The organism is Flavobacterium sp. MDT1-60, from assembly GCF_014844035.1.
In the GTDB taxonomy this organism is placed as follows: domain Bacteria; phylum Bacteroidota; class Bacteroidia; order Flavobacteriales; family Flavobacteriaceae; genus Flavobacterium.
In genome coordinates this window covers 5478429-5536099 of record NZ_CP062159.1, presented here as the reverse complement: position 1 = coordinate 5536099, position 57671 = coordinate 5478429, and the positions used below count along the sequence as shown (strand labels likewise).

The following is a 57671-nucleotide window of genomic DNA, read 5'->3' as shown; positions in this document are numbered from 1 at the left end:
CTTGTTTAAGGTTTGATTTTCGTTTTTGATATAACCATCGTTTATAGCAATTCCCATTAATGTTGATGCAAAAGATTTCCCTGCTGATCGGGTGTCATGCAAGCTATTTCTGTCGGTATCATTAAAATACTCTTCCAACAATAATTTTTTATCATAAATGACAACGACACTTGTTATCTCTTTCAAACTATAATTTGCAATATCAGTATTAAGCTTCTCAATCTTTTTTTTGTCAAAAGGAAAATTGGAGATTTCCCAATCGCTGTTTGGCAGTATAGGTTGAACTGCGATTTGTTCGGCTGTTAGTTTAGGCGTTTTTAGAATCAGCTGAATTTCTCCTTTTGCTATTAGATCTCCAGTTTTAATAGCATCATTTTTGTCATTTTTAAGATAAGGCCGAATTTCGATTTTGAGTTTATGTATGCCCTCAGTCAAAGCTTTTTCTCCGCCATTAAGTTTAAATCTGTCCCACATATACATCGCCCACCAGTCTTCTCCTTTTGAACTGGTAAGAGGAACTCTAAATGTTGTTGAAGTATTTTTGTTGTCTCCTGATCCAAAATTGCAGCCGTAATTAATGTTTTCTTTATAGATAAACTTATCATCAATATAAAACGAAAATTGAAGGTTTCCTGTTTGCAGAAGCTTTTCTGCGGATAAATGAGGATTTAATTGATGCAGATAATTTATAACAGAATTATTCATAAAAACCCTGATGTTTAAATCTGATTTACGAGTTAGTTCGAAAGATTTCAGAAAATCAGATTCCTTATATTGATTTAAAGGAATATTTCCATTCATAAAAGTAATCTTGCCGATATTGTTTTTGTGCAACTCAGTTGTGATTCCATCAGTTTTAATCAGATCATTATTTTGTGCCGAAATAATACTGGTTAAAAATAGTATTGATGCTAAAAGGATTCGTTTTACCATGTGATTTTTATAAGAGTTAAAATGCAAAACTACGTCAGGGTAAATTCAGAAAATTGTACAGAATTAACATCTGTCTTATTTTTTGAAAAGTAATTTTTTATGTTCGGAAGGATTTAAACCGTTTATTTCCCTGAAAGATCTGGTCAGGTGACTTTGGTCGGAAAATCCACATTCATAGGCAATTTCCGTTAGAGATTTGTTTTGCAATGCAATTAAGGACAATGCTTTTTCTACTTTTAGTTTGCGAATATATTCGCCTAAATTGCAATGAAAATATTTAGAAAAATCTCTTGAAAGATGAATGGGATGTATGTTTAGCAGTTTAGACAAATAATCGAGTGTGATCGTTTCAGTGAATTGATCATGAAGAATTTCATCAATCATTAAAACCCATTTTGGATTTTTATGTAAAATTGACTGAGAATCACCATTTAATTTTGATAGTATTTCAATCAATAAAGTTTGAGTAGAAAGATCAGACTGGGAATCATCAATTTTAGTTGCTCTGAAAATTTGATACATCAAAAGTTTAATGTCCGGATTGTGAATAGTAGCACTTCCTTGCAGATTGTCACTATTCAGAGTCAAATCATCAAACCATTGTTTTTCAATTTCAAGATGAAAACCTCTCGTAAAACCATCTGGTTTAATATTGTAATGAGCTTCCTGCCAATTGTGAAAAAGCAAACTCCCCGGGCTGCAATTGTAAACTTCTTTTTTATTACCTTCTATAACATTTCCCTGAAGGATAAATGTGAAATAAGCATGTTCATGATAATGCCAGTCTACTTTAGGATGTGTATAAACGGTATCTGTCAACGTTATTCCGTCAAGCGAAATCGTTTTGTTAGTCTGACCGTAAAATTCTCCCTTTTTGGAATGTTTCATGATTATAGTTTGCCTGTCGATTTTTGATTTGAAAATCAAAGCTATAAATATAATTTATAATAAAATAAAAAACCTGCTCATAATAAACAGGTTTCTAGTGTTTTAATTTGTATAATTTTCTTATTCCAAAAAGTCAGAGATTGGAATTTGGAATTTTATTATTGGAATTTCTATTACTCCGTATCTTTCGTTTCTTCCAAATCCTGAGATTTTCGTCCCACTTTTATTTTTGGATTATCCTGCGTTCCGGTAACAGTAAGCGGAATTCCGAAGATTCCTAGCGGAGGAAGTCCTAATCGCATTTTTAAGTTCAATTTTCCGTCTAAACTTGTTGTGCCTTCAATTCTTGGTCTGAAGCCTGCAAACTTAAATTTAAAACGCTCTACTGTCATGATGTTATTTTTGATAGTAGTTTTAATGTCTACTTTCGAAAGATCAGGGTTTTTCATGGCGTCAGAACTTGTTTCTTTACTAACGGCATTGAACATTTTTAATCCTCTAACTTTTACATCTTTTACAGAAAGTGTTCCGCCGCCAATTAAAGATGGGTAAACGGGTTTCATATTTCCGTTTAAACGACCTTTTAATTGATAATCTAAAGAAACAATTCCTTGTGCTTTTTCGGCAGCACTGGCCATTTTTCTAAAAACTTCAATTTCGTTATACGCTCTTTTAATGTCAAAATCAGAAGCTTTAATGTTGTAGTCGAAATTTGCTTTTTGAGGAGTGACGGCTTGATAATTGGCATTCATAACTACATTGCAACCAATTAAATTGAAACCAGTATTCTTCATTGTCAATTTCCCTTTATTCATGCTTAAATTTCCAACTGCGTTTTGAAGATTAAGTTTGTCAAAATTTACTTTTTGAGCGTTCGCTGTAAATTGCAAATTCAGATTTGTTGGAATAATGATAACGCCAGTTCCTTTTGCTTCGGTTGGTTTTGTCTCTGTCTTTGATGCAGGAGTTTTTGTCACAGAAGCGTCAGCAGTTGTATTCGACATAAACTCATCAACGTTAATATATCGAGAAGTTGTATTGAAAGAACCTTTTAAAACGCTCGTATTAGTTGTTGCGTAGTTAAAAACATTTTGCAGATATCCATTCATTTTAAAATCAGATTGGCCATATGAAGCTAAAAAGTTATTGAACGACATTTTATCCTGATTGATTTTGAAAACACCTTCTTTAATAATGAATTTCTTCGGAAGATATTCAGATGTAATTCCAATATTTCTTAGTTCAAGTGTTCCTTTGTTGTATAGTTTGCTGTAATTTCCTTTTTCGGCATCGCTTTGTTTGCCTTTCAAAACTAAATCAGCTTTTACAAAACCGTCTAAATCAAGTCCTTTTTGAGAGAAAACTTTATAGATTTTGTTGACATCCAATTCTCCTTTTGCTTTGATATCATAAGTCAAATCATCAAAATTGCTTAAATCGGCTTCAACAAAGACAGGTTTTCCTTCAAAAGTAAATTGAGCAGGTTTTAGGCTAATTTTTAAACCATCAAAAGTTCCTTTTTGATTTTCTATTTTTGATTTTACAATAATATTGCTGATTGGATTTGGATAATATTTGGTTTTTATATAGCCATTTTCCAAATCAATAATTCCGCGTGTAATGGGAAATAGTTTGTTTTTTTGATCAAATTTTCCATTTGTTTTTACATCGCCAACTAAACTTCCTTTTAGCTCTAAATCAGGAATTCCAAGAGCTTTGGTTAGTTTTTCCAGATCAATTCGGGCTTTAAAATCTCCATTAATATCCGGAGTATTCGCACCTTTTACATAAAATTTAGATTTTAGGTAATCCTTATTTATGTTTAAAGATAAATTTTTAGCATCAACAATTAAAAGATCCGGATTTAAGGATGGAACTTTAGTTTTTATATCCAGGTTCAGGTTAGAAACCGGAAAAGCACTTTTATTATAATTCACAAAGCCACTGTCTATTTTAATGTCTAAATTAAGATCTGGAGCTATGTTTTGAGAAGCAATATAATCTCCTTTTAGAGTAAAAAGCAAGTTTGTGTTTCCTTTTATTTCGGTTTTAGAAAGCCAGGTTACATATTTTGGAGGAAAAGCTGTAAAAACATCTTTCAGATTGCTGTTGTCCGATTTTATAACAAAATCCATGTTATAACCGTCTTTCAAAAAGTCAAACTTTCCTTTAAAATCAACCAAAAGTTGATTGATTTTTAAGTTATTCTGTTGAAAGAAAAAGGATAAGGAATTGACATTTACTTTGGTAATTAAATCAGCGTCAATCTTTTTATTCATTAAATAAGGTTCGCCTTCGTAAACTATATTTAGTTTTTCAATTTTAGCAACAGAATATAAATCAAAAACGGCCTTGTCTAAATTTCCTTTTCCTTTGTAATTAAATCCAAAGGCGTCAAAATGAACTTTTGTAGATTGGTCATCATAAATGATTTTACTATTCAGAATTTCAATTTGCTCCAGTTTTAAAGCTGTCTCGGTGCTGTCTTTTGGATTGGTAGTTTGAGACGAAGATTTGTAAACATTGTAGTTTGCTTCTCCTTTCGCATTTACTTTTACATTAATAAAGGAATCTGATAAGTATATCTGGTCAATTTTTACCGTTTTACTAAAAACTAAACTGGCAACATTTATTCCGAAAGAAACCTCTTTTGCGGTGATAAATTTTTCGTTTTTATATGGAGCTGATCCGTTAAGATTTAGGTCGCTTAAAGTTAAAGTCAACGACGGAAAATGATGAAAAAATGAAACAGAAACATCCGAATAGTTCAGTTCTGCACTCAGTTTTTCGTTGGCAGTTTTTTTAATTTGCTCTTTAATTGTGTCGGCAAAAATAATTGGTGTCAAGAAAAGCAATCCTAAAATAACGGCGAAGGTTATTCCTAAATACTTAGCGATTTTTAATAAAATGGACTTTGTCTTGCTTGTAGTCATAACAAATTGTAGTATTTAGATATAGATAAGATTCGGATAAGAAAATAATTTATCCGTGAACAGTTTCGTTTTTTCCGTAATTCGTAATAATCGAACCTTCATATTCAATCCATTCTTTCCAACGCTTGTCAACATCAACATTATCAGCATACTTTCTTGCAAATCCTAAAAAAGTGGTATAATGTCCGGCTTCAGAAATCATCAAATCACGGTAGAATTTTGCTAATTCTTCATCTTTTATATTTTCAGAAAGTACTTTAAAACGCTCACAGCTTCGAGCCTCAATCATTGCCGAAAATAATAAACGATCGCAAAGTGCGTCTTTTCGGCTTCCATCTTTCTTCATGAATTTAAAAAGTTCATTTACATAATGATCTTTTCTTTCACGTCCCAGAGTGAGTCCTCTTTTCTTAATAAGGTCATGAACCATTTGCAAATGTTCAAGTTCTTCTCTGGCAATAACAAGCATTTCGGTTACTAATTCCTCTAGTTCAGAGTTATAAGTAACTAAACTGATGGCGTTTGAAGCCGCTTTTTGCTCACACCAGGCATGATCCGTCAGAATTTCTTCGATGTTTGATTCGACTATATTTACCCAACGAGGGTCTGTGGCTAATTTTAATCCTAACATAATTTTATAGAAAAAAGTATTTTGCAAAATTAGTGTTTTTTTATGACCAAAAGTCAGTAAATATGGTGCAAATCCGCGCAAAATAGTATTATTTTGTAACTTGAAACAATTAAAATGAATCAGATAAAAAAACTTTTAATTATTGGTTTTGTTTGGCCCGAACCAAATTCGTCTGCGGCTGGTGGAAGAATGATGCAATTGATTTCTATTTTCAAAGAAAATGGATTTGAAATTACATTTGCAAGTCCGGCTTTAGACAGCGATTTTATGGTCGATTTATCTGAATTTGGAGTGGAGAAAAAATCAATCGAATTAAATAATTCCAGTTTTGATGATTTTATAAGGGATCTCAATCCGGATGTTGTTTTGTTTGATCGGTTTATGATTGAAGAGCAGTTTGGCTGGCGTGTGGCTGAAAATTGTCCAAAAGCAATTCGATTATTAGATACTGAAGATTTACATTGTTTGCGCGTTGCAAGGCAAAAAGCATTTAGAGAAAACCGAACTTTTGAGTTAAATGATTTATTATCAGAAGAAGTAGCAAAACGTGAAATTGCCAGTATTTTAAGATGCGATTTGTCTTTTATTATTTCTGAATTTGAAATGAATGTTTTGAAAGAGGTGTTTAAAATTGATTCGGATGTACTATATTATTTGCCATTTTTGGTTTACGAGATGTCTGATCTGGATCTTTTGAAATTGCCTTTATTTGAGGAACGCAAAAATTTTGTTTTTATCGGAAATTTTCTTCATGAACCCAACTGGAATACCGTTCAATATTTAAAAGAATCCATTTGGCCTTTGATTAAAAATCAATTTCCAGAAGCCGTTTTAGAAGTGTATGGCGCTTATCCATCGCAAAAAGTATTGCAATTACATCAATCAAAAAATAGTTTTTTTATTAAGGGAAGGGCAGTAGATGCAAATGAAGTGGTAAAAAATGCCAGAGTTGTTTTGGCACCAATTCGTTTTGGAGCAGGTTTAAAAGGAAAATTATTGGAAGCCATGCAATGCGGTACGCCAAGTATGACCACAACAATTGGTTCTGAGGCGATGTATGCGAATTTACCCTGGAATGGTTTTATTACAGATGATATTGAAACATTTGCTAAAAAAGCAGTTGCATTATATCATGATGAAAATTTGTGGAAACAATCTCAAAAAAATGGAGTTGCAATCGTCAATGAATGTTATCAGTTAAGTAAATACTCGACTGCTTTAATAACAAAAATCAATTCGTTGTTGAATGATTCTGAAAGCCATCGTCTTCAAAATTTTATGGGAAGTTTGTTGCAGCACCATACTTTAAAAAGCACCAAATACATGGCCAAATGGATCGAAGCTAAAAACAAAAATTAGCCTGCCATTTTTCCGAAACCAACCGTTTCGCGATACAATTGAGGCGAAACATCGGCGTTGGTTTTAAAAAACCGGCTGAAATAATGTTCGTCATCATAACCTAATTCGTAAGCGATTTCTTTTACCGTTTTATTGGTCATGTATAATTCTCTTTTGGCTTCAATGATGATTCTTTCCGCAATTAAATCGGTCAGGGTTTTATTGAAATAATTTTTGGATAATTTGGCTAAGGCTTTCGCCGAAATATTTAACATGTCAGCATAATTACCGGCAGAATGTTTGGTTTTGAAATTGTCTTCAATAGCGTCTTTTAGATTCTGAAGAATAAAAGGTTCTTTAGAATTCGGAATTGATTTCATTTCTTCCAGTTGCTGATTTTTTAATCTTGAAGCTGTTATTAAAAAGATTTTCAAATAAGAAACCAAAGATTCATATTGCGCCAGGTCAGTGTTTTGAATTTCATTTTTCATCTGATCCAAAACCATTTTAAAAGTAACAGAAGCTTCCTCAGTAATTTTGACAAATGGAGGCTGATAAACATTATTAAATAAAACGCCGCTACAGGAAACCTCTTTTTGATGCGTATGAATGCAGTAAAAATCTGGATGAAAATGAATCGCAATTCCTTCAATTGGTTCGCTTACGCAAAGCATAAAAGGTTGGTAAGGCGAGAAGGCGAGGAGTGAGTTTTCTTGAAAATAATGTTCTGCAAAATCTGCTTTTACCTTTCCTTTTCCTTTCGTTACCCATATTAAAGAGAAAAAATTATTACGCTGCAAATGATCAAAATGACTGTTGTCATCAAATGGAAGTATTTTGAAAGCCAGATTACCAGTTTGTGGATTTATTAGTGTAAAAACATTTTGATTGCTCATAATCTTTGACATTTAAAAATATAAAGATAGTCATGAATGAATTCACAACTATCTTTATAAATTGCTTTTTGCTGAATTAGTTTTGTAGTTCTAAACTTGGAACTGCAGGGAAATCAATTTCAGTGTTGGCTGTGTTGTTGAAATAGTTGGTTAAAACATTCAAAGCAACGTGAGCAACAGTTTCTGCAATTTCAGCATCTGAAACTCCTGCATTTTTTACTGCATCTACATCTTCGTTGCTTACTAAACCATTTTTACTTACTAATGTTTTAGCGAATTTTAAAATTGCATCAGTTTTTGCATCGGCTGAATCTCCTGTTCTTGCATCTTGTAAAACTTGTGGATCAGTTTTTAATAATTTTCCTCCAATGAAAGTGTGAGCTGCTACGCAATAATCACAAGAATTTTTTTCTGAAATTGTTAAGGCTAATAATTCGCCGGTTCTTGCGCTTAATTTTCCGTGACTCAAAGCACCGCTTAAGTTTAAATAGCCTTCCAGTACTGCCGGAGAATTTCCCATTGTTCTCATCATGTTTGGAACAACTCCTAGTTTAGCTTGTACAGCGTTGAATAAATCTTTTGTTTTTCCTGTTACTTCTTCTGGGTTTAATGCTGTTAATCGTGTCATTTTATTTAATTTTTTTATGTTATTATTTATTTGTTGTCTTTTGACACTACAAAGGTGCGACGATTACAGATTTTAGAACATGGAGAATTAACGCTATGTGATGGATAATTTTCCCTCAGTCATTTAAAACAAAAAAATCCCCGATTACATATCGTAATCGAGGATTTTTTTTTAGTCTCAGTCTCAGTTTTCAGTCTCAGTGGGAATAAACGTTAAGCTGTAATCTTAAAAACTGAGACTGCGACTGAAGACTATTTTAAAACGCCTTCAACTGCTTGTACAGTTGTGGCATGATATCCGGATTTTGCCTTGTCAAACATCTGTTTTGCCCAAACTTTTCCTTCAGGAGTTTTTACCAATTCTTTATAAAGTGACATCAATGAACCCGTTCTGCTTGTTGCAATCATAAACTGCTCGATTGCAGGATAAGCCGTTTTATACTGATGACGTATTGCCTGAATGAACCATTGACGTTTAATAACGAAGTTTCCATTTTTAGTAAAACTGAATTCATTATCAATTGAAGTCATTTCTTCAGCAGTAATATCCGCTGGTAAGTAATCTATAAAATGCTGTTTTTCTGTAGTTGATTTTATTTTTTGACTCAATCCTTTAATGCCGGTTGTTCTCCAGTTTTTCTGGATATTATCTATTGCTGTAAAATCTTCAGAAGAAACAGCAGTAATATTTGACGGAACTCCCGGTTTATAAATCCAATCATCTAATTTGATTTTATCAGCCAGAGCTTTGTCATCTTTAATAAGATTTTCTTTTAGATATTTTACAAAGTCTTCTGTTGTAATAGATTGAAAAGCATGTGCATCAAAATAATTTTTAATAAATGGATCGAATTTTTCACGTCCAACAGCTTGTTCAAGTACTTTTAAGAAGTTGTATCCTTTTACATAAGGAATTTGACTAATGCCATCATCCGGGTTTCTGTTTGTAAGACTTACTTTTAATCTTGTATCTGGATTTGTTGTCCCATATTCAGCGATATTATCGTCCAAATCTTTACGAGTTAAAACATCCTGCATTTCAGCTTCTTTTTTGCCGAAAATTTCTTCTCCAATTCTGTGTTCAACATAAGTTGTGAATCCTTCATTTAACCAAATATCATCCCAGGTTGCATTGGTAACTAAGTTTCCACTCCAACTATGGCCTAGTTCATGAGCCAATAAACTTGTCAATGAACGATCGCCTGCGATAACGCCAGGAGTTAAGAAAGTCAGGTTTGGATTTTCCATTCCGCCATAAGGAAAACTTGGAGGTAAAACCAAGACATCATAGCGTCCCCAACGGTATGGACCGTAAAGTTTTTCAGCAGCATGAACCATTTTTCCTAGTTCAGCAAATTCCCAGGCTGCTTTATTTATTAAAGAAGGTTCCGCGTAAACACCAGTTCTATTGTCAATTGATTTGAATTCAATATCTCCAACAGCAATTGCCATTAAATAAGACGGAATTGCTTTGTCTTGTTTAAAAGTATAAACGCCGATATCATTCTTTTTCTGCGGATTTACTGAAGCGCTCATTACAGCCATTAAATCTTTAGGAACCGTAACTTTTGCATTATAAGTAAAACGGATTCCCGGAGAATCCTGACATGGAATCCATGTGCGTGACCAAATGCTTTCTCCCTGAGAGAATAAAAAAGGTTTCTTTTTATCCGCAGTTTGTTGTGGATTCAACCACTGGAGTGCAATAGCATCTTTGGTTGTGCTATAATAGATATTTACTTTAGTTGTGTTTGGCTCAATTGTAATGTGAAGTGGTTTTCCGTGGAATTCAACTTCCTTTCCAAGTTCAAATTTGGTTTCTTTTTCTTCGTCTCCTAAAGTTACTTTGGTAATGTTAAGAGTATTCTCGTCGAAGATAATTTCATTTCCTTTGCTTACATTATCAATTTTCCAGGAAGCTTTTCCTGAAATAGTCTGTGTGCCAAAATCAACTTTGATGTCGAGATCTAAATGTTTTACTACAGCAAGTTCTGGTTTAGAGAAAGTATGTTCGTCTGTAACAACTGCTGGTTTTTCGGTTTGATCTTTTTTCTGGCAGGCAATTGCTGTCAGAAATAAAGTTACAAGCATTAGTTTTTTCATTTTATGAAGTATTGAATTTTGAGGATGAAATTAAATAAAAAATCCCGTTTTGCGTAAACAAAACGGGATTTAAATATAAATTACCTTCTCCCGAAGCCTCGGGACGCTCAGGTTGACAAAGAGTTATGCCAACATTGTAACTGGGCTTTCGATGTATTGTTTTAATGTTTGTAAGAACTGAGCGCCAGTTGCACCGTCAATTGTTCTGTGGTCACAAGCTAATGATAACATCATTGTGTTTCCAACTACAATCTGACCGTTTTTAACTACTGGTTTCTCAACAATAGCACCTACAGAAAGGATAGCAGAGTTTGGTTGGTTGATAATTGAATTGAATTCAGTGATACCAAACATTCCAAGGTTAGATACTGTAAAAGTACTTCCTTCCATTTCTTGTGGTCCTAATTTTTTGTTTTTAGCTCTTCCTGCAAGATCTCTTACTGAAGCACCAATTTGAGATAAACTCATAGCATCTGTAAATTTCAATACAGGAACTACTAATCCGTCTTCAACAGCTACGGCGACTCCAATATTAACGTGGTGGTTGATGATGATAGCATCTTCTTTCCATTGAGAGTTAATTTTTGGATGTTTTTTCAAGGCTAAAGCACAAGCTTTAATTACCATATCGTTGAAAGATACTTTTGTATCAGGAACAGTATTGATTGTCGCTCTTGCGCCCATTGCTTCGTCCATACTTACTTCGATCACTAAGTTGTAGTGAGGTGCAGTAAATAATGATTCAGCAAGACGTTTTGCGATAATTTTACGCATTTGAGAGTTTTTGATCTCTTCTGTGAAAACTTCTCCGGCAGGAACAAATACTTTTGGAGCAGCAGGAGCAGTGGCTTCTTGCGGTTTAGCAGCAGAAGTTGCAGCAGGCTGAGTTTGTGCAGATGGAGTAAAGTTTTCAATATCGCTTTTAACGATACGTCCGTTTTCTCCAGATCCTTTAACCTGAGTTAATTGGATTCCTTTGTCAGAAGCAATTTTCTTAGCTAATGGTGAAGCTAAGATTCTTCCTCCGTTTGATGAAGTATCAGCAGTTGCTTCAGTTGCTTTTTCAGCAGCAGGGGCAGCTTTTTCTTCAGTTGCAGGAGCACTTGCAGTTGCAGCACCTCCGGCAGTATAGTTTTCAGCAATTCCGGAAATATCAGTTCCGGCAGGTCCAATGATTGCTAATAAGCTATCAACAGGAGCTGTATTTCCTTCCTGAATTCCAATGTATAATAATGTTCCTTCATTGAAAGACTCAAACTCCATTGTAGCTTTGTCTGTTTCAATTTCAGCTAAAATATCGCCTTCAGCAACAGCATCACCTACTTTTTTCAACCAGGTTGCAACTGTTCCTTCTGTCATTGTATCACTCAAACGAGGCATAGTTACAACTACAACACCTTTAGGTAATACAGCAGCAGCTTTTGCAGGAGCAGCAGTTTCTGTTTTTACTTCAGCAGCAGGAGCAGCTTCTGCTTTTGGAGCTTCGGCAGCAGGTGCATCACCACCAGCCAATAAAGCTGAAATGTCTTCTCCTTCGTTTCCAATAATTGCTAATAATGAATCAACAGGAGCAGTTTCTCCAGCCTGAATTCCAATATGTAAAAGAGTTCCTTCGTTAAAAGATTCGAACTCCATTGTTGCTTTGTCTGTTTCAATTTCAGCAAGGATATCTCCTTCACTGATTTTGTCGCCTACTTTTTTTAACCAAGTCGCTACCGTTCCTTCCGTCATAGTATCGCTCAAACGAGGCATTGTTACTTTTATCGCCATAATATATTATAGTTTATGAGGTGTAAATGGATAGTCTTCTTGTGCGTATACTACATCGTATAATTGTTGTAATTCAGGATATGGAGATTCTTCAGCGAATTTCACACATTCTTCAACCAAGTCTTTCACTCTTTGATCAATTGCTTCAATTTCTTCTTCTGTAGCATATTTTTGATCCATAATTACATCTAAAACTTGTGTAATAGGGTCAATTTTTTTGTACTCTTCAACCTCTTCTTTAGAACGGTATAATTGTGCATCAGACATAGAGTGTCCTCTGTAACGGTACGTTTTCATTTCAAGGAAAGTTGGTCCGTCTCCGCGACGAGCTCTTTCAATTGCTTCAGTCATTGCTTCAGCAACTTTTACAGGATTCATTCCATCAACTGGTCCGCAAGGCATTTCATATCCTAAACCAAGTTTCCAGATGTCAGTGTGATTTGCAGTTCTTTCAACAGAAGTTCCCATTGCATAACCGTTGTTTTCAACGATAAATACAACTGGTAGTTTCCATAGCATAGCCATGTTAAAAGCTTCGTGTAATGAACCTTGTCTTGCAGCTCCATCACCAAAGTAAGTCATGGTAACACCGCCAGTTTCAAAATATTTATCAGCAAAAGCTAAACCAGCTCCTACCGGAATTTGTCCACCTACGATTCCGTGTCCTCCGTAAAAACGGTGTTCTTTAGAGAAAATGTGCATAGAACCTCCCATACCTTTAGAGGTTCCTGTTGCTTTTCCTAAAAGCTCAGCCATTACACGTCGAGGATCAACGCCCATACCAATTGGCTGTACGTGGTTTCTGTAAGCAGTAATCATTTTATCTTTGGTCAAATCCATAGCGTGCAAAGCACCTGCTAATACAGCTTCCTGACCATTATATAAGTGTAGAAAACCTCTAACTTTTTGTTGAATGTATAATGCTGCAAGTTTGTCTTCAAACTTTCTCCAAAGCAGCATGTCTTCGTACCACTTTAAATATACTTCTTTTGTAACTTCTTTCATCTGAATTCTTTCTTTTGCTAAAGTTGTTTGTGTTATCAATTGTTGCCTATAACGCAAAATAGTTTCCTCCCACAAATTTGCGCCCGAAAGGTCGGGATGCAAAAATAAGACATTACATTTAAGAACTAAAATTTAAACGCTACTTTTTGGCTTTTTTTTACAAGAACTTTTTATCAAACATAAAAGGAAGCAAATTTTTTAGGGATGCTGATTGGTAAACTTCGCCTATTTCACCCATGAAATAGATTTCTATAGGGGTCTCCTGCTTGATTTCGTATTCTGCGATTGATTGTCGGCAAGAGCCACATGGTGGAATTGGAGCTGTAGTTTTATTCGTATCTGAAGCTGCTGTAATGGCCATTTTTAAGATTTTAGCTTCCGGATAAACGCTGCCGGCATAAAAAATGGCTACACGTTCAGCACATAAACCTGAAGGGTAAGCTGCATTTTCCTGATTTGAGCCTAAAACTATTTTTCCATTGTCTAAAAGTAATGCTGCACCAACTCTAAACTGAGAATAAGGGGCGTATGCTTTTTTGCGAATTTCAACAGCCTGATTCATTAAATCCTGAATTTCAGCTGAAAGTTCTTTTAAATTATCATATACTATAAATGATGATGTAACGCTTATTTCTTTCATTATTTTTATGGGAAAAAAAATCCAAATTCCTAAAAAATAGAAATTTGGATTGTTATTGTTTTTTTATTTTGTCTTTTTAATATTCTTCGTATTTGTCGCCAAAGTTAAACGTTAAAGAAAAACGAAGTGTATTTTCTAACGGATTTTTAACTTTTGAAGTTGAGAATAAATAAGAGACATCGATTTTTACGATATTATATTTGAAACCAGCGCCTAAAGAGAAAAATTGTCTTGCCCCTTTTTGTGGGCTTTCATGGAAATAACCTGCTCTTACAGCAAATGAGTCCTGATACATATATTCTCCGGCTACGCTATAAGTGATTTCTTTTAATTCTTCGCTAAAGCCATCCGGAGCATCTCCAAATGATTTAAAAATTCCTTCAACCCAACCTATATCATTGTAGTTGTTGTAATTGATAGTGTTGGCTTGTTCCTGTGAGATGTCTCCCGGATCTGTAAAATCTCCATCTCCGTTTGCATCGACTGGTGTTCCAGGTCCCGGAGGAGTAGGTACTAATAATTTGGCAAATTCAACACTAACACCAACTTTATTATAATCATCTAATATAAAATCGAAACCACCACCTAAACGTAAATTAGCTGGTAAAAAGTTAGCACTCAAATCATCATTGTCATAACTGATTTTTGGTCCTAAATTTTGAATGTTAAAACCACCTCTCCATCTACCGTTGAAATCTGAGTATGCAATTTCTTCTGATTGATAAAATCCGGCAACATCTACAGCAAAAGAGCTAGCCGCAGAAGCATCAATATCTTCTGAAGCTATTTTTAGATTGGAACGAATATATCTTCCCGCAACGGCCATAGAAAATTTTTCGCTAAGTTTTAGAGAGTAAGAGCCATCTAAAGCAAATTCGTTTGGTGATACTATCCTTGCAGCTTCATTAGGATCTCCTGTTGTTCTTAGTTCGATATCTCCAAAGCCAAAATAACGAAAGCTTCCTGCAAAGGCACTTTTTTCGTTAATCCTATTATAATAGGTTAGTTGACCAAGTGAAATATCATTGGCTAAATCTGTTAAATAAGGTGTGTAACTAATTGAGAGACCTTGCTTGTCTAGCGCAAAAGCATATTTCGCAGGATTCCATTGTTGAGAATAAGCGTCAGCGGAAGTTGCTACACCCTGATCTGCCAAACCTGCTGCTCTAGCATCAGCGGCTACTAATAAAAATGGAACTCCTGTTGTAATAGGTCGATCTTGGGCTTTAACGTTTGCAACAATTAAAAAACAAAGTAATAAAAGTGATATTTTTTTCATTTATAGGGGTAATGGTATTTATGATACAAATATATATATTATTATAATATGACAAGCTTTTCGTACTTTTCTGCTTTTTTATTTGTTAAATTTGATTTGACAGTAAGTTTGTAAATATAAACTCCTTTTCCGATTCGGTCTCCAAAATCATCTTTTCCATCCCAGGTTATATCTCTTGATAAAAAACCTTCAGTAGTAATGATTTGATTTTTTGTCCATACCACTTTTCCGGTAATAGTCATTACCTGAACCTGTACATCCAGAGGTTCGTAGGGTCTGTTATGTGAAAACCAGAATTGAGTATAAGTTGAAAATGGATTCGGATAATTAAGAACGTGGGTTAATGTCAATGATTCATCTCCAACTACAACAAATTGTATTTCACTTGTAACGGGATTGTTGTAAACATCCCAGGCTGTGAAACTTATTGTGTGCATACCTGCTGACAGATTTCGTAACGGAAAACGTAAGTTTCCATTCGTATAATCGTCTAATTTTGTTTGATAATAATCATTCAAAATGTACGGATTGCTTACATCTCCATCTAAAATGGCAACAATATCGTGACCAATTCCACTCGCGGTATTTATACCATTTTCATCTTCTAATAGCGCCAAAAGAAAAGGTGAGCTATTCGTAATGCCACCTGAAACAAAGGTTTCGTCGTTCATATATAACTTCACTTTTGGACTTATATTGTCCTGAGGTGCATTTTCATTTATTCCCCCAATTTTAATAATGTTACTGTAGCCTGATTGATTTTCTAAAAGCTGATTCTTTTTCGAATAAAAACTAATTTTTCCATAATCGACAGGAATCCGGATGTCTCTCGGGACAACAAAACTAAATTCAAACTGACCATTGGTTACAGTAGCATTTCCTCTAAAAATAGTCTCTCCAAGGGTTTTGAATGACATTGCAGGGCTATATCCATCATTATTTAAGGTTGAAGTTGTAATTAATTTATCAAAAATTGCTGTAGCTAATTCACCATTATAATTACTTAATAAAGTGTTGTTTTCATCTGTAATTTCACCTGTAATTTTAATTTTTGAAAGCGATTTAAGGTCTGGAATTGGTTGTGAAATCACAACATCGTTTACTTTTGTTAAATTTATTCTTGGTTTCGGAATCGCCAACATCAAAGCGGGATCTCCAATGTAAAAAATAACATTACTGGAATAACTTGGATTTTCATTTTTTGAAATTCGAAGTGCTTCTGCAATAGTGGTATATTGATTTGAGCCATAAGAAAGCAGGTTTTTGCTTAAATTATCATTGAAGTTTTCGGCATTAAACTGACCAATTGCCCGGATCGTAGTCAGCATCGAAATGGCACCTCCTTTTGGATTCCAAAAAGTATATTCACCAGCGGTTGGTCTTGTTGGATCATCAAATCTTGAAAATTCGCATGTAATAGTGATGAATAAAGGATATTTATATTGATTATTTAAGTTTTGACCATCTGATTTTTCCCAAATTCGCTCACTTGCCAAACCATCTTCACCACCATGTCCTAAATAATTAAAAACTAAAGCCCCTTTTTCAAAAGCATTAAAAAGATCAGTTCTTGCTTTTGGATATCTTGATCCTCCTGCTGAAGCTTCCTGAGTATAAGAATCTAAAATAATTTTGTCAATATTGAAAAACGGTTTTTCAGTTGCAATAACATCTGCTAAACTATTTTGACGTGACTGTAAAGAAGCGTCAGAACTTTGGTCTGAATCATCACTGACTAAAACAACGTTATTTCTCCAGTTCCCATAAGATTTTGTATCGTGATATTCCAATACTTTATTAACCATTTCTCCGGCCTGAGCATTGTCTGAAACCAACATCCTTCCGACGGCTATATCAATTCCGCCAAAAAAAGAAATGATATTTCCTTCATCCGGATCCATGAGTCCGTAAAAATCATCAGAAGCAAATGAAGATTCTCCAATTGTGTTACTATTTAAGGAGTGATATATAGGTACAATATTCGTGTTATTCCAAATCCGATCCTTATAATCAAATGAAGCATCCCCGAATAGATTTACATACTTTATTCTTTTTTCTGGCGAAGAAGCATTTTCATAAATGTATTTAATGCAATTTCGGATAGCTGCAATGTCTTGTTTTCCTGAAGAGAATTCCTGATAGATATTTTCTAATGCAATTACCTTTGTGTTTAAATTAGAATAAGTGCGATGAAAATTAGCTAATTTTTCAGCCTGGGAAATTAAAAACTTTGGAGCAATAATTACATAATCGATATCCTGAAAACTATTTTGGGTATTTTTAAAAATGGTTCCTTTTAGATTCTGATTAGTAATTTTTGATTGATTCTCTTTTAAAGGAGTGAAATAATCTGCCGGATCAATGGCAATATATTTTCGAATTTCACCCAATGAAGCCTTGAAGCTAAATGTTGCCTGATTTGAATTTTCTATTTTTGATACATTATATAGGTCTGTGATGTCCCAAATTTGAGAAATGCCTGAGGCGTTTCCAATCGTATAATTTACAATTCCGGTAGTCGAACCGGCTAAATCATATTGAAATTTAAATTGTTTTCCGGTGCCTAATAATTTTCGTTTGGCAATTAAATTGATGTAATCCAGATATCCTTTCGATCCCGGAACTCCGTTATTATTATAGGTGAGTTTTATTTTTACGCTTTCAGACCCTGTAAAAACAGTATTAACAGGTAGTTTTCCGGTGTAAAACTTTATGTCTGAACTTGAAACTAATGCATTGAAATTAATAGTGCCAATACTTTGACCATTAGCGGCAATTGCAAATGAAGTAGGAGTAAAGGCAGCTGATGCGGCGCTAACTTCAATTTTTACTGGTATAGAAACGTCAAGATTTGGGAAAGTAAACGAGAATTCCTGCTCTTGATTAATATCAAATGATTCCCCGAACCATTGACGCCCCAAATGAGCAATATTGGTCTGGTCGATCTCGTGAGATTGATAGTCATCAAACGTATTTAACTCAAGAGTGGTATTTGCAGAAGGCTGATTCAGGTTTAGAATTCGCTTTCCATCTCCGCCAATTACTGTTATATAATAATATGATTTGGTGTCGAATAAATTGAGGTTTGTTTGACTCTCTGTATTCCAGTTATCTGTTCCCTCGGCATAAAAAAGAATATAATCTTCATTATTAAAAACACCATCTGACTCGCCAATAATCTGAATAGCATTTTCAATTAAGTCATCCGGGTAATAAGTGCTGTTTATTAAAGGAAGCATTCTTCCTCCATTGCCATAAATTTTGATTCTTTTAGGGTCAGCTTTGGAAGGATCAAATCCTAAACTTTGCAAAAATGCTCTTGAAATTTTATAAACACCTGATCTTTCGATGTAAAAGCGATACCAATCTCCATTAGCTAATACTGAATTTTGAATGAGATTTGGTTTTTGTGTGAGATAAGTACTGTTATTTTTGGATGCATTATTGTTTAGATTATAAGAAAATGATCGAATTCTTTTAAAACTGTTTCCTTCTTTAATAATAGGTGAAAGTGAGATGAAAATTTCCTTTTTTTCTCTTGAAGAAGCGATTTTTAACGTTTCATTTGGTTTTTCAGGGATGTTCGCAAGTGATAAATCACCTAAGTCAGAGATTGAAACGGATTCATAAATAATGTTGGAAATTTGAACAGAAGAACTGTTAGAATAATTAGATTGATTCAAATTAAGCAATAATGTTATGCTTTTCTTTGAAATATCATACCTGAAACTATTGCCTGAAAAGTAAGGTACGATCGTTTTAAAATCGCCAAAACTCATTTCTTTTTTAGTTTGCCAATCTACTGTAAAGTCCCCATTTATTTGGGAAAATGCTAAAATTGGAATCAGAAAAAGATATAAGATTAGGCTCTGTTTCATAAGTTGAAAAGTAGAAATTATTTTTAAATTATTTTACTAAGTAAAAATATAGTATTTCATGTTATAGTAAATAATAAAAAGTATATTTTTGCGTTCGTAACTATAGGTTATTTTCTGGTAAAAAAACAGTGAAATAAAATTATTAGAACAGATGTTGCTAATTAAATGTTAATTATTATATTGCAGCACCTAAATTTATCACCTAAGAATGAGTATGAAAGTAAACAAAATTGTAGCCTTGCAATTAATGATGTCAATGGTATTGATGTTAGGCGCGGCTAGTTGTAGCAAAAAATCGAGTTCCAGTCACGCTTCTCGAGCAACAGGTTGGGACGTAGATAGTCAGAATGGAACTTCTGCCAGAAATGCAGGGAAAAAACAACAGGCTGGTCCTGGTTTAGTTTTTGTTGAAGGAGGTACATTTACTATGGGTAAAGTACAGGATGATGTTATGCACGATTGGAATAACACGCCAACTCAACAACACGTTCAATCATTCTATATGGATGAAACTGAAGTTACGAACGGTATGTACTTAGAATACCTGGAGTGGTTGAAGAAAGTTTTTCCTCCAACAGAAGAAAATTACAAAAATATTTACGAAGGAGCATCGCCAGATACTTTAGTATGGAGAAATCGTTTAGGATACAACGAAACGATGACTAACAACTACTTAAGACATCCTTCTTATGCAAACTATCCTGTAGTTGGTGTAAACTGGATTCAGGCAGTTGAATTTAGTAAATGGAGAACTGACCGTGTAAATGAAGCTGTTCTTGAAAAAGACGGATATCTTAAAAAAGGTGCTAAAACTACAGATGTAAGTGCTGAAAGTTTATTTAATACTGAAGCTTACCTTGCTTCACCTTCTACTACTTATGGTGGTAACGAAGAATTGGTATTAAAGAAAAATCCAAACGGAAGAAGACCAAAAGCTAATAAAGATGGTGTAGTAGAAGAGAAAAATGTGTACGCACAACGTTCTTCAGGAGTTATTTTACCAGAGTACAGACTTCCTACTGAAGCAGAATGGGAGTATGCAGCTGCAGCTGATGTTGGACAAAGAGAATATAATATCTATAAAGGACAAAAGAAATATCCTTGGTCCGGAGATTATACACGTTCATCAAAACGTAAAAACAAAGGAGATCAATTGGCTAACTTTAAACAAGGAAACGGTGATTACGGTGGAATTGCAGGTTGGTCTGATGATGGAGCTGATATTACAAACTCTGTAAAAAGTTATGCACCAAATGATTTCGGATTATACGATATGGCTGGTAACGTAGCGGAATGGGTTGCCGATGTTTACAGACCTATTATTGATAATGAAGCAAATGATTTTAACTACTACAGAGGAAATCAATACGCTAAAAACAAAATTGGTAAGGACGGTAAAATTGAAATCGTTTCAACAGCAAATATAAAATATGACACATTAAGCAACGGTAAAGTTGTAGCAAGAAATCTTCCGGGAGAAATTGCTCAGGTTCCAGTTGACGAACAAGAAACATATTTGAGAACAAATTTCAGTACAAGCGATAATATCAATTATAGAGATGGTGATAAACAATCTTCAAGATATTTTGACTTTGGAGATTCTGAATCAGGACCAAAAACAGATCAGGCAATGTATAATTCTCCTAAACATAATATCACTACTGATAGTTTAGGTAAGATGACTAGAAAATATGACAACTCTAGCAAACGTACTACTTTAATAGATGATAAAGTAAGAGTTTACAAAGGAGGTTCATGGAGAGACAGAGCATATTGGTTAGATCCGGCTCAAAGAAGATATTTCCCTCAGGATATGGCAACAGATTACATCGGATTTAGATGTGCTATGTCTAGAGTAGGTTCAAAAGCTGAAAAAAGAAAATCGCCTAGAAACTAAGTTTTAGAAATTTCAATAACAAAAATTCCAAATTCCAAAAGCTGAACATTTCAGTATGGAATTTGGAATTTTTTGTGTTTATTTTTTTCTACTTTTACGGTCTATTAAAAATTTTATAAATGAATATTCAAGAAATTCATAACCTGTTTTTAGAATGTAAATCTCTTTCAATCGATACAAGGAAAATTGAAAAAGATTCTATTTTTTTTGCTATCAAAGGCGAAAATTTTGATGCAAATACTTTTGCGAAGCAAGCACTTGAATTAGGAGCGTTATTTGTTGTTATAGACAATGCATCTTATTTTATAGATAAAAGAACTATTCTTGTTGAGAATAGTTTAGAAACGCTGCAGGAATTAGCAAAATTTCACCGGGCTTATTTAAAATTGCCCATTATTGCCCTGACAGGTAGCAATGGAAAAACAACAACGAAAGAACTTATTAATGTTGTTTTATCTAAAAAATACAAAACGAAAGCGACAATAGGAAATTTGAATAACCATATTGGAGTTCCATTAACATTGTTAAGTTTTAATACTGAAACTGAAATTGGAATTGTAGAGATGGGAGCGAATCATAAAAAAGAAATTGAATTTTTATGTGAAATTGCTCAGCCGGATTTTGGATATATAACGAATTTTGGGAAAGCGCATTTAGAAGGTTTTGGTGGTGTTGAAGGTGTAATTGAAGGAAAAAGCGAAATGTATCAATATTTGGCTAAAAATGATAAATTGGCTTTTGTAAATCTTGAAGATCCTATTCAAATTGAAAAATCTACAGGTATAAAATCTTTTACTTTTGGTGTGAACAATGATAAAGCTGACGTCAAAATCAAAAATATTACCGCAAATCCTTTCGTTGTTATCGATTATGATCAATTTAGTGTTCAGTCGCATTTAATTGGATTGTACAATGCAAATAATATAAATGCCGCAGTTTCTATCGGGCGGTATTTTAAAGTGGATGACGAAGCTATAAAAGAAGCAATTGAAAGCTATATTCCGGAAAACAACAGGTCTCAATTATTAAAAAAGGGATCAAATCAAATTATTCTGGATGCTTATAATGCAAATCCGAGTAGTATGGCTGTTGCTGTTGCCAATTTTCTTCAATTGGATAGCGAGAATAAAGTGATGGTTTTGGGTGATATGTTTGAATTGGGAAGAGAAAGTCAGCAAGAACATAAAATCGTTGTTGATTCATTATTAAACCAAAATAAATCAATCTGTTATTTGATAGGAAAGTCGTTTTACGAAAATAAGATCTCAAATAAAAATATTCATTTTTTTGAAACTTTTGAAGGTTTTTCAAATCATCTGAAAACCATACATTTTGAAAATAATACTATTTTAATAAAAGGCTCCAGAGGTATGGCTTTGGAACGAACTTTAGAATATATTTCATGACACAAAAAGCCATTCGCGACAACGAATGGCTTTTTTGTTTCTTAGATACTCATTAGAAAACCAATTAAGTTTTCTTTTTTATTCAGGCCTAATTTTTTTCTTAAGCGGTAACGTGCCAGCTCAACACCTCCAGTCGAAATATTCATGATTTCGGCAATTTCTTTGGTTGACATGTTCATTAATAAGTAGGTTGACAAATCAAGCTCTCGTGGTGAAATGGTTGGGTATTTTTCTTTTAAGCGTTTCAAAAATTCAAAATGAACGTTCTTGATATGTTTTTCCAGATCTTTCCAGCTTTTGTCGGTATTTACTTCTTTTACTATGCTCTTATTTAGTTTACTAACTTGAAACTTCGTCGAATCATCAAGGGCTTCAACATCAATTTCTTTTAGTTTATGAATAATTCCGTTTAAGATTTTATTTTTCTTTACAACTTGTAAAGAGTTATTTACTAATTCTTTGTCTTTTGCTAAGATTTTGATTTGAAGCTTATCATTTTTCAGTTTTTCAATTTCTTTTTCAAGATCATATTGTTCTTGCCTGATTCTTGATTCTTTTTCAAGATACAGTCTTCTTTGTTCTATCGTTTCGTAATATTTGTTCTTTCTAATCTTCATTTTAATTCGGTTAGAAATAACATAGATTCCGACTATAATCAAAACAAAATAAAGGATAAGGGCTAAAAAATGCCTGTACCAAGGAGGGGAAACAGTGAATAATAGCGTAGACGGTTCGGATTGAATTCCGTAACTGTTTCTAACTTTCACATTCATTTTGTAATCTCCTTCACGAAGATTTGTATATTCTTTAATTGAAATAGTTGACCAATTGCTCCATTTATCATCAAAAGGTTCTAGTTGGTACGAGAATTCAACATTCTCCAGATTTTCGTAAGTTGGCGAAGAAAATGTGAAACGAACATGATTTGATGCATACGGAATTCGAATATTTTCAATTTTATTCTGATTATTACCTAAAATAATTGTATCACCCGGAAAAGAAAAACTTCGGATAAAGGCTTTCGGTTTCGTTACAAAGTTGTTCAGTAATTCAGAGTCGTAATGTGCTAATCCGTCGGTTAATCCTATAAAAATATTTTTAGAATCAATTGTGTTTACAGATAAGTAGTTACTAACCAAATTCCCTGTTAAATTTGAAAACGGAGCAACAATATTAGTATAATATTTATTTCGCTTCATTAATACACCTAAAGATTCATCAAAGGCATACCATAAGTTAGATTTGGAATCTTCGCTTAGCGCATTTATGATGGGAATGTTTTTGAATAATTTAGATAAGTTTTTGTCTTCATAGAACAAACCCTGTTCCTGCGAATATTTGTAGAAATGATTATTGGTTTGGAAGTATAGTTGGTTGTCGATTTTCTGAATGCTTCCTATATTTTTATATTTAGGAGTAAGTCTGTCTATTTTTTTGATAGATGAAAATCTTGTCAAATCATTGCTTAGAGACATTCTGTAAATCGATTCATCTTTTTTAAGCCATAAATAAGATTCATCAAGTTCAAAACTGTTTGATGATTTGTCAAAACCAATAAGCTGATTCTTGTATACTAATCCACCAGGTGTTTTTTCAAAAATTGCAAATCCGTCATAATTTGATCCTATAAAAAAGCCAGGTCGGTTTGGAATATTTTTAATGCCGAAGTAACCTTTAGAATCTATCGTATTGGTTACCCTTCCGCCTTTTATGGCTAAAGCACCTCTATTGTTCGAACAAATTAGTTCATTGTCTATGACTTGTACGTTCCATGATTGTGCAGTTGTTCCTTCTACAAGCTTAAAAGTGTCTGCTTTAAAGCTGTTGTTCCAGGCATGATAGAAAACACCCTGATTTGTTGCTACATATAAATTTCCTTCATGAATTACAGAAGCATAAACAGTACTAATGTCGTAACTGAAACCAAAGTAGGTAAAAGGCGATCCTTCATTTACAAAAGCAATACCATTGTCAAGACCTAACCATAGGTTGTTTTTATTGTCAATAAAGGATGTTAGAACGGTATTATTTTGCAAGCCTTTTTTGCGATTAAGATGTTGGATTATTTTACCATTAAAATCACAAATTGCAATGCCATCTAATACTGAGTTTAGAACAATAAAGTTATTTTTAATTGTAACTCCGCCCAATGAATTGTTTTTTTTGACAAAATTATTGGCTTCAGTATTCCATGGTTTAACCGTATTGTTCTCGTATATAAATAGCCCTTTTTCAAGGGTTATAATTAAGATCTTGTTTTTATCGAGAGCATACATCGCCCAGATTTCTGTGTTGTTGAAGCTGGTTGTGTTTGGTAAAGAATATAACTTTCCATTTTTGTATTCTAAAATTCCTTTTCCTTCATCCTGAAAATAGAGTTTGTTTTCAACTACAAATGAAAATTGAAATCGCTTTGGGGCTTCTAAAATGGTTAATTTATTGTTTTTAAAAATATAAGCTCTGGCAAAAGATTGAAAAATAGTTTCATTATTAAAGGTATGAATCTTCCAGATGAAGTCAATTATTTTGATTTTGTTTTTGTCTACGCTCTTAGCTAACGATGTATATTTAAGTTTTCCTTTTTCATTTGGTTGAAAATAACCAAATTCATTATAGCCACCTACGAAAATCTTGCCTGAATCATCAATTTTCAGACATCGTACAGAAGTTAAATTAGGCAGCGGATATTTCCTCCAAGAAGAACCATCAAATTGTAACAGGCCGTTATTATTAGCAAAATATAAGTTTCCATTTTTATCCTGTCCAATATTCCAGTTTTGTGTTCCTCCTTTGTATTCGTTTCGCTTGTAATTTCTTACATCAGGCAAACCAATGCTTTTAACTTGCCCAAAAAATGATATTGAGAATAATGTAAAAAAAGTAATAATAAAATATGATTTAATCAATTTCATAAATTTTCTAATTTATTTTGGTTTTTATTATGTAACTAATTATATATCAGTGTTTTGATGCATTTTTGTAATAACTATATCGAGATAGTAAGACGTTTTAATGATAAAAATAAGCAATCTAATACAAGTGTAGTGTTTATTTTTGCAATTAACATTTTGATAACATCTTTAATTTTATTTTTAAAATATTAATAATCAATAAATTATAAAAAAAATGATGTGTTTTTGTAATGTGATAAATTTTACTTTGATGTGTTTTTGTAATGAATTTTAATTGTTGATAGTAAAAAAATAACATTATTATTGCATCAAATTACTAATTAATTAACCAAAATTTTTAGAAAAATGAAATTAACAAAATTACTTATTTTTTGTGTTTCGTCTTTGTTATTCTCGGTTATAGCTGTGGCTCAGGATGTCACGGTAAATGGGATGATAAACGATGAAAGTGGAATGCCAGTTCCAGGTGCAACAGTTGTATTAAAAGGAACAACAAAATCAACGGCATCAGATTTTGATGGAAAATTCCAAATTCAAGTACCTTCAAGCGGTGTTTTGGTAGTTACTTTTATTGGATACGCTGCAGTTAATGAGGCTGTAAATGGAAGAACAAAAATTACAATTCAATTAAAACCAGAATCACAATCATTAAATGAAGTTGTGGTTGTAGGATACGGTACTCAAAAGAAAGCAGTAGTAACCGGAGCTATCTCAAGTGTAAAAGCGGCTGATCTTGAAAAAGTACCAAACGGAAGAGTTGAGCAGGCTTTACAAGGTAGAGTTGCAGGTGTTACAATTGCTTCAAGTTCAGGGCAACCGGGTGCGGCTTCTACAATTCGTATTCGTGGTATAACTACTTTTGGAGATGGTGGAAACAATCCTCTATGGGTAGTTGATGGTAACGTTGTTGATGCTGGAGGAATTGGTTATTTAAATCAATCAGATATTGAATCTATTGAGGTTCTTAAAGATGCTGCTTCTGCTGCAATTTATGGAACACGTGCTGCAACAGGGGTAATCTTAGTTACTACTAAAAAAGGAAAATCAGGTAAAATATCAGTAAACTATACTGGTTTCTCCGGAGTTTCTTCTGCGGCAAAAAAACTTGATCTATTGAATGCTACACAATATGCTACTATAATGAATGAAAAATCATTAGCAGATGGCGGAGCAATTAGATACGCAAATCCTAATGCTTTAGGAAATGGTACAAATTGGCAAGATGCGATCTTTAATGATCAGGCTTACAGATATTCTCATGAATTAAGCATTAGTGGAGGAGGAGAATCTTCAACTTTTTATGCCTCTTTTGGAATTCAGGATCAACAAGGTATCGTAACAAGCGAAATATCTAATTACACAAAAAAGAGTTTTCGTTTAAACTCTACGCACAAAATATCTAAGTATTTTACTTTCGGGCAAACTTTTGGATACACTAAACAAAAAACTTTAGATGTAGGTAATAAAAACAGTGAATTTGGTGGACCTTTAAGTTCAGCTATCAACCTTGATCCAACTACACCTTTAGTAGTTACTGATCCGGCTGTTGCTAACGCAGCTCCATATTCTACAAATCCTGTAATGCGTGACGAGAATGGAAATCCTTATGGTATTTCTACTGTTGTTGGTCAGGAAATGACAAACCCTTTAGGATATGTTCAAACCAGATTAGGAAGATACAATTGGTCTGATGATTTTGTTGGAAATGCTTATCTTGAGGCAAACATTATAGATGGCTTAAAATTTAGAACTACAATTGGTGGTAAAATGGCCTATTGGGGAGACCAGGGATTTACACCAGTAAACTTCTTAAGCGCAAACGTAAATACGCTAAAAAATAGCTACTATCAAAACAATAATAAATCATTTGCATGGAACATTGAAAACGTTCTTACTTATGCAAAGAAATTTGGTGATCATAATGTAAGCATTTTATTAGGACAAGGGACGTATGTTGAAAATATTGGTGGTGCAGTTGGAGCTACAATGTTTGGTTTGCCAATTACTAGTTATAAAGATGCATCATTTGATTTTGATATTCCACAATCAGACAGAAGCAGTTCAACAGATGATTTTATTCAGCATAAAGTAACGTCTTTATTTAGCCGTCTTAACTATGATTATAAGGAGAAATACCTTTTCATGGGAGTAGTTCGTCGTGATGGATCAACTCGTTTTGGAGAAAATAATAAATTTGGGGTTTTCCCTTCATTCTCTCTTGGATGGGTAGCTTCTAAAGAAGATTTCTGGAAAGAAAATAACGTAGTTAATACATTAAAATTCCGTGGAGGTTATGGAGTTGTGGGTAATGACCAGGTAGCTGATTTCAGATATATCTCTTTAGTATCTGGTGGATATAACTATTCTTTTGGAAATACCGGATCTATAACAACTGGTTATGCTAATGTAACTCTTGATAACCCTGATTTGAAATGGGAAGAAACTTCTCAGGTAGGATTTGGTATAGATGCAAGATTATTTAATGATTTCAACTTCACTTTTGACTATTACAAGAAAAAAACAACAGGTATCTTAAGACCAGTAGTTATTCCTGGATATGTAGGTGTTGCAGAGCAACCATGGGCTAACGTTGCTGATATGAACAATAGTGGTCTTGAGTTTGAACTTGGTTACAAGAAAAGATTAGGTGAGTTTAACTTAGGAGTAAACGGAAACGTTGCGACTTTGAAAAATGAAGTTACATATGTTGGACCTGACACTCAGTTTATAATTGGAGACGCTTCTTTCCAATCTATGGGACCTGTTACAAGAACTCAGGTTGGTCATTCATACAATGAATTTTTTGGATATAAAACAGCAGGTATTTTTCAAAACGAAGCCGAAATTGCTGCTTATACAAATGCTGCTGGCGGATTAATTCAGCCAGGTGCTAAACCAGGAGATTTCCGTTGGGTTGATAATAATGGAGATGGTTCTATTTCTGATGATGACAAACAATTCTTAGGAACAAGTTTACCAAAATTAACTTTCGGTTTAACGGTAAACTTAGATTACAAAAACTTCGATTTCATGGCATTTGCTCAAGGAGCTTCCGGAAACAAAATTTTTCAGGGATTACGCAGATTAGATATCTTAAATGCTAATTATCAAACAGAAGCTTTAGGACGTTGGACAGGTGAAGGAACATCAAACGATTATCCTAGACTTGCCAACAATGACGGAAATGGAAACTTTAGTAAAATGTCTGATTTCTATCTTGAAAAAGGAGATTACGTACGTTTGAAAATTGTTCAATTTGGATACACACTTCCTCTTAATTTGTCTTCTAAAATCGGCGCAGATAAGATTCGCTTCTATGTTACAGGTGAGAATTTAATAACGTTTACTAAATATACTGGATACGATCCTGAAATTGGAGGCCAGGTATTAGGTATAGACAGAGGTATTTATCCACAAGCAAAATCATTTATGCTTGGAGCTAACTTACAATTTTAATACATAAAGAATCATGAAAAATATAAAATTTAAATATATATACATTGCTGTTGCAATCGCTGCTTTAGCAGGTGCTTGCTCTGAAGACTTTGTGACCATTGAACCAAAAGGATCTTTCCTTTCAACAAGTTATTATTCTAATGAACAACAAGCAACAGCCGCGCTTGTTGGAGTCTATGATCCTTTGAGAAAAAATACCGGGGGATTTGAAAATTTAGTAGCAATGCTTAATGCCGGTTCTGACGATTTTTATGCTGGTGGTGGTGGTGCTTCAGATGGTACCGGAATTCAGAATTTCTCTACACACTCATTGAGTTCACTACTTATCCCGGGAAGTTTCTGGAATGATCATTACCAAGGTGTATACAGAGCTAACGTTTTGTTATCAAAAATGTCTGGTGTTGATATGTCAGACGCATTAAAGGTTAGATTCACAGCAGAATCAAAAGCATTAAGAGGGCTTTACTATTTTAACTTAGTAAGATTGTTTAAAAACGTTCCTTTAATTCTGGAACCATTAACAACAGCTAGCATCTTAGATGTAGAACAGGCAACTCCCGAAGCCGTTTATGCTCAAATTGAAAAAGATTTGTTAGAAGCAATTCCTGGTTTACCACCAAGTGTTGATGCTGCAACAGGATCAGGACGTTTGACCAGAGGTGCTGCTCAGGCATTATTAGGAAAAGTATATTTATTTGAAGGAAAAAAACCTGAAGCTGCGGCTATTTTGGCACAGGTAAACGGAACTCCTGGAGCTACAAATCAATACGGAAATAAATTGCTTGCAAGCTTTAGCGATTTATGGGTAACATCTAACAAATTCAATGCAGAATCACTACTTGAAGTATCTCACACAAGTGCTGGTAACTCTGATTGGGGATTCTGGGGATCTGGTAGAGACGAAGGAAATTCATTAAACGTAATGGTAGGGCCAAGAGGTTATTCAAGACCTGCAAATTCTACAGCACCAGACCTTCCTTCAGGATGGAGTTTTAGTATTCCTACACAAAAATTGTATGATGCTATGAAAGATGATCCAAGATTTGCAGCTACAATTTTAGATGTAAAAGCATTAAAAGCAGCTGGAAAAGCAGATTACATTGGAGGATATCAGGACACAGGATATTTCCTAAACAAATTTTTACCAAGAAAATCTGATGTTCGTACTGGCGGTGGTGCTGCGGAGTTAAACTACAAACAAAATTCGTATATCATCAGACTTGCTGATACGTACTTAATGGAAGCTGAAGCATTAGGTTCAGGGGCAAGAGCTCAGGCATTATTAGATGCTGTAAGAGCAAGAGTTGGACTAGCGCCTGTTCCTGTAACATTGGCTGCTATTAAAAATGAAAGAAGAATGGAACTTGCAGGTGAAGGTCACAGATTCTTTGATTTAGTACGTTGGGGTGATGCTGCAACTGCTTTAGCTGACAGAGGTTTTAATGCTGGTACTGATGAGATTTTTCCAATTCCATTTGTTGAATTGACTGGTACTAAATTGAAACAAAATCCTAATTACGAATAACCAAAAACCAAAAAAAAATGAACCTAAATATAAATTTGAAAAAAAGTGTATTCCTAATGCTGGCTTTAGCATTAGGTACACTAACAAGTTGCGAAGATGAAGTTGGAAATGGTAATGGCTTAACCGCTACTAATGTTGATGCTTCATTTACTGTAACTCCAGTTACCGGGGCTGTAAATACATATCTTTTAACAGCGCAACCAAAAGGTGTTATTTTATCAAAATGGAATACAGGTGACGGTGAATATGCTGGTAAAATGAATGAAACTATAGTATTACCAGATGCAGGAACTTATACAATAACACATACAGCTATTGGAGCCGGAGGAGCGACTGGCAAAGCTACTCAACAACTTGTTGTAGCAAAAACAGATCCTTTAAAAGGGAATTTAGTTCAGGGTGGATCTTTTGAAACTCCAGCTGATCAGGCAAAATGGAGTATATTAAATCTTAGTGCAAATGGATCGGCTTTTTGGTCATTTGCTAATAAGAGTGCAACAATTCATTCTCCTGGAGGATGGGCTCAGGAAGGAATTTATCAGGCTATTGATGTAATTAAAGATAAGGAATACACTATTGATATGTTAGTTTCTTGCCCTAGTGGTTCTGATGAAACCTGGTTTGAAGTTTATGCAGGTACGTCAGCTCCTGTTTCCGGAGTGGAATACAAAGATAACAAAGTCATGGGAATGAGTACTTGGGACGGTTGTGCCAAAGATAAGTTCAATGGAAAATTGTCAACGGTTGGTTGTGTTAAAAATGACGTAACAAAAACAGTATCAAATGTTGTGAAGTTTGCCCAATCAGGTAAAGTTTATCTTCTAATCAGAAGTGGTGGTAATACGTTTACTAAAGACGGAATTACGGTTACTAAAATCGAGTTTAGAGGAAAATAATAAGTTTAAGTTAAGTTTAAGTTTGGTTGTAAATAGCCCATAATCATTATGAGTATGGGCTATTTTTTAAATCCTTAAGCAATAGAAAATTGTTTTTTGAAAAGCAATTTCTGTAAAACTTCAATTAGAATTTAATAATAAGGAAAGAATGAAAAAAAATAGTTTTAAAATTCTATGTTTTTTGTTTTCGTTGACAGCTTTTGCCCAACAACCAAAAACAAAAAAAGAGTTTACAACCAATGGAAAAAAAATAACGGTTTATACTACTGCTGAAAATTCAAATTTAAGAATTACTTCTACAGATAAATTAACCTTTTCAGCATCAAAGCAACCTCTTGAAATCGAAGCTTCGGTTTTTGTAGAACCATCAAAAAAATTCCAGACTTTCATGGGAATTGGTGGCGCTATTACTGACGCAAGTGCTGAAATTTTTGCTAAACTTTCAAAAGAAAAACAAACTGAATTCTTAAATGCCTACTATGATAAAAATAAAGGTATTGGCTATTCTTTGCTAAGAACAACGATACAAAGTTCTGATTTTAGCAGTGGAAGCTATTCTTATATCGAAGAAGGTGACAAAGATTTAAAAACGTTTTCTATTGATCACGATAGACAATATCGCATTCCGTTAATAAAACAGGCGATTCAGACTGCCGGAGGAAAGCTGTTAACTTATGTTGCTCCATGGTCACCAAATGCTTTCATGAAAAGCAACAAAGATGTATTGAAAGGCGGAACATTATTGCCGGAATATTATCAGACCTGGGCAAATTTTTATGTCAAATTTATAAAAGCATATGAGAAAGAAGGAATTCCAATTTGGGGAACTTCAACTCAAAACGAGCCAATGGCTGTCCAAACATGGGAATCTTGTATTTATACAGCAGAAGCAGAAAGAGATTTCATTAAAAATTTCCTTGGACCTACATTGAAAAAAGAAAAATTAGGTGATGTGAAAATCATTGCGTGGGATCATAATCGTGATTTAATGAATCACAGAGCCAATGTTATTTACTCTGATCCTGAAGCCTCAAAATATGTTTGGGGAATGGGATTTCACTGGTATGAAAACTGGTCAGGAGGCACTTCAATGTTTGATAATGTTGCCAAAGTAAAAGAGGCTTATCCTGATAAAGGTTTACTATTCACTGAAGGTTGTGTTGAAAAATTTGATGCCAAAAAATATCAATTTTGGGGTAACGGCGAAAGATACGGTATTTCTATGATTAATGATTTTAATAATGGAACAGCTGGCTGGACAGACTGGAATATTCTTTTAGATCAAAATGGTGGTCCTAATCATGTTGGAAATTTTTGTTTTTCACCAATTCATGCCGACACTACAACAGGAGAGTTAATTTATACGCCCTCTTATTATTATATAGGGCATTTTTCAAAATTCATTCGCCTGAATGCTGTAAGAGTAAGTTCTGCAGTAAGCAGAAGTGCTTTATTAAGTACTTCATTTTTAAATACTGATGGAACTATGGCAACTATTGTTATGAACCAAACCGATAAAGAGGTTACTTATAATCTAATCATAGCTGCTGAAAAAACAGTAGTTAAAATTCCTGCGCATGCTATACAGACACTTGTATATTAATATTTTATAAAGAGTAAGAGGGTTGAATTGAATCATCCATTTTAGCCCTCGATTACTTGAATTTTAAATTAAATCCTTTTTTTGAAAAGTAACAATGAAAGCCATAAATAGCATTTTAATAGCTCCAATACTAGTTCTGCAATTAAGTTGTTCTTCATCAAAGGTTGTGGATAACACTACTGTTTCTGCATCTAAATCAAACAAAAAAGTTCAGGTATATACTACTGCCGAAAACACTAATTTGAGATTATCATTATCTAATAATTTAATTTCAACTACACAACAAACAAATTCAACAGTGTCTATTGTTATAGATGCTGCAAAAACAGATCAGACTTTTTTAGGAATTGGTGGTGCCATTACAGATGCAAGTGCTGAAGTTTTCGCCAAACTCTCTCCTAAAAAACAACAGGAATTCCTGACTGCCTATTACGATAAAGACAAAGGAATTGGTTACTCATTAGCCAGAACCAATATTCATAGCTGCGATTTTAGCAGTGAAAGTTATACTTATGTTTCGGAAGGTGACCAAGAATTAAAAACCTTCAATATTGATCACGATAGAAAATATCGAATTCCATTACTCAAACAAGCAATTGAAACGGCCGGCGGAAAATTAACCTTATTTGTTAGTCCGTGGAGTCCCCCAGCTTTCATGAAAGACAATAATGATATTTTGCACGGCGGCGTTCTATTGCCTGAGTTTGCACAGTCATGGGCAAATTATTATGCTAAATTTATTAAAGAATATGAAAAAGAAGGTATTCCAGTTTGGGGATTAACCATTCAGAATGAACCAATGGCAAGGCAAAGATGGGAATCTTGTATTTACACGCCAGAAGCCGAACGAGATTTTCTGAAAAATTTCCTCGGACCAACTTTAGAAAAAGAAGGATTAGGTTCTAAAAATATTATTATTTGGGATCATAATCGTGGTGATCAGCTAGAAACCAGAGCGAATCTTGTTTTTTCAGATCCTGAAGTTTCAAAATACGCTTGGGGAATTGGATTCCACTGGTATGAAACCTGGAGAGGCGGACCTCCACAATTTCAATCTGTAGCTAATGTACACAAAGCTTTTTCAGACAAAAACTTACTTTTCACAGAAGGCTGCGTTGAAAAATTTGACGCCACAAAATTTCAATTTTGGGGAAATGCAGAGCGTTATGGCCTGAACATGATTAATGATTTTAATAATGGAACTGTTGGCTGGACAGATTGGAATATTCTTTTAGACCAAAATGGAGGACCTAATCATGTCGGAAATTTTTGTTTCGCCCCAATTCATGCGGATACATCAAAAGACGAATTGATCTTTACTCCAATGTACTACTATATTGGACATCTCTCAAAATTTATTCAGCCAAATGCTAAAAGAATAAATCAAACAATTAGTGATCAAACTCTTTTAAGTACGTCGTTTAAAAATCCTGACGGAAAAATTGCCACTATCGTTATGAACCTATCCAATAAAAATGTTGTTTATAGTTTAATAAATAATACTATAAAAACCACTATAACTATTCCGCCACATGCTATACAAACCATTGTATACTAATGGCACTACTAACTAAAAACTAAAAAAATGAAACTAAATTTTAAAAACGCTATAAAAGTATTATTTTTTGCGATAGCAATATTCGCACAAGTAAAGTGCTCTTCATCAAACGATGCGACTGACCAGCCACCCCCACCGGTTATTCCTCCGGTAGTACCGCCAGTTTTAGTAACAAATGATGTAGATTTTTGGTTGACTAAAGGTGATCAAAGTGTTTTATTAGCAAAACAGACCGGAACTTTAGGATTTGGAACTGCCACTAATACTTATACAAATATCGAAGTAAGTGAATCTCAAAAATATCAGACTGTTGATGGTTTCGGTTACACTTTAACAGGCGGAAGCGCTGACATGATTAACCAATTAAACGCTTCAAAAAAGAGTGCCTTATTGCAGGAATTATTTGGTTCAGGCGAAAATTCAATTGGTATAAGTTATCTAAGAATTAGTATTGGTGCTTCAGATTTGAATGCGACACCTTTTACCTATGATGATCTTCCCACTGGAGATACTGATTTAGATTTAGCAAAATTTAGTTTAGATAAAGATAAAGCTGGTGTAATTGCGCTTTTAAAAGAAATTCTGGCAATCAATCCAAAGATTTTGATTATGGCAACACCATGGTCTGCGCCAATTTGGATGAAAGACAAAGACAGTTTTATTGGAGGAAAATTACAGACAAAATATTATGATGTTTACGCAAAATATTTTGTAAAATACATTCAGCAAATGAAGGCTGAAGGAATTACAATTGATGCAATAACACCTCAAAATGAACCTTTGCATGACGGAAACAATCCAAGTATGTACATGTCTGCAGGAGAACAAGCTAATTTTATTAAAAATAATTTGGGCCCGGCATTTAAAGCAGCAAATCTTAAGGTAAAAATCATCGCTTACGATCATAACTGTGATAATCCAAATTATCCAAAAGCAATTTTGGCTGATGTCGATGCCAATCCTTTTGTAGACGGATCTGCATTTCACCTTTATGCAGGAGATATTAGCGCGCTAACCAATGTTTATAATTCCTATCCAAGCAAAAATGTGTATTTCACTGAGCAATGGACTTCTTCAGCAGGTGAATTTGGAGGTGATTTAAAATGGCATGTCCGAAATGTAATTATTGGTTCGATGAGAAATTATAGCAAAAATGCATTAGAATGGAATTTGGCCAACAACGGCGCATTCGAACCTCACACAACAGGTGGATGTACTATGTGTAAAGGTGCTTTAACAATAACTACAAGCGAAACTTTTCAGCGTAATGTTGCTTATTACATCATTGCACATACTTCAAAATTTGTTCCGATGGGTTCTGTTAGAATTGGAAGTAATTCGAGTGGAGATCTTCAAAATGTTGCTTTTATTACACCATCGGGATCAAAAGTTTTAATTGTTGAAAATGACGGAACAACAAGCCAAATCTTCAATATCAAATTCAATGATAAATGGGTTACAACTTCTTTAGATGCTGGAGCTGTTGGAACTTATATCTGGAAATAGTCATATAAATTATAACGAAAAATAAATCATTTTTCAGATGAAAAAAATAATTATAACAGTACAACTTTTGCTCTCGATCACGGCTTTCGGGCAAGGTTTTTTACATAGGGACGGGCAAAATATTGTTGACGGAAATGGTAAAAATGTAATATTAAGAGGTCTTGGTTTAGGTGGCTGGATGGTTCAGGAAGGATATATGTTACAGACACAATCTTTTGCGAGTCCACAATATCAAATCAAACAAAAGATTCAGGAAGTAGCAGGAGAAAAGGGAACCAAAGAATTTTATGCGGCTTATAAAGCAAACGGAATCACAAAACAGGATATCGATTCGCTGGCAGCGTGGGGTTTCAATTCGATTCGTTTGCCAATGCATTATAACTTGTATACACCATCAATTCAGGAAGAAAAAAATGGTGAAATTACCTGGATTGAAGAAGGTTTTACCATGACAGATAATTTACTGAAATGGTGTGCCGAAAATAAAATCTATCTTATTTTAGATTTGCACGCAGCTCCAGGCGGACAAGGAAACGATGCCGCAATCTCTGATTACGACACTACAAAACCAGCATTGTGGCAAAGTGAAGCCAATCAGAAAAAAATGATTGCTTTATGGAAAAAATTAGCTTCCCGTTACAGAGATAATCCCTGGATTGGAGCTTATGACATTATTAATGAACCAAACTGGAATTTTACCGGAACTAATAAAAACGGTTGCGATGAAAACTCAAACGGTCCATTAAGAGATTTAATGTTGGCCGTGACAAAAGCAATTCGTGAAGTTGACACTAACCACATGGTTATCATTGAAGGAAATTGTTGGGGAAATAATTACAACGGAATTTTTCCTTTATGGGATGAGAATATGGCATTGAGTTTCCATAAATATTGGAATTATAATGACAAAGCATCTATTCAAAAAATGTTGGATTACAGAACACAATATAACGTTCCGATTTGGTTGGGAGAAAGTGGAGAAAATTCTAATGTTTGGTTTAAAGACGCACTTACTCTAATGGAAACCAATAATATTGGATGGGCATTTTGGCCAATGAAAAAAATCGAAAATATTGCAGGCGTGACTTCGGTTACAAAAATTCCTGAATATGATATTCTACTGAAATATTGGAAAGATGGAGGACAAAAACCATCAGAAGATTTCGCTAAAAAAGCCCTGATGAAAATGGCAGATAACTTCAAAATGGAAAATGTAACGGTTAAGCCAGATGTTATTGATGCAATGTTCAGACAAGTTCAGACCAATGATACTAAGTCGTACAAAAAACATCTAATTCCGGGAAAAATTATTGCGACACAATATGATTTGGGAACAAACGGATATGCGTATTCTGATAAAGATTTTGTGAATTACAGAGTGGCAACAGGAACTTTTGATCAATGGAACAAAGGAAATACCATGAGAAATGATGGTGTTGATATTTCGCCATGCAAAGATTCAGGATCAAATGGTTATCAGGTTTCTTTTATTGAGGATGGAGAATGGCTGCAATTTACTTCAGAAGTTAAAAAACAAAATACATACAAGGTTGCTATTCGTTATTCAAGTGAAAGTTCAGAAGGTAAACTTCATTTAGAAACAGAAAACGGAAATAAATCTGAAACTGTTATACTTACTCCAACGGGTGATAATAACAAATGGAAAACGGTTGTTTTATCCGGAATAAAACTGAATGCAGGAATAACCAAAATCAAAGTGGTTTTCGAAAAAGGAGGTTTTAATCTGAATTATCTTGATTTTTCAGAAGGTAAAAAAAGTGCTTCAAAATAATTAACTCAAATCAAAACAAATGAAAATTAATAGTCATATTAAGAAGTTAGGCTTTTTAGCAATTGTTTTATCATTTGTCTCTCAATCCTGTAGCGGCGGTAATGATTCTGGTGATGAAACACCGGCTATTGCGGCTCCTTCAAATCTTTCAGTTCAGATTGATGTAATAGGTAAAACCGTTGCAAATCCTGATGGAGATGGAAGCGGAAAAGTACATTTTACGATTAATGCAGCAAACGCAATTTCGTATAAAGTTTTGATTGATGGTCAGACAAAAGACCTGACAACTGGCGATTTAACATATGAATTTACAGCGTCGGGAACTAAAAATTATCCTATAATTGTTTCAGCTTACAATGCTGCAGGTCAATTTGTGAGTACGACAACTTCTGTTAACGTTTTTGTCGCCAGAAAAATACTTTGGGCAGATGAATTTGATGTAGATGGTGCGCCAAATACTGCGAAATGGGGTTATAATACAGGAACTGGCGATGGTTGGGGGAATAACGAATTAGAATATTACACAACCCGACCTGAAAATGTAATTATTTCAAATGGTACTCTAAAAATTAAAGCAATTAAAGAAGAGTATATGGGAAGCCATTATACTTCAGCAAGAATGCTTACAAAAGGAAAGTTTTCGTTTAAATACGGTCGGGCAGAAGTTCGTGCTAAATTGCCGGTTGGCGGCGGAACTTGGCCGGCATTCTGGATGCTGGGAGATAATATTGATACTGCAGGCTGGCCTTTATGCGGGGAAGTTGATATATTGGAATCAGTAGGAAATAACCCTAATGTAAATCATTCATCATTGCATTCGCCCGGACGTTCAGGAAATACACCTGATACCGCCATTACTACCGTACCAAATTCAGCAACAGAATTTCATGTTTATGCCGCCGATTGGTCTGCAGAAAGTATAAAGTTTTATGTAGATGATAAATTGTTTTACACCTATGCAAATAGTGCTTCAACGCCTTTTAATCAAAACTTCTTTCTGATTTTGAATTTGGCAATGGGCGGGAATTTTGGAGGAACAGTAGATCCCAACTTTACAAACGCAACTTTCGAAGTTGATTACGTGAGAGTGTATAATTAACATAACTTTTAAATTGATTTTTTTCACCAAAGCCTATGAAACGTTAGCTTTACCAGATTAAAATTTTTTAACATGAAAAAGATAAATTCAATTGTTTTAGTAGCAATGCTGCTTTTGGTAAGTAGTTCATTTTATGGTCAGAATTTAAAAATGATGTCCTATAATATTCGTTTAGACGTAGCCTCTGACGGAGAAAATGCATGGCCCAACCGAAAAGATTATTTTACTTCTCAAATACAATTTTACAGTCCGGATATTTTCGGGGTTCAGGAGGCGTTGCCCAATCAGGTTATTGATATAGCTTCGGCTTTGCCGGACTATAATAAATTTGGAATAGGAAGAGAAGAAGGAGGGACGGGTGAAGCTGCTGCTATTTATTATAAAAAAGACCGTTTTAAAGTTCAGGAATCCAATACGTTTTGGCTGTCAGAAACACCAGATGTTGTTTCCAGAGGCTGGGACGCAGCTTGCAACCGGGTTTGTACCTATGGATTGTTTAAGGATTTAAAAACTAAAAAGACATTTTGGGTTTTTAATCTGCATCTCGATCATATCGGAAATGAAGCAAGAGTAAAAGGCGTACAGCTGGTCTTGGCGAAAATAGCAGCTATTAATTTGAAAAAATATCCTGTTTTCCTAATGGGAGATTTTAATTCAGAACCTAATACGCCACAAATTGTTGAAATAAAAAAAGTAATGGATGATACTCAAGAGGTTTCTAAAGAAAAACCTTTTGGCCCCTCAGGAACATTTAATGCTTTTGAGCATGATAAACCTGTAACACTGTTGATTGACTATATTTTTGTGTCAAAAAATAGCGAACTAAAAATTCAAAAACACGCAGTTTTAAGTGATTCCAAAGATTTAAAATATCCTTCGGATCATTTACCTGTCTTAATAGAAATAGATTAAAAATGACAAACAGCATCAAAAAACTTCAAATTTTACTGTTACTGCCTTTAATAGCAGTTCAGATAAAATGCGGAACTTCAAAAAATGTAACAGCCGCCTCCGGTAAAGCCGAAGTGTGGATCACTACTACAGATGAATTATCAAAATTGCAAAAGCAAAATGATTTGGTTTTTAATTCAGAAACCAATTCAAACCCAACTATTTCAGTTGACTCTTCTCAGAAATTTCAAACCATCGAAGGTTTCGGATTTTCATTAACCGGAGGAAGTGCGCAGGCAATTTTAAAACTGGATAAAGCTAAAAAAGAAGCATTGCTTCAGGAGCTTTTTTCCAGAAAAGAGGATGCCATTGGGTTGAGTTATCTGCGTATTAGCATTGGAGCATCTGATTTGAATGAAAAAGTTTTTTCGTATGATGATATGCCGCAAGGCCAAACTGATTTAAAGTTGGAAAAATTTAATCTTGGCCCGGATCTAAAAGATGTAGTGCCACTTTTAAAAGAAATTTTAGCTATAAATCCGAAGATTAAAATTATGGGTTCTCCGTGGTCACCACCAGTTTGGATGAAAGATAACGGAAGTTCAAAAGGAGGAAGTTTACAGCCTCAATATTATCAGGTTTATGCAGAATACTTTGTAAAATATATTCAGGCCATGAAAGCGCAGGGAATTGTTATTGATGCTATTACGCCACAAAATGAACCGTTACATCCGGGAAATAATCCTAGTTTATTAATGCTGGCTGAACAACAGGCAGATTTTATTAAAAACCATTTAGGGCCTGCTTTCGCGAAAGCTAAAATCAAGACCAAAATTGTGGTTTACGATCACAATTGCAACAAACCGGAATATCCGCTAACGATTTTAAACGATCCAAAAGCTTTGCCATTTGTGGCAGGTTCTGCATTTCATTTATATGAGGGCGATATCAGCGCTTTGTCTACGGTTCATGACGCTCATCCAAACAAAGACTTATATTTTACAGAACAATATACAGGTTCAGGAAGCAGTTTTGAATCAGATTTGAAATGGAGTGTGAAAAATGTTGTGATTGGTTCGATGAGAAACTGGAGTGTTAATGCACTTTCATGGGGGTTGGCAAATGATGAATTTTATAAGCCATTTACACCAGGCGGCTGTTCTACTTGTAAAGGCGCGTTGATGATTGATCAGAATCAGAATATTAAGAGAGAAGTTGGTTATTATATTATCGGTCACGCTTCTAAATTTGTTCCCGAAGGATCAGTAAGAATCGGAAGTAATATCAGTGGAAACCTTTATAATGTCGCTTTCAAAACGCCATCAGGACAAATTGTTCTGATTGTTGAAAATGACGGAACTTCAGCAGAAACATTCAATATCAAATACATTCAAAAACAAATTTCAACTACTTTAAATGCAGGTGCAGTTGCGACCTATGTTTGGTAATTCAAAATTAAATTCATGAAGAAATTAACCACATTTACCCTGTTGATGGTGTCCTTTTTTGCGGTCGCTCAACAAGAAACAATAGACCAAAAAGTAAACGCTCTATTGAAAAAAATGACGATTGAGGAAAAAATTGGTCAGCTTAATCAATATACAGGAGATAATTCTGCAACGGGGCCAATCACCATAAATCCAAACAAACAAGCCGAAATTAAAGCAGGTTTGGTGGGTTCGATGCTAAATATCATCGGAACAAAATATACCAGACAGTATCAGGAATTAGCGATGCAGTCACGTCTTAAAATTCCGTTGTTATTTGGACAGGACGTTATTCACGGTTACAAAACAACATTTCCAATTCCGTTAGCAGAGGCTGCAAGCTGGGATTTACAAGCAATTGAATTGGCTGCAAGAGTTGCGGCTACAGAAGCATCAGCAAGCGGTATTCACTGGACATTTGCTCCAATGGTGGATATCGGGCGTGACCCGCGTTGGGGAAGAGTTATGGAAGGTGCAGGAGAAGATACCTATCTGGGCTCTAAAATTGCTTATGCAAGAGTAAAAGGTTTTCAGGGAAACAAATTAGGCGATTTAAACTCAGTTATGGCTTGCGTAAAACACTTTGCCGCTTACGGTGGAGGTGTTGGCGGAAGAGATTATAACTCAGTTGATATGAGCGAAAGAATGTTGCTTGAAACGTATTTGCCTCCTTTTAAAGCGGCCTTAGATGCAGGTGCGGCGACATTCATGAATTCATTTAATGATTTAAACGGAATTCCGGCAACTGGAAATGCTCATCTACAGCGTGATATCTTAAAAGGAAAATGGAACTTTCAGGGATTCGTAGTTTCTGATTGGGGGTCTATTGGTGAAATGGTAGCACACGGTTATTCAAAAGATCTTAAAGAAGCAGCTTATTCAGCCATTACAGCGGGAAGTGATATGGATATGGAAAGTAATGCTTACAGATATAATTTGGCTCAATTAGTAAAAGAAGGAAAAGTTTCTATCGATTTGATCGACGATGCGGTGAAACGTATTCTTCGCAAAAAATATGAGTTAGGTTTATTTGATGACCCTTACCGATACTCAGACGAAAAAAGAGCCGAAAAAGCATTAAATAATCCTGAAAACAGAAAAGCGGCACTTGAAGTTGCTGAAAAAAGTATTGTTTTATTAAAGAATGAAAACCAAACTTTACCGCTTTCTAAAAACCTAAAAACAATTGCATTCATTGGACCAATGGTAAAAGAATACAAAGCCAATATGGGATTTTGGTCTGTTGAACTGCCAGATGTAGATTATGATAAATGGGTCGTTTCACAATGGGACGGTTTGCAAAATAAAGTAGGCAAAAACACCAGACTGCTTTATGCAAAAGGCTGTGAAGTGGATGGAGATAATAAAGATGGTTTTGCCGAAGCAGTTGCAACTGCCAAACAAGCTGATGTTGTAATTTTAAGCATTGGTGAAAGACGTGATATGAGTGGTGAGGCCAAAAGCAGAAGTGATATTCATTTGCCAGGTGTTCAGGAAGATTTGGTAAAAGCAATTCAGGCGACAGGAAAACCAGTTGTGGTTTTGGTAAATGCCGGAAGACCACTTATTTTTAACTGGACTGCAGATAACGTTCCGGCAATCGTTTATACCTGGTGGTTAGGAACCGAAGCAGGAACTGCAATTGCCAATGTTTTATTTGGAGATTACAATCCATCAGGAAAATTGCCTATGACGTTCCCGAGAGAAGTGGGTCAGGTGCCAATTTATTACAATCATTTCAGTACAGGAAGACCGGCTAAAGATGAGGATTCAAAAAATTATGTTTCAGCTTATATCGATTTAAAAAATTCACCTAAATTTCCTTTCGGATACGGTTTGAGTTATACGAAATTTGATTATACAGGTTTGAAATTATCTTCAACAAAAATCAAAAGCAACGAAACGATTAAAGTTTCTTTTCAATTGTCAAATGTTGGAAAAGTTGCCGGAGAAGAAGTAGTGCAATTGTATTTAAAAGACAAATTTGGATCTGTTGTCAGACCAGTTTTAGAATTGAGAGATTTTCAAAAAGTAAAATTGAATGCAGGGGAATCTAAAACAATTGAGTTTACAATTGACAAAGAGAAACTTTCTTTCTACAATAATAAATTAGAATGGATTGCTGAACCAGGAGATTTCGAAGTAATGATTGGAGCTTCGTCAGCAGATATTAAACTAAAATCAGATTTTGAGTTAGTACAATAGAGAACAGTCAATTAAAATTGGCGCTATGGATTTTATAAAGGTTTTGAATTATTTCAAAACGGTATTTATAAAATCCATAGCGCCAATTCCTTTATAGGTTGCATACAATGCTTTATCAAAAGCTTCACGCTTTGCTTTTTTGTCTTTCGCCTCAGTTTCAACAATCATTTTATTGAAAATTTTTTCCTGCTCCTGACTGTATTTTATAGATTCTTCTAAAAGATAAGTTTTAGAAACAAATCCGAAAGAAGTCCAGATTTTATTTCTAATTTTTTGATTTATATTTTTTAACGGATTAGTGCTCATCTCTCTTGCATTGACTTTTGTAAAGAATCATAATATGAAATTATTCTTGCTTTTTTATTTAAAAAATAACAAATAGTTTTTAATTGTGTTATTATGACGCAATGTACTTATTTTTTTTAAATTTGATTTTAATTTTAAGTTAAAATTGTAATCCATACACTTCTTTATCAGGAACAAGTTTTATTGATTTATTATTTAATAGTTTGGTTCTGTAAAAATGAATTAAATTGCAGAGTTATTCGCAGCAAAAAATTGTATTTAATTGACATCGAATGTTAAAAGACATTATAGAAAATAATCAAAATTACCAACCCGGACTGTCCATTGATTGTGTGATTTTTGGCTTTCATGACAATCAGCTTAAGGTTTTATTGATTAAAATTCCGAATCGTGAAACGTGGTCTTTGCCTGGAGGATTTATACCGGTTGATCAGGATATTGATACTGCCGCGGTCACTGTTTTAAGCGAAAGAACGGGAGTTGACGGTGTTTTTTTAAGGCAATTTGCCACTTTTGGAAAAGTAAAACGTAACGACCAGCACTTTGATAAAAAGATATTGGAATATCTACAAATTGAAGAAGAAAAAGGCAAATGGCTGATGCGTCGTTTTGTTACGATTGGATATTACGCTTTAGTTGATTTTTTTAAAACAATTCCGAATCCGGCAAATAAAGACGAAGTAATTGAATGGATTGATCATAAAGAAGTTCCTGAACTTATTCTGGATCACAAAGAAATTCTTGATAAAGCCTTAGATACCTTGAGAATAGAATTAAATTTAATGCCAATTGGTTATAACTTATTGCCAAAGAAATTTACCATTCCGGAACTTCAAAAGTTATATGAAACGATTTTGGATAAAAAACTGGACAGAAGAAATTTTCTTAGAAAAATAACCAACATCGGAATCCTGACAAAATTGGATGAAAAGAAAAGCAATGTCGCGCACAAAGCGCCAAATTTATATACTTTTGATCAAGATAAATATGAAGAAGTCCTCAAAAACGGACTGAATCAAGGTTGGTAAAATTAAAGTTTAACTTTAAATAACGATTATGGTCTCAATTGAAACTTTTAGAAAATTAGCCATGTCTTTTCCGAATGCAACAGAAGAACCACATTTTGAGAAAACTTCTTTCCGCATCAACAAGAAAATTTTCGCCACTTTTGATGAAAAAAATAATCGGGCAGTTTTAAAATTAAACGAAATTGATCAATCTGTTTTTTGTGCTTCAGGCGAAATGATCTTTTATCCAATTCCAAATAAATGGGGTAAACAAGGCTGGACAATTGTTGAACTTTCAAAAGCAAGACCTGAAATGTTTGAAGATGCTTTGATACGATCTTATGAAAATGTAATTTCAAAAAAGAAATAACTTCTATTTTACAATCGTTCTAAAAGTCAAGTTTACTCTGGGTTTTGAAGTTGTCTTAGTTGGCGGCAAACGATGCAGCCAATGGGTTTGTGTTTCGTCTTTCATCACTAATAAACTTCCGTGCTCCAGAATTAATGAAACAACTTCTTTGGTCTCTTTATGTTTGAAAGCAAATTTTCGTTCTGCACCAAAACTAACAGAACCAATTGCACCATTCTTTTTTAAATCTTTTTCGGCATCGCTGTGCCAGGCCATTCCTTCCTCTCCGGAATGATATAAATTCAATAAACAGGAGTTGAAAGTTTCACCTGTTTTTTCTTCAATAATTGCTTTTAATTCTAATAACTCTTGTGTCCATGGAATTGCTTTTTTGGTTGTATTCGAATACGTATATTCAAAACCCGAATCGCCGTACCAGGCTACCTTTCGTTTGGTTAAAATTAATTTTCCGAAGATAATGGCTTCGTCATTTTTCCATTCAATAGTATTCAAAAGAATATCAAGATAATGATTGGAATCTTCTCTGGAGAATAATTTTCCGTAATAATTCACCGTTCCGTCTTTCGGAAGCAAATTGGTAGTTTCGTCTGTATGCGGATTAAATAAGTCCATTTTTCCAGTTTTGATATTCAGTTTTCATGCAATGTCCGCAAGGTCTGAAACCATTTTGTCTGGCTTCATCTTCGGATAAAAAGAAAACCCGATTTTCGCGTTTCATTCTTTTCCCTGAAGAACATTTTAGTTTTCCGTATATTTTTAGTTTTCGGTTTCCACCAAAGCAAATTTCCGCATTTTTAATTTTATTTCGCAGATCTGAATCTGAAATTTTGTTATGTTCCGTCATATTTTTTATCACATTTTACTCTATAGAGGAGCACAGCAGTGCGTCTACGCAACGATTGATTTTTTGCCACAGATTAAAAGATTTAAATTGATTTTTCACGCAGACTTTAATTAAAAAAAAAATAGCTGCAAATAAATCATCTGCACACATCTGCTTAAATCTTTTTAAAATCTGCGTGAAACAAAAACTTTGCGACTCTGCGAGATTAAATTTATCACGACAATGCATCATGAAAAATAATCCCCAACGTATGTCGTTCACCCGAATGAATCTCACTAACACCATGTTTCATATTCACGCGATAATATCCTTTTGTGCCTTTTATCGGTCTGAAATTAGTAGTAAAAATCAAAACATCGCCTTTTTTCGGTTTCAAAACAATCGCTTTCGATTGCGCTCTGGGCGTTTGTTGGGTTAAAACAAATTCACCGCCCGTAAAATCTTCATCGGGTTCGTTTAGGAAGATTACTATTTGAATAGGAAAATATACATCTCCGTATAAATCCTGATGCAGAGTATTAAAACCACTTTTACCATATTTTAAAATTAAGACCGTTGCTTTTAGTTGATTATTTGCGTGACATTGCTCTAATAATTTCTCGTGTGTTTCTGGAAAAATAGTATTGATATTTAATACTTTCATCCACGCATTTGCAATTGGAGCCAATTTTGGATAAATCGAAGAACGAATGCTTTGAATCAAATCCGGAAGTGGATAATTAAAGTATTTGTATTCGCCTAAACCAAATCGATAACGTTCCATCACAACTGTTTTTCGATATAAATTTGGATTATCATAATCGAATTTTAAATCTTCGCATTGCTCGTTGGTAAGTACATTTGAAATAATGGCGAATCCATTTTCGTGCATAGATTCAGTGATGCTTTCCCAATTTTGGGAAGCAATTTTTGATTGTATATTTTGCATAAAAAATTTTAGATATAAATTAATTTTATCATGACAATCATTGTACGTTTTTTATTGTAGAGGCAGGCGCACGGTAGTGCGTCTACGCAAAGATTGTCGTCATAGAATGGAAATACGAAATGTTAGACGCACTGAAGTGCGTCTCGGGAGACACATTTTTGGGTGTAAATTAGAATTGAGGATTTATCTGCGCGCCTTCCCAGCCAATAATAGCCGTTTTACGCGTGTTTCCCCACATATAACCACCGAAGGCTCCTGTGGATTGAATGACGCGATGACATGGAATCAAAAATGCTACAGGATTGCTTCCAATCGCAGTTCCGACAGCGCGTGAAGCATTTGGTTTTTCGATTTGATGTGCGATGGAACCGTAAGTAGAAAGTTGTCCCATTGGAATTTTAAGCAGGGTTTCCCAAACTTTCAATTGAAAATCGGTACCTTTTAAATGCAGTTTGATTTCAGATAATTTACTCCAGTCGTTTTGGAAAATGAATAAGGCATTTTGCTGGACTAAATCCAGTTTTCGAGAGAATGCCGCATTCGGAAATTTATGTTTCAGATCTTCAAATCCCATTTCTTCGTTTTCGGCGAAAGCCATAAAACAAACTCCTTTTTGAGTTGAAGCAACAATGATATTTCCAAACGGACTTTCGGCGAAACTGAAATTGATTTCTAAATTCTTTCCACCATTTTTATACTCTGCTGGCGTCATTCCTTCGATGTTGACGAATAAATCATGCAGACGGCTGGTTCCGGAAAGTCCCGTGTCAAAAGCAGCGTCAAATAAAGTGGCCTGATTGTCTTCTTTCAGGATTTTTTTAGCATGTTCAACGCTGATATATTGCAAAAATTTCTTCGGACTTGTACCAGCCCATTCGGTAAACAAACGCTGAAAGTGAAACGGACTCAAATGCACTTTTTCGGCAATTTCATCAAGATTGGGTTGCGCTTTAAAATTGGTTTTGATATAATCGATCGCATCTGCAATCCGATTATAATTAATGTTTTCTTGTGTGTTCATTTCTCTCAATTTTATAATGCAAATATCGATTAGCTTTTGCAGGGATAAAATCCGAAACTTGCGAAGTTTTAGTTTTGTTCCTTTTGTTTCAGGTTTCAAGTTTCACGTTCTGTAGTAACCTGAAACCTGAAACAAATTAACTTAATGCGCCGTCGTTTTAGAAAAAACATTGATAACAATAACACCAATCATAATTAAAGCAATTCCAATAATGGCTGGCAAATCCGGAATTTGCTTAAAAAAGACAGCTCCAATAATGGTAATTAAAACAATTCCAACTCCTGACCAAATGGCGTAGGCAATCCCAACTGGTATGGTTCGAATCGCAAAACTTAAAAAATAAAATGCAGCAAAATAGCCTATAATTGTAATTATACTAGGAATGAGTTGTGTAAATTGTTCCGATTTTTTTAAGGCCGAAGTGGCAATGATTTCGAATAGTATGGCAATTCCTAAAAAGAAGAAGTTTTTCATGTTTCACATTTTTACAAAGTTAACTTTTATTAAAAGTGAAAAGAATTATCTAGAATTTTCTTTTCCTTGAAGACTCATCCATTTTTGCTATTTCGATAAGGTGTATATAGTTTTTCCTTCTTTTTTCATTTTTTCTTCTTCTTTTGATACTAAAGTTTCTACTTGTTTTTTTAAATCGTCTATTTTTTTCGAACTCGCTTCTATGTCTATTTTATTTTGATTTATTTTTTCTTCAGACTTCGTTATTTTTTCCTGATATTTTTCGATATCCTTTTGAAGATCAGTACTATTATTATTTGTTGAGTTGTTTTTAAGATTTGCAAGTTCTTCCTGATTAGTTTTTAAATCAGCATTTAATTTTTCGGATTTTTCTTCTAGTTTCTTTTTATTTTCTTCTTCTTTAGCTAATTTTTCTCAGCAGTTTGAATTTTATTTGATGAGTGAGAGCTCATAGTTCGCATTTGCCAGTCATTTGTCCATCTCTGACGCTGAGCATTTATCTGTTGGTGCATTTGTTGATTGCTAGATTGTGCAGAAACAAAAAAGGTATTATCATTAGTAACAATAAAATAAATTGTGTTCTCATACTTTATATTTTTTTGGATTGTCTGGTTTGAAATGGGTATTAAATAAATCTAAATTTAATTAATTCGATTTAAGATTTTTTAAAAGTGCCTGGTTTATTTCTTCTTGTTTTTGTTTTCTCTCTTTTTCTTCTTTTTCCTTTTTCTCAAGATCTATCTTTTTTGTTAAGGAAATTTCTTTTTCTTTTTTCAAATCATCAACTTTTTTAGAACTCGTTTCCAGTTCACTTTTGCTCTTGTTTAGCTTTTCTTCAGATCTTATTATTTGTTCTTTCGCTTTTTCTATATTTTTTTGGGTTTCATCATTTGGATTGCTATTAGAATCTTCAAGTGTTTTTAATTGATCCTGTTGTTTTTTTAAATCAGAATTTAACTTAGTGATTTTTTCCTCTAGTTTTTGCTTGTTCTTTTCTTCACTAGCTATTTTTTTTTCAGCTGTTGCAGCCTTGTTCATTGATTGACGCGTCATTGTTTGCATTGCTGCCCATCGTCGATCAGCTTTATCTCGCTCAGTTGCCCATTTCTGGTTTTGGGCAGTCATTTGTCTGTTCATGTCTCTCGCTTGCTGCATTTGCGTTTGGATGTTGGTGGTTTGCGCCGAAGCAAGAATAGGGAGCATTATTAATAAAGCTATAATAAAGCATCTTCTCATAATTTAGGTTCTTGGATTGGTTTTGAATCCAAATGTATATTTTTATTTTAAAATTTATGAAAAAATATCTTATTAAATTCAGAAGTTCTTAATTGCCGTTTTGCGTGAGGGATAGAAGCATGCTACCAAAGTAGCGCGTATAGCCAGACAGCATTTAAGAAAAGGCAAATGAACACAAAGCAGATTAGGCCTTTTTTTAAATGGTGGCACGCCCTAATTATAAAATTTTAGATTTTAGATTAAAAAAAAGAAAACCCTACAAGTTTTTTAAACTTGTAGGGTTTGGATATGTAATTAAAGAAATCTAAAATCAGAAATCTTCAATCTAAAATTATTTAGTATCTGTAGTATTCTGGTTTAAATGGACCTTCAACCGGAACACCAATATAAGCAGCCTGATCGTCACGTAAAGTTTCTAATTCAACTCCTAATTTAGCTAAGTGCAAAGCAGCAACTTTTTCATCTAAATGTTTTGGCAACATATAAACGTCATTGTTGTAAGCAGCACTGTTTTTCCATAATTCGATTTGAGCCAAAGTTTGGTTTGTAAATGAGTTACTCATTACAAAACTTGGGTGACCTGTAGCACAACCAAGGTTTACCAAACGACCTTCAGCAAGAATGATGATATCTTTTCCAGCGATTGTATATTTGTCAACCTGAGGTTTGATTTCGATTTTAGAAGCACCGTGGTTTTTGTTTAACCAGGCCATATCAATTTCGTTATCAAAGTGTCCGATGTTACAAACAACAGTTTTGTCTTTCATTTGTTCGAAGTGCTCTCCAAGAACAATATCTTTATTTCCTGTAGTTGTAATGATGATATCAGCATTAGCAATTACAGTGTTTAATTTTTTAACTTCATAACCATCCATTGCAGCTTGTAAAGCGCAGATTGGGTCAATTTCAGTAACTGTTACAATAGATCCTGCACCTCTGAAAGAAGCAGCAGTTCCTTTTCCAACATCACCGTATCCACAAACGATAACTCTTTTTCCAGCTAACATTAAGTCAGTTGCACGACGTACAGCATCTACAGCAGATTCTTTACAACCGTATTTGTTATCAAATTTAGATTTAGTAACAGAGTCATTAATGTTGATTGCAGGCATTGGTAAAGTTCCGGCTTTTACTCTTTCGTAAAGTCTGTGAACTCCAGTTGTAGTTTCTTCAGATAAACCTTTGATTCCAGGAACCAATTCTGGGAAACGGTCAATAACCATGTTTGTTAAATCTCCACCATCATCCAAAATCATGTTCAATGGTTTTCTGTCTTCACCAAAGAATAAAGTTTGCTCAATACACCAGTCAAATGATTGCTCATCAAGACCTTTCCATGCATACACCTGAATTCCGGCAGCAGCAATAGCAGCAGCAGCCTGATCCTGAGTAGAGAAAATATTACAAGAAGACCAGGTAACTTCAGCACCAAGAGCAATTAAAGTTTCGATCAAAACAGCAGTTTGAATCGTCATGTGCAAACATCCGGCGATACGAGCACCTGCAAGAGGTTGTTCGTCTTTATATTCAGCACGAAGTGCCATTAATCCTGGCATTTCAGCTTCAGCTAGTTCAATTTCTTTTCTTCCCCAAGCCGCTAGAGAAATGTCTTTTACTTTGAAAGCCACAAAAGGCGTAGTTGTAGTACTCATTTATAGTATATTTGTATATTGTAAAATTTTTGCAAATTTACGGAATACCTTTGGAATTTTTACTATTTCTGTAAGATTTGTGAAATGTTTAATTTCTTAATCTTTAGAACATTAGTTTGTGAATTGTTTTTCACCATATAAGAGATATAAGATTCTTTATAATGGACTTTAATTGCTTAAATTTACTAAAGACATTTTTTAGACTTGGATTTATATTTACTCATATCACTTACATGGTTTAAAAAAACAAACCGCATAAAAAATAAGACAACGAATGCCTTTATTTAAAACCATACAGTGTAACGAAACGACCAAACTTTTAATTTGGGAAATAACAGAATCTTTTGAGGAGTTGTTGAGCAAAGTAGTTTTAAAAGAAAAAACGCAACGCAGGCTAGAGGGAATGAAATCTCAGATGCATCAGCGTGCTTTTTTGAGCGTTCGTATGCTGATTCAGGAAATGGGATTTACAGATAAAGACTTACATTATGATGAATTTGGAAAACCTTATTTTGATTGTCATAATTATATTTCGATTACACATTCGTATCATTTTGCAGCCATTATCATCAGTCATGAAACGGTTGGAATCGATATGGAATTACAACGCGAAAAAATCCTTAAAATAGCGGATAAATTTGTGGAGACCGAATTCGAATATTTAAATCCAAATGTTTCTGAAGAATACATTAAAAAACTTACTGTAATCTGGGGTGCCAAAGAAGCGATTTTTAAAATCAGAAACGAAAAAGGAATCAGTTTTAAAGATCATATTAGGGTTGGAGATTTTTCTTTGGATAAAAATCAGACCCACGCCAGTCTACATTTTGATGATTTGATTAAAGATTTTAATGTGCATTACGAGGAAATCAAATCAGATAATTCAGAACAGAATTTTACTTTGGTTTATGCTTTTGAGAAGTAGATTTAGTCGCAGTTTACAGTCTCAGTAATCAGTGAAATTAAATCTCAGTTGGAGTTTCAGCGATTTTCTTACGGTGTTCAAACATACTCATGTATAAAAAAGTACTCATTTTTCGGGCGCGGCGTTTAAGCGTGTCTGCGTTTTCTCCTTCAAAATGTTCATCGATAGTTTGAAACCAATGATTCAGCCAAATTCCGAATTCGTTTGAAGTAATTTTACCATCAAAATGAGCATCCACTTCGTTGTGTACTTCATGAGGATTGCCTTTGTATTTTTTTACTGCGAATAAATTGGTTTCCCAAAAATCAGTCAGTTTTTCTAAATGCGAATTCCAATCTTTTATAATTGTATTAAAATAAAAGCCGATTTCTTTATCAGCTCTTATTTTAGCATAGAACTGATGTACTAAAAATTCAACATCAGCTCTATTTTCTATTTGTTTTTTCATAGTACAAAACTATTCAGAAATATTAGTAAAACACTTAATATAGTGCTTAAAATAATAAGGTTAAAAATTACTTTATGTTTCATTTGTGCCAGGATTGAAGTGTTGGCAAAAACACAAGCCAATACAATAATTGCCAGTTGAATCATTTGTCCAATAGAGGTTCCATGTGAAAGAATATACATTGCAGCTGCGCCGCCTAAACAGCTTTGACCAATTACAGCCATTGCTGCAGAACCCATGTAATTTTTATTGAAATTTTCGAATGTTGTTTGATATAGTGTCATGATATTGAGATTTTTATACTACAAAGGTACATGCACAATACAACTCCATTTTATGACTTTAATCATAAAACAGGAACTATTTTATCTGTATACTTTCCTGTTTATAATCTTCAAAAGACCTTTTTTTTCCAAAGATTTTATCGTTCTTATTACGGTTTCGACACGCAGGCCGGTTAAATCTCCAATTTGTTGTCTGGTAAAATTAATGAGGTAACCGTTGGTGTCTTTTTTAAAATTAAAATAGACGATTCCGTGATCAATTAATTTTAAAACTCTGTGCTCTGGTTCCTGAGTAGACATTTCAGCCGCCATAACCGATTTGTAATACAATCGCTGTGCTAAATTTTCGATTATTTTAAGACTTATTGACGGGTTTTCTTCCAGCAATTTCAGGAAATTATTTTTGGGAAGAAGAAGAATTTCTGAATCATCAACTGTAATGGCATTTGCCGGATAATTTTGATTCAAAAATAGAGGCGGTTCCCCAAAAGATTGTGCTGCATAAAAAATTCCCTGAATGAATTCGCGGCCATCATCATTATAATTGCTCATTTTTACTTCTCCCGAAATAATTTGATAGTAATGAGTTGGTAAATTTCCTTCTTCAAAAATAATTTCCTTTTTATCGAAAGACTTCTTTACTGCACCATATTTCTCTAACAATTCAGAAGTAATCATACATTCATTTCTTTATTTATCAAAAGTGATTGTACAAATATAATTCATTCAAAATAGTTCTTCTGCATTAAAAAACTTTTACTTTTACGGCCGTTATGAAACAAAAAATATCCAATATACACCAACAGATTTTAGAAGCTAAAAAGAATGGTCAAAAATTACTGGCCATACTTTTAGATCCGGATAAAATTGTATGGGAAAATTTAGATCATTTATTACATAAAATAAATCAATCACCTGCAACACATATTTTTGTGGGAGGAAGCATTGTGCATGCTACAATTTTAGAAGATTTAATTGCGCAATTAAAACAAAATACAAACTTGCCCGTTGTTATATTTCCAGGTGATCCATCCCAAATTTCGGCTCAGGCCGATGCTATTTTGTTTTTGTCTTTATTATCAGGGCGAAATCCGGATTATCTGATTGAATATCAGGTTCAGGCGGCACCAATACTTAAAAAGACTAATTTAGAAGTAATTTCGACTGGTTATATTTTGATAGAAAGCGGCAATGAAACGGCTGTTGCACGTGTGAGCAAAACAAAACCGCTAAATCGTGAAAATCTGGATTTGGTTTTGGCAACTGCGCAGGCCGGGGAAATGCTAGGGAATAAATTGATGTATTTAGAAGCCGGGAGCGGGGCAAAGAATGCAGTACCGTTGAAAATGATACAGTTAATAGCGCAAAATATCGAAATTCCTATAATTGTTGGAGGAGGAATTGTAGATTTGCACGGAATTCAAAAAGCCTACAAAGCTGGCGCCGATTTAGTAGTTATTGGAACTGCTTTTGAAAACGACAGCCATTTTTTTGAATTATAAAACATAACCAAACAACCAACCAAATGATTAATTTTTTTCTTGACAGTTACAAAAATGCTCCTTTATGGCATATTGCTTTAGAGTTTTTAGTTTTTGTATGTGGAATATTAAGTGTTTGGTTTGCTAAAAAGGAGAATATCTGGGTTTATCCAACGGGGTTAATTGCTACCGTAATTTCAGTATATCTTTTATATATTGCAGGTTATATTGGTGATATGATTATCAACGGATATTTCTCCGTAATGAGTATTTATGGCTGGTATGTCTGGGCAAAAGGTGGAACAACGGAAGACAATATGCCAATTACGCGTACAAATAGTAATGAAAAAATAATCGGAATTGTACTGTTTATTGTTACTGTTTGTGTAGTTTTCGGGATCTATAAATATTTTGATTATACGATCAATCCCGACAATTATGTCGATATGATTTCGTCTGGAATATTTTTTGCTGGAATGTGGTACATGGCCAGAAAAAAAATCGAAAACTGGACACTTTGGATTATTGGTGATATTATTGTAGTGCCTCTTTATGCTTATCGTGGCTTAGGGATGTTGTCACTTCAGTATTTAATTTTTACAATTTTAGCTATTTCAGCTTATTTAGAATGGAGAAAAATCTTAGACAGCAAAAAACAAATATCATAAAAATTGCTTTATTTGGTCCTGAAAGTACAGGAAAAACTACTTTAGCAAAACAACTTGCAGATTACTATGAAACCGACTGGGTTCCTGAGTTTGCACGTGACTATTTACAAGAAAAATGGGAAGAGAATCAGCATATTTGTATTGCTGATGATATGCTTCCTATTGCGTATGGCCAGACTGCGCTAGAAAATCAAAAACTTTCTACAGCAAAGAAATATTTGTTTTGCGATACCAATTTAATGGTTACCAAAGTTTTTTCTGAAATGTATTACGGTTTTTGTGATCCGCTCTTAAATCAAGCAGCGCTGGAACATGAATACGATTTGTTTTTTCTGACGGATATTGATGTTCCTTGGGAAAAAGATGATATCAGGGATACGCCTAATGGTCGGGAAACGGTTTTTTCTGTTTTCAAACAAAGTCTGATAGATAGTAATAAACCTTTTATCACGCTTTCCGGAGATAAAGAAAGTCGCCTGATAAAAGCATCTTCAATTATAGACAATTTGGCTATAGCTAAAAATCGTGGTTTTTCTTCAGCGGATTTTGTTTACATATATAATAAAGGAATTCCTTTTGCTACTATTTTAAAGCAACTAGAGATTTTAAAAAACGGAATTACAAAAAGTAATTTAGTAAGTCCGGCGAAAATTAATACCGGAATTCTAAGTTTATCAGAAGCAGAATTCGAAGAAAAAGCGAATTTTTTTGAGTCTCAGAAATCAAATTTGAAAATAAAGAAATTTGTTCCGGCCTCAGGTGCTGCAACAAGAATGTTCAAGTTTTTGCGAACTTTTTTGAACGATTTTGATATTGAAAAAGAAACGATAAATGCCTACATCAATCGAAAAAAAGATAAAGAACTGCCTATTTTTATAGTCGCAATGGAGAAATTTCCATTTTTTAAAGATGTAGATAAAAAATTAAAAATGCTTTATCCTGATTTCGATACTTTAGATAGAGATTATAAAAATTATTATTTTATAAAATTATTATTGTCCTCAGACTATTTTGACTTTGCCAATAAGCCAAAGGCTGTTTTGCCTTTTCATAAATATAAGACACATATTGCAAATCCAATAGAAGAGCATTTGAACGAGTGTGCACATTATGCTTCATCAAATCAGGTTTCCAATCTTCATTTTACTGTAACCGAGGCACATCAAAATTTATTTGAAAATGCAGTTGAAGCTGTTAAGGAAAAAGTAGAAAAGAATTCAGGAGTTAAAACAGCTATTAGTTATTCATATCAAAACAAATCTACAGATTCGATTGCGGTTGATCTTAAAAACAAACTCGTTCGTGACAATAAAAATAATGAACTGGTTTTTAGACCAGGTGGACATGGTGCTTTAATCGAGAATTTAAATGTGCTCGAATCGGATATTATTTTTATCAAAAATATCGATAATGTAATTCAAAATCATATTGAGAAAACTACATTGTATAAAAAAGCATTGGCAGGTGTTTTAATAGAAATTCAGCAAAAAGTTTTTAGTTATCTTAGGATCATTGAAAATCAGGAAATTAAAGAAGATAATATAGATGAAATTATTCTGTTTTTGTCGAACAGGCTTAATGCAAAGTTGACAAATGATTTTAATAAATTCACCTTTGAAAATAAAATTTCTAAGATAAAAGAATTGCTGGATCGACCGATTCGTGTTTGTGGTATGGTTAAAAATGAAGGAGAACCTGGAGGTGGACCATTTTGGGTAATGAATAATAAAGGTGTCGTTTCTTTGCAAATTGTAGAAGCTTCTCAGGTTGATGTAAGTGATAAAAAACAGCATAGTATTTTAAAAGAAGCAACACATTTTAATCCGGTTGATTTAGTGTGCGGAATTAGAGATTATAAAAATAATAAGTTTGATTTAATGCAATTTACAGATCAAAATGCAGGGTTTATTGTAGAAAAAAACTTTGAAGGAAAAACGGTTAAAAGTTATGAATTGCCTGGATTATGGAATGGTGCAATGGCCAATTGGCTTACCGTTTTTGTGGCGGTTCCATTGATCACTTTTAATCCGGTGAAAACGGTAAATGACTTATTAAAAGCAGCACATCAACCGCAATAATGGATGCCGAAAAAATCATATCTGAATTAAGTTTTAAGGCTGTTCGCAGCAGTGGCGCCGGTGGACAAAATGTAAATAAAGTGTCTTCAAAAGTAGTGTTGACTTTTGATTTGAATGCTTCTCAGGCTTTATCTGAAGAAGAAAAATCACTTTTGGTGATGAATATTGCACCGCGCTTAACTACCGAAAACATTCTGATTTTAAATTGTGACGAAGACCGCAGCCAGCTTAAAAACAGGGATATTGTTGTAAAACGTTTTTTAGAAATCATTAAAAAAGGATTGTTTGTTCCGAAGGTTCGAAAAGTAACTAAGATTCCGAAATCTGTAATCAAAAAACGAATTAAAGACAAAAAAAATATCTCTGAAATAAAACAATCCCGCAAGAAACCAAACATAGATTAAATCCCAATTTATAAATTCCAAATTCCAAACAAAGCTTACTTTATGTAGTTTTTAATTGGAATTTGGAATTTTAGTTTTTGGAATTTTATTCAATCTATGAGTTTTTTGGAATTTGGAATTTAATTTTTGGAATTTGTTTTTTAACACTACATTTGCACTGTCTCAAAGGGGTGCTCTAAATAACGAGCTGAGATCATACCCAAAGAACCTGAGCGAGTAATGTTGCTAAGGGAAAAAATGACAATTGTTAGCGTGCACACTATATCTTGTCGTAAGAAACACATTTATTAATTTAACAAAAAGAATAATTCCCCCTTTTATTCGTAATTTTTTTACGGATGAAAACTTCTCTTAAAGGTACAAAGGTACAAAGGTACAAAGGTTCAAAGCT

At 34.0% G+C, this 57671-nt stretch carries 46 protein-coding genes (2 of these 46 cut by a window edge); 22 read left to right on the top strand and 24 right to left on the bottom strand.

Features of this window, described 5'->3' with window-relative positions; translation table 11 throughout:
* The 4 genes from IHE43_RS23280 to IHE43_RS23265 form a co-directional block, all read right to left on the bottom strand.
* A protein-coding gene (locus tag IHE43_RS23280; protein ID WP_192186091.1) for a serine hydrolase crosses the window boundary here: on the bottom strand, window positions 1-933 show its 5' portion. 735 nt of this gene lie to the left of the window's left edge; only the first 933 of its 1668 coding nucleotides appear in the window; the start codon lies at window positions 931-933; its stop codon lies off the left edge, out of view.
* A gap of 75 nt (window positions 934-1008) precedes the next feature.
* Complete coding sequence (locus IHE43_RS23275) at window positions 1009-1821, bottom strand: AraC family transcriptional regulator (RefSeq protein ID WP_192186090.1); 813 nt, start codon at window positions 1819-1821, stop codon at window positions 1009-1011.
* A 173-nt stretch (window positions 1822-1994) separates the two neighbouring features.
* Window positions 1995-4754 carry an AsmA family protein gene (locus IHE43_RS23270; protein WP_192186089.1) on the bottom strand — a complete coding sequence of 920 codons (2760 nt, stop codon included), beginning with the start codon at window positions 4752-4754 and terminating at the stop codon, window positions 1995-1997.
* Window positions 4755-4803: 49 nt separating this feature from the next.
* Window positions 4804-5385 (bottom strand): tRNA-(ms[2]io[6]A)-hydroxylase, encoded by a 582-nt coding sequence (locus tag IHE43_RS23265; protein WP_026983805.1) that lies wholly within the window; start codon window positions 5383-5385, stop codon window positions 4804-4806.
* A gap of 114 nt (window positions 5386-5499) precedes the next feature.
* Here IHE43_RS23265 and IHE43_RS23260 point away from each other — a divergent pair, with 114 nt between their 5' ends.
* Window positions 5500-6744, top strand: coding sequence for a glycosyltransferase family 4 protein (locus IHE43_RS23260; RefSeq protein ID WP_192186088.1), 1245 nt, complete (start codon window positions 5500-5502; stop codon window positions 6742-6744).
* On the opposite strand, the gene IHE43_RS23255 is transcribed toward IHE43_RS23260, so the two are convergent.
* The 8 genes from IHE43_RS23255 to porU form a co-directional block, all read right to left on the bottom strand.
* Window positions 6741-7619 (bottom strand): helix-turn-helix domain-containing protein, encoded by an 879-nt coding sequence (locus IHE43_RS23255; RefSeq protein ID WP_192186087.1) that lies wholly within the window; start codon window positions 7617-7619, stop codon window positions 6741-6743. The two genes, IHE43_RS23260 and IHE43_RS23255, sit on opposite strands and share 4 nt — an antisense overlap.
* Before the next feature lie 76 nt (window positions 7620-7695).
* The gene (locus IHE43_RS23250) at window positions 7696-8247 is read right to left on the bottom strand and encodes a carboxymuconolactone decarboxylase family protein (RefSeq protein WP_192186086.1); all 552 of its coding nucleotides are present in this window, start codon (window positions 8245-8247) and stop codon (window positions 7696-7698) included.
* Between the two features lie 251 nt (window positions 8248-8498).
* The gene (locus IHE43_RS23245; protein WP_192186085.1) at window positions 8499-10349 is read right to left on the bottom strand and encodes a hydrolase/aminopeptidase; all 1851 of its coding nucleotides are present in this window, start codon (window positions 10347-10349) and stop codon (window positions 8499-8501) included.
* A 123-nt stretch (window positions 10350-10472) separates the two neighbouring features.
* Window positions 10473-12119 (bottom strand): dihydrolipoamide acetyltransferase family protein, encoded by a 1647-nt coding sequence (locus IHE43_RS23240; RefSeq protein ID WP_192186084.1) that lies wholly within the window; start codon window positions 12117-12119, stop codon window positions 10473-10475.
* Between the two features lie 6 nt (window positions 12120-12125).
* Window positions 12126-13124: a pyruvate dehydrogenase (acetyl-transferring) E1 component subunit alpha gene (gene pdhA / locus IHE43_RS23235; protein ID WP_192186083.1), complete on the bottom strand. Its 999-nt coding sequence runs from the start codon at window positions 13122-13124 to the stop codon at window positions 12126-12128.
* A 157-nt stretch (window positions 13125-13281) separates the two neighbouring features.
* Window positions 13282-13764, bottom strand: coding sequence for a cytidine deaminase (gene cdd, locus IHE43_RS23230; protein ID WP_192186082.1), 483 nt, complete (start codon window positions 13762-13764; stop codon window positions 13282-13284).
* Between the two features lie 76 nt (window positions 13765-13840).
* Window positions 13841-15043 (bottom strand): type IX secretion system outer membrane channel protein PorV, encoded by a 1203-nt coding sequence (gene porV, locus IHE43_RS23225; RefSeq protein WP_192186081.1) that lies wholly within the window; start codon window positions 15041-15043, stop codon window positions 13841-13843.
* A gap of 41 nt (window positions 15044-15084) precedes the next feature.
* Window positions 15085-18921 (bottom strand): type IX secretion system sortase PorU, encoded by a 3837-nt coding sequence (gene porU, locus IHE43_RS23220; protein ID WP_192186080.1) that lies wholly within the window; start codon window positions 18919-18921, stop codon window positions 15085-15087.
* A gap of 214 nt (window positions 18922-19135) precedes the next feature.
* Here porU and gldJ point away from each other — a divergent pair, with 214 nt between their 5' ends.
* Window positions 19136-20818, top strand: a complete 1683-nt coding sequence (gene gldJ / locus IHE43_RS23215) for a gliding motility lipoprotein GldJ (protein ID WP_192186079.1) — start codon at window positions 19136-19138, stop codon at window positions 20816-20818.
* 119 nt (window positions 20819-20937) lie between these two features.
* The gene (gene murF / locus IHE43_RS23210) at window positions 20938-22224 is read left to right on the top strand and encodes a UDP-N-acetylmuramoyl-tripeptide--D-alanyl-D-alanine ligase (RefSeq protein WP_192186078.1); all 1287 of its coding nucleotides are present in this window, start codon (window positions 20938-20940) and stop codon (window positions 22222-22224) included.
* Between the two features lie 41 nt (window positions 22225-22265).
* Here murF and IHE43_RS23205 read toward each other — a convergent pair whose 3' ends face one another.
* Window positions 22266-25136, bottom strand: coding sequence for a triple tyrosine motif-containing protein (locus tag IHE43_RS23205; protein WP_192186077.1), 2871 nt, complete (start codon window positions 25134-25136; stop codon window positions 22266-22268).
* Between the two features lie 345 nt (window positions 25137-25481).
* Here IHE43_RS23205 and IHE43_RS23200 point away from each other — a divergent pair, with 345 nt between their 5' ends.
* The 11 genes from IHE43_RS23200 to IHE43_RS23150 all read left to right on the top strand — a co-directional run bounded on the left by IHE43_RS23200 (window position 25482) and on the right by IHE43_RS23150 (window position 43154).
* Complete coding sequence (locus IHE43_RS23200) at window positions 25482-28592, top strand: TonB-dependent receptor (protein WP_192186076.1); 3111 nt, start codon at window positions 25482-25484, stop codon at window positions 28590-28592.
* Window positions 28593-28605: 13 nt separating this feature from the next.
* On the top strand, window positions 28606-30117 hold the full coding sequence (locus IHE43_RS23195) for a RagB/SusD family nutrient uptake outer membrane protein (RefSeq protein WP_192186075.1): 1512 nt from the start codon (window positions 28606-28608) through the stop codon (window positions 30115-30117).
* A 17-nt stretch (window positions 30118-30134) separates the two neighbouring features.
* Entirely contained in the window at window positions 30135-31013 is an 879-nt protein-coding gene (locus tag IHE43_RS23190) for a hypothetical protein (RefSeq protein WP_192186074.1), read from the top strand.
* 148 nt (window positions 31014-31161) lie between these two features.
* Window positions 31162-32616: a glycoside hydrolase family 30 beta sandwich domain-containing protein gene (locus IHE43_RS23185; protein ID WP_192186073.1), complete on the top strand. Its 1455-nt coding sequence runs from the start codon at window positions 31162-31164 to the stop codon at window positions 32614-32616.
* A gap of 94 nt (window positions 32617-32710) precedes the next feature.
* Complete coding sequence (locus tag IHE43_RS23180) at window positions 32711-34174, top strand: glycoside hydrolase family 30 beta sandwich domain-containing protein (protein WP_192186072.1); 1464 nt, start codon at window positions 32711-32713, stop codon at window positions 34172-34174.
* A 27-nt stretch (window positions 34175-34201) separates the two neighbouring features.
* Complete coding sequence (locus IHE43_RS23175) at window positions 34202-35680, top strand: glycoside hydrolase family 30 beta sandwich domain-containing protein (protein WP_192186071.1); 1479 nt, start codon at window positions 34202-34204, stop codon at window positions 35678-35680.
* A 37-nt stretch (window positions 35681-35717) separates the two neighbouring features.
* Window positions 35718-37472 (top strand): cellulase family glycosylhydrolase, encoded by a 1755-nt coding sequence (locus IHE43_RS23170; protein ID WP_192186070.1) that lies wholly within the window; start codon window positions 35718-35720, stop codon window positions 37470-37472.
* A 19-nt stretch (window positions 37473-37491) separates the two neighbouring features.
* Window positions 37492-38571: a glycoside hydrolase family 16 protein gene (locus IHE43_RS23165; protein ID WP_192186069.1), complete on the top strand. Its 1080-nt coding sequence runs from the start codon at window positions 37492-37494 to the stop codon at window positions 38569-38571.
* A gap of 72 nt (window positions 38572-38643) precedes the next feature.
* Window positions 38644-39483: an endonuclease/exonuclease/phosphatase family protein gene (locus IHE43_RS23160; RefSeq protein ID WP_192186068.1), complete on the top strand. Its 840-nt coding sequence runs from the start codon at window positions 38644-38646 to the stop codon at window positions 39481-39483.
* Between the two features lie 2 nt (window positions 39484-39485).
* Window positions 39486-40910, top strand: a complete 1425-nt coding sequence (locus IHE43_RS23155) for a glycoside hydrolase family 30 beta sandwich domain-containing protein (RefSeq protein WP_192186067.1) — start codon at window positions 39486-39488, stop codon at window positions 40908-40910.
* Between the two features lie 15 nt (window positions 40911-40925).
* On the top strand, window positions 40926-43154 hold the full coding sequence (locus IHE43_RS23150; protein WP_192186066.1) for a glycoside hydrolase family 3 N-terminal domain-containing protein: 2229 nt from the start codon (window positions 40926-40928) through the stop codon (window positions 43152-43154).
* 48 nt (window positions 43155-43202) lie between these two features.
* Here the strand turns inward: IHE43_RS23150 and IHE43_RS23145 are convergent, their stop codons facing one another.
* Window positions 43203-43460: a hypothetical protein gene (locus tag IHE43_RS23145; protein WP_192186065.1), complete on the bottom strand. Its 258-nt coding sequence runs from the start codon at window positions 43458-43460 to the stop codon at window positions 43203-43205.
* Window positions 43461-43732: 272 nt separating this feature from the next.
* On the opposite strand from IHE43_RS23145, the gene IHE43_RS23140 reads away from it, so the two are divergent.
* Both IHE43_RS23140 and IHE43_RS23135 read left to right on the top strand, forming a co-directional pair.
* Complete coding sequence (locus tag IHE43_RS23140; RefSeq protein WP_192186064.1) at window positions 43733-44488, top strand: NUDIX domain-containing protein; 756 nt, start codon at window positions 43733-43735, stop codon at window positions 44486-44488.
* 28 nt (window positions 44489-44516) lie between these two features.
* Window positions 44517-44837 (top strand): MmcQ/YjbR family DNA-binding protein, encoded by a 321-nt coding sequence (locus IHE43_RS23135; RefSeq protein ID WP_192186063.1) that lies wholly within the window; start codon window positions 44517-44519, stop codon window positions 44835-44837.
* 3 nt (window positions 44838-44840) lie between these two features.
* Here IHE43_RS23135 and IHE43_RS23130 read toward each other — a convergent pair whose 3' ends face one another.
* The 7 genes from IHE43_RS23130 to ahcY all read right to left on the bottom strand — a co-directional run bounded on the left by IHE43_RS23130 (window position 44841) and on the right by ahcY (window position 50992).
* Complete coding sequence (locus tag IHE43_RS23130) at window positions 44841-45449, bottom strand: alpha-ketoglutarate-dependent dioxygenase AlkB (protein ID WP_192186062.1); 609 nt, start codon at window positions 45447-45449, stop codon at window positions 44841-44843.
* The gene (locus IHE43_RS23125) at window positions 45436-45681 is read right to left on the bottom strand and encodes an Ada metal-binding domain-containing protein (RefSeq protein ID WP_192186061.1); all 246 of its coding nucleotides are present in this window, start codon (window positions 45679-45681) and stop codon (window positions 45436-45438) included. Before IHE43_RS23125 ends, IHE43_RS23130 begins: the two co-directional genes overlap by 14 nt.
* A 214-nt stretch (window positions 45682-45895) precedes the next feature.
* A complete protein-coding gene (locus IHE43_RS23120) occupies window positions 45896-46609 on the bottom strand; it encodes a 2OG-Fe(II) oxygenase (protein WP_192186060.1) in 714 nt (237 codons plus the stop codon).
* 169 nt (window positions 46610-46778) lie between these two features.
* The gene (locus IHE43_RS23115; RefSeq protein WP_192186059.1) at window positions 46779-47630 is read right to left on the bottom strand and encodes a methylated-DNA--[protein]-cysteine S-methyltransferase; all 852 of its coding nucleotides are present in this window, start codon (window positions 47628-47630) and stop codon (window positions 46779-46781) included.
* A 141-nt stretch (window positions 47631-47771) separates the two neighbouring features.
* Window positions 47772-48104 (bottom strand): multidrug efflux SMR transporter, encoded by a 333-nt coding sequence (locus tag IHE43_RS23110; protein ID WP_192186058.1) that lies wholly within the window; start codon window positions 48102-48104, stop codon window positions 47772-47774.
* Window positions 48105-48749: 645 nt separating this feature from the next.
* Complete coding sequence (locus IHE43_RS23105) at window positions 48750-49340, bottom strand: hypothetical protein (protein WP_192186057.1); 591 nt, start codon at window positions 49338-49340, stop codon at window positions 48750-48752.
* 335 nt (window positions 49341-49675) lie between these two features.
* Entirely contained in the window at window positions 49676-50992 is a 1317-nt protein-coding gene (ahcY, locus tag IHE43_RS23100; protein ID WP_056245149.1) for an adenosylhomocysteinase, read from the bottom strand.
* Window positions 50993-51266: 274 nt separating this feature from the next.
* Here ahcY and IHE43_RS23095 point away from each other — a divergent pair, with 274 nt between their 5' ends.
* Entirely contained in the window at window positions 51267-51917 is a 651-nt protein-coding gene (locus IHE43_RS23095; protein ID WP_192186056.1) for a 4'-phosphopantetheinyl transferase superfamily protein, read from the top strand.
* A gap of 37 nt (window positions 51918-51954) precedes the next feature.
* On the opposite strand, the gene IHE43_RS23090 is transcribed toward IHE43_RS23095, so the two are convergent.
* The 3 genes from IHE43_RS23090 to IHE43_RS23080 form a co-directional block, all read right to left on the bottom strand.
* The gene (locus tag IHE43_RS23090) at window positions 51955-52365 is read right to left on the bottom strand and encodes a group III truncated hemoglobin (protein WP_192186055.1); all 411 of its coding nucleotides are present in this window, start codon (window positions 52363-52365) and stop codon (window positions 51955-51957) included.
* Complete coding sequence (locus tag IHE43_RS23085) at window positions 52362-52649, bottom strand: hypothetical protein (protein WP_192186054.1); 288 nt, start codon at window positions 52647-52649, stop codon at window positions 52362-52364. Before IHE43_RS23085 ends, IHE43_RS23090 begins: the two co-directional genes overlap by 4 nt.
* 81 nt (window positions 52650-52730) lie before the next feature.
* The gene (locus IHE43_RS23080) at window positions 52731-53327 is read right to left on the bottom strand and encodes a Crp/Fnr family transcriptional regulator (protein ID WP_192186053.1); all 597 of its coding nucleotides are present in this window, start codon (window positions 53325-53327) and stop codon (window positions 52731-52733) included.
* Window positions 53328-53422: 95 nt separating this feature from the next.
* On the opposite strand from IHE43_RS23080, the gene IHE43_RS23075 reads away from it, so the two are divergent.
* The 5 genes from IHE43_RS23075 to IHE43_RS23055 form a co-directional block, all read left to right on the top strand.
* Complete coding sequence (locus IHE43_RS23075) at window positions 53423-54151, top strand: geranylgeranylglyceryl/heptaprenylglyceryl phosphate synthase (RefSeq protein WP_192186052.1); 729 nt, start codon at window positions 53423-53425, stop codon at window positions 54149-54151.
* 23 nt (window positions 54152-54174) lie between these two features.
* Window positions 54175-54798: a nicotinamide riboside transporter PnuC gene (gene pnuC / locus IHE43_RS23070; protein WP_192186051.1), complete on the top strand. Its 624-nt coding sequence runs from the start codon at window positions 54175-54177 to the stop codon at window positions 54796-54798.
* Window positions 54759-56876 carry a DUF4301 family protein gene (locus IHE43_RS23065; RefSeq protein ID WP_192186050.1) on the top strand — a complete coding sequence of 706 codons (2118 nt, stop codon included), beginning with the start codon at window positions 54759-54761 and terminating at the stop codon, window positions 56874-56876. The genes pnuC and IHE43_RS23065 overlap by 40 nt, the downstream gene beginning before the upstream one ends.
* Complete coding sequence (gene arfB, locus IHE43_RS23060) at window positions 56876-57280, top strand: alternative ribosome rescue aminoacyl-tRNA hydrolase ArfB (protein WP_192186049.1); 405 nt, start codon at window positions 56876-56878, stop codon at window positions 57278-57280. The genes IHE43_RS23065 and arfB overlap by 1 nt, the downstream gene beginning before the upstream one ends.
* A gap of 338 nt (window positions 57281-57618) precedes the next feature.
* A protein-coding gene (locus IHE43_RS23055; protein ID WP_192186048.1) for a TonB-dependent receptor crosses the window boundary here: on the top strand, window positions 57619-57671 show its 5' portion. 2098 nt of this gene lie beyond the right edge of the window; 53 of the gene's 2151 nt are visible here — the first part of the coding sequence; the start codon lies at window positions 57619-57621; its stop codon lies beyond the right edge, outside the window.

Coding starts and splice junctions, on each gene's coding strand:
- pdhA (WP_192186083.1), bottom strand. CDS start 13,124: ATGAAAGAAGTTACAAAAGAAGTATATTTAAAGTGGTACGAAGACATG.
- IHE43_RS23175 (WP_192186071.1), top strand. CDS start 34,202: ATGAAACTAAATTTTAAAAACGCTATAAAAGTATTATTTTTTGCGATA.
- IHE43_RS23195 (WP_192186075.1), top strand. CDS start 28,606: ATGAAAAATATAAAATTTAAATATATATACATTGCTGTTGCAATCGCT.
- porU (WP_192186080.1), bottom strand. CDS start 18,921: ATGAAACAGAGCCTAATCTTATATCTTTTTCTGATTCCAATTTTAGCA.
- IHE43_RS23165 (WP_192186069.1), top strand. CDS start 37,492: ATGAAAATTAATAGTCATATTAAGAAGTTAGGCTTTTTAGCAATTGTT.
- IHE43_RS23265 (WP_026983805.1), bottom strand. CDS start 5,385: ATGTTAGGATTAAAATTAGCCACAGACCCTCGTTGGGTAAATATAGTC.
- IHE43_RS23155 (WP_192186067.1), top strand. CDS start 39,486: ATGACAAACAGCATCAAAAAACTTCAAATTTTACTGTTACTGCCTTTA.
- gldJ (WP_192186079.1), top strand. CDS start 19,136: ATGAAAGTAAACAAAATTGTAGCCTTGCAATTAATGATGTCAATGGTA.
- IHE43_RS23180 (WP_192186072.1), top strand. CDS start 32,711: ATGAAAGCCATAAATAGCATTTTAATAGCTCCAATACTAGTTCTGCAA.
- IHE43_RS23115 (WP_192186059.1), bottom strand. CDS start 47,630: ATGAACACACAAGAAAACATTAATTATAATCGGATTGCAGATGCGATC.
- IHE43_RS23270 (WP_192186089.1), bottom strand. CDS start 4,754: ATGACTACAAGCAAGACAAAGTCCATTTTATTAAAAATCGCTAAGTAT.
- IHE43_RS23130 (WP_192186062.1), bottom strand. CDS start 45,449: ATGGACTTATTTAATCCGCATACAGACGAAACTACCAATTTGCTTCCG.
- IHE43_RS23075 (WP_192186052.1), top strand. CDS start 53,423: ATGAAACAAAAAATATCCAATATACACCAACAGATTTTAGAAGCTAAA.
- IHE43_RS23260 (WP_192186088.1), top strand. CDS start 5,500: ATGAATCAGATAAAAAAACTTTTAATTATTGGTTTTGTTTGGCCCGAA.
- IHE43_RS23135 (WP_192186063.1), top strand. CDS start 44,517: ATGGTCTCAATTGAAACTTTTAGAAAATTAGCCATGTCTTTTCCGAAT.
- IHE43_RS23085 (WP_192186054.1), bottom strand. CDS start 52,649: ATGACACTATATCAAACAACATTCGAAAATTTCAATAAAAATTACATG.
- IHE43_RS23190 (WP_192186074.1), top strand. CDS start 30,135: ATGAACCTAAATATAAATTTGAAAAAAAGTGTATTCCTAATGCTGGCT.
- IHE43_RS23160 (WP_192186068.1), top strand. CDS start 38,644: ATGAAAAAGATAAATTCAATTGTTTTAGTAGCAATGCTGCTTTTGGTA.
- IHE43_RS23250 (WP_192186086.1), bottom strand. CDS start 8,247: ATGACACGATTAACAGCATTAAACCCAGAAGAAGTAACAGGAAAAACA.
- IHE43_RS23105 (WP_192186057.1), bottom strand. CDS start 49,340: ATGAGAAGATGCTTTATTATAGCTTTATTAATAATGCTCCCTATTCTT.
- arfB (WP_192186049.1), top strand. CDS start 56,876: ATGGATGCCGAAAAAATCATATCTGAATTAAGTTTTAAGGCTGTTCGC.
- IHE43_RS23275 (WP_192186090.1), bottom strand. CDS start 1,821: ATGAAACATTCCAAAAAGGGAGAATTTTACGGTCAGACTAACAAAACG.
- IHE43_RS23200 (WP_192186076.1), top strand. CDS start 25,482: ATGAAATTAACAAAATTACTTATTTTTTGTGTTTCGTCTTTGTTATTC.
- IHE43_RS23125 (WP_192186061.1), bottom strand. CDS start 45,681: ATGACGGAACATAACAAAATTTCAGATTCAGATCTGCGAAATAAAATT.
- cdd (WP_192186082.1), bottom strand. CDS start 13,764: ATGAAAGAAATAAGCGTTACATCATCATTTATAGTATATGATAATTTA.
- IHE43_RS23170 (WP_192186070.1), top strand. CDS start 35,718: ATGAAAAAAATAATTATAACAGTACAACTTTTGCTCTCGATCACGGCT.
- IHE43_RS23140 (WP_192186064.1), top strand. CDS start 43,733: ATGTTAAAAGACATTATAGAAAATAATCAAAATTACCAACCCGGACTG.
- IHE43_RS23255 (WP_192186087.1), bottom strand. CDS start 7,619: ATGAGCAATCAAAATGTTTTTACACTAATAAATCCACAAACTGGTAAT.
- murF (WP_192186078.1), top strand. CDS start 20,938: ATGAATATTCAAGAAATTCATAACCTGTTTTTAGAATGTAAATCTCTT.
- ahcY (WP_056245149.1), bottom strand. CDS start 50,992: ATGAGTACTACAACTACGCCTTTTGTGGCTTTCAAAGTAAAAGACATT.
- IHE43_RS23240 (WP_192186084.1), bottom strand. CDS start 12,119: ATGGCGATAAAAGTAACAATGCCTCGTTTGAGCGATACTATGACGGAA.
- IHE43_RS23080 (WP_192186053.1), bottom strand. CDS start 53,327: ATGATTACTTCTGAATTGTTAGAGAAATATGGTGCAGTAAAGAAGTCT.
- IHE43_RS23145 (WP_192186065.1), bottom strand. CDS start 43,460: ATGAGCACTAATCCGTTAAAAAATATAAATCAAAAAATTAGAAATAAA.
- IHE43_RS23065 (WP_192186050.1), top strand. CDS start 54,759: ATGGAGAAAAATCTTAGACAGCAAAAAACAAATATCATAAAAATTGCT.
- IHE43_RS23150 (WP_192186066.1), top strand. CDS start 40,926: ATGAAGAAATTAACCACATTTACCCTGTTGATGGTGTCCTTTTTTGCG.
- IHE43_RS23110 (WP_192186058.1), bottom strand. CDS start 48,104: ATGAAAAACTTCTTCTTTTTAGGAATTGCCATACTATTCGAAATCATT.
- porV (WP_192186081.1), bottom strand. CDS start 15,043: ATGAAAAAAATATCACTTTTATTACTTTGTTTTTTAATTGTTGCAAAC.
- IHE43_RS23245 (WP_192186085.1), bottom strand. CDS start 10,349: ATGAAAAAACTAATGCTTGTAACTTTATTTCTGACAGCAATTGCCTGC.
- pnuC (WP_192186051.1), top strand. CDS start 54,175: ATGATTAATTTTTTTCTTGACAGTTACAAAAATGCTCCTTTATGGCAT.
- IHE43_RS23090 (WP_192186055.1), bottom strand. CDS start 52,365: ATGAAAAAACAAATAGAAAATAGAGCTGATGTTGAATTTTTAGTACAT.
- IHE43_RS23185 (WP_192186073.1), top strand. CDS start 31,162: ATGAAAAAAAATAGTTTTAAAATTCTATGTTTTTTGTTTTCGTTGACA.
- IHE43_RS23205 (WP_192186077.1), bottom strand. CDS start 25,136: ATGAAATTGATTAAATCATATTTTATTATTACTTTTTTTACATTATTC.
- IHE43_RS23120 (WP_192186060.1), bottom strand. CDS start 46,609: ATGCAAAATATACAATCAAAAATTGCTTCCCAAAATTGGGAAAGCATC.
- IHE43_RS23095 (WP_192186056.1), top strand. CDS start 51,267: ATGCCTTTATTTAAAACCATACAGTGTAACGAAACGACCAAACTTTTA.